General features: G+C 71.0%; 51 protein-coding genes and 1 tRNA gene (2 of these 52 cut by a window edge). 35 read left to right on the top strand and 17 right to left on the bottom strand.

From position 1 onward, the window contains the following. The 7 genes in view from NO900_RS00540 to NO900_RS00510 are tightly spaced (at most 15 nt apart) and all read left to right on the top strand, a layout consistent with a single transcriptional unit that may run on beyond the window. A protein-coding gene (locus NO900_RS00540) for an ABC transporter substrate-binding protein (protein ID WP_303654637.1) crosses the window boundary here: on the top strand, positions 1-1186 show its 3' portion. It extends 140 nt beyond the left edge of the window; only the last 1186 of its 1326 coding nucleotides appear in the window; its start codon lies beyond the left edge, outside the window; its stop codon occupies positions 1184-1186. Between the two features lie 15 nt (positions 1187-1201). Beyond that, positions 1202-2095 (top strand): branched-chain amino acid ABC transporter permease, encoded by an 894-nt coding sequence (locus tag NO900_RS00535; RefSeq protein WP_256407266.1) that lies wholly within the window; start codon positions 1202-1204, stop codon positions 2093-2095. Further along, complete coding sequence (locus NO900_RS00530) at positions 2092-3414, top strand: branched-chain amino acid ABC transporter permease (protein ID WP_256407265.1); 1323 nt, start codon at positions 2092-2094, stop codon at positions 3412-3414. Before NO900_RS00535 ends, NO900_RS00530 begins: the two co-directional genes overlap by 4 nt. Beyond that, positions 3411-4196: an ABC transporter ATP-binding protein gene (locus NO900_RS00525; RefSeq protein ID WP_256407264.1), complete on the top strand. Its 786-nt coding sequence runs from the start codon at positions 3411-3413 to the stop codon at positions 4194-4196. The genes NO900_RS00530 and NO900_RS00525 overlap by 4 nt, the downstream gene beginning before the upstream one ends. Then, complete coding sequence (locus tag NO900_RS00520; protein WP_256407263.1) at positions 4193-4906, top strand: ABC transporter ATP-binding protein; 714 nt, start codon at positions 4193-4195, stop codon at positions 4904-4906. The genes NO900_RS00525 and NO900_RS00520 overlap by 4 nt, the downstream gene beginning before the upstream one ends. After that, positions 4899-6548 (top strand): long-chain fatty acid--CoA ligase, encoded by a 1650-nt coding sequence (locus NO900_RS00515; RefSeq protein WP_256407262.1) that lies wholly within the window; start codon positions 4899-4901, stop codon positions 6546-6548. The genes NO900_RS00520 and NO900_RS00515 overlap by 8 nt, the downstream gene beginning before the upstream one ends. Further along, positions 6545-7336, top strand: a complete 792-nt coding sequence (locus NO900_RS00510; RefSeq protein ID WP_256407261.1) for an SDR family NAD(P)-dependent oxidoreductase — start codon at positions 6545-6547, stop codon at positions 7334-7336. The genes NO900_RS00515 and NO900_RS00510 overlap by 4 nt, the downstream gene beginning before the upstream one ends. A gap of 30 nt (positions 7337-7366) precedes the next feature. Here NO900_RS00510 and NO900_RS00505 read toward each other — a convergent pair whose 3' ends face one another. Beyond that, on the bottom strand, positions 7367-8434 hold the full coding sequence (locus NO900_RS00505) for a phosphotransferase family protein (protein ID WP_256407260.1): 1068 nt from the start codon (positions 8432-8434) through the stop codon (positions 7367-7369). 170 nt (positions 8435-8604) lie between these two features. Here NO900_RS00505 and NO900_RS00500 point away from each other — a divergent pair, with 170 nt between their 5' ends. Then, a complete protein-coding gene (locus tag NO900_RS00500) occupies positions 8605-9825 on the top strand; it encodes an acyl-CoA dehydrogenase family protein (protein ID WP_256407259.1) in 1221 nt (406 codons plus the stop codon). Between the two features lie 42 nt (positions 9826-9867). On the opposite strand, the gene NO900_RS00495 is transcribed toward NO900_RS00500, so the two are convergent. Beyond that, on the bottom strand, positions 9868-10395 hold the full coding sequence (locus NO900_RS00495; protein WP_256407258.1) for a winged helix-turn-helix domain-containing protein: 528 nt from the start codon (positions 10393-10395) through the stop codon (positions 9868-9870). Positions 10396-10480: 85 nt separating this feature from the next. Between NO900_RS00495 and NO900_RS00490 the strand changes: the two genes are divergently transcribed. From NO900_RS00490 to NO900_RS00475, 4 genes are all read left to right on the top strand, one after another. After that, the gene (locus NO900_RS00490) at positions 10481-11782 is read left to right on the top strand and encodes an alanyl-tRNA editing protein (RefSeq protein ID WP_256407257.1); all 1302 of its coding nucleotides are present in this window, start codon (positions 10481-10483) and stop codon (positions 11780-11782) included. Continuing rightward, positions 11779-12786: an AIR synthase family protein gene (locus NO900_RS00485; RefSeq protein WP_256407256.1), complete on the top strand. Its 1008-nt coding sequence runs from the start codon at positions 11779-11781 to the stop codon at positions 12784-12786. Before NO900_RS00490 ends, NO900_RS00485 begins: the two co-directional genes overlap by 4 nt. Positions 12787-12880: 94 nt before the next feature. Next, a complete protein-coding gene (locus NO900_RS00480; RefSeq protein WP_256407255.1) occupies positions 12881-14089 on the top strand; it encodes an acyl-CoA dehydrogenase family protein in 1209 nt (402 codons plus the stop codon). Further along, entirely contained in the window at positions 14086-14736 is a 651-nt protein-coding gene (locus NO900_RS00475) for an HAD family hydrolase (protein ID WP_256407254.1), read from the top strand. The genes NO900_RS00480 and NO900_RS00475 overlap by 4 nt, the downstream gene beginning before the upstream one ends. Here the strand turns inward: NO900_RS00475 and NO900_RS00470 are convergent. After that, entirely contained in the window at positions 14733-15062 is a 330-nt protein-coding gene (locus tag NO900_RS00470) for a DUF5822 domain-containing protein (protein WP_256407253.1), read from the bottom strand. The genes NO900_RS00475 and NO900_RS00470 overlap by 4 nt on opposite strands. Positions 15063-15235: 173 nt before the next feature. Here NO900_RS00470 and panB point away from each other — a divergent pair, with 173 nt between their 5' ends. The 3 genes from panB (at position 15236) to NO900_RS00455 (ending at position 19710) form a co-directional block, all read left to right on the top strand. Beyond that, a complete protein-coding gene (gene panB, locus NO900_RS00465) occupies positions 15236-16042 on the top strand; it encodes a 3-methyl-2-oxobutanoate hydroxymethyltransferase (RefSeq protein ID WP_256407252.1) in 807 nt (268 codons plus the stop codon). 535 nt (positions 16043-16577) lie between these two features. Beyond that, on the top strand, positions 16578-18629 hold the full coding sequence (locus tag NO900_RS00460) for a DUF460 domain-containing protein (protein WP_256407251.1): 2052 nt from the start codon (positions 16578-16580) through the stop codon (positions 18627-18629). A gap of 94 nt (positions 18630-18723) precedes the next feature. After that, positions 18724-19710 carry a tyrosine--tRNA ligase gene (locus tag NO900_RS00455; RefSeq protein ID WP_256407250.1) on the top strand — a complete coding sequence of 329 codons (987 nt, stop codon included), beginning with the start codon at positions 18724-18726 and terminating at the stop codon, positions 19708-19710. A 22-nt stretch (positions 19711-19732) separates the two neighbouring features. Here the strand turns inward: NO900_RS00455 and NO900_RS00450 are convergent, their stop codons facing one another. Next, positions 19733-20497: a topoisomerase DNA-binding C4 zinc finger domain-containing protein gene (locus NO900_RS00450; RefSeq protein ID WP_256407249.1), complete on the bottom strand. Its 765-nt coding sequence runs from the start codon at positions 20495-20497 to the stop codon at positions 19733-19735. 504 nt (positions 20498-21001) lie between these two features. Further along, positions 21002-23344, bottom strand: coding sequence for a DEAD/DEAH box helicase (locus NO900_RS00445; RefSeq protein ID WP_256407248.1), 2343 nt, complete (start codon positions 23342-23344; stop codon positions 21002-21004). Positions 23345-23534: 190 nt separating this feature from the next. Here NO900_RS00445 and NO900_RS00440 point away from each other — a divergent pair, with 190 nt between their 5' ends. From NO900_RS00440 to NO900_RS00405, 8 genes are all read left to right on the top strand, one after another. Then, positions 23535-23897 (top strand): TRAM domain-containing protein, encoded by a 363-nt coding sequence (locus NO900_RS00440; protein WP_256407247.1) that lies wholly within the window; start codon positions 23535-23537, stop codon positions 23895-23897. A gap of 112 nt (positions 23898-24009) precedes the next feature. After that, a complete protein-coding gene (locus NO900_RS00435; protein ID WP_256407246.1) occupies positions 24010-27696 on the top strand; it encodes an LAGLIDADG family homing endonuclease in 3687 nt (1228 codons plus the stop codon). After that, positions 27697-28041 carry a DUF7854 family protein gene (locus NO900_RS00430; RefSeq protein WP_256407245.1) on the top strand — a complete coding sequence of 115 codons (345 nt, stop codon included), beginning with the start codon at positions 27697-27699 and terminating at the stop codon, positions 28039-28041. 39 nt (positions 28042-28080) lie between these two features. After that, positions 28081-28419 (top strand): DUF7855 family protein, encoded by a 339-nt coding sequence (locus NO900_RS00425; protein WP_256407244.1) that lies wholly within the window; start codon positions 28081-28083, stop codon positions 28417-28419. Next, on the top strand, positions 28416-29201 hold the full coding sequence (locus NO900_RS00420) for a DUF7856 family protein (RefSeq protein ID WP_256407243.1): 786 nt from the start codon (positions 28416-28418) through the stop codon (positions 29199-29201). The genes NO900_RS00425 and NO900_RS00420 overlap by 4 nt, the downstream gene beginning before the upstream one ends. A 79-nt stretch (positions 29202-29280) precedes the next feature. After that, positions 29281-30162, top strand: coding sequence for a DUF7857 domain-containing protein (locus NO900_RS00415; protein ID WP_256407242.1), 882 nt, complete (start codon positions 29281-29283; stop codon positions 30160-30162). Continuing rightward, positions 30159-30809, top strand: coding sequence for a MinD/ParA family ATP-binding protein (locus tag NO900_RS00410; RefSeq protein ID WP_256407241.1), 651 nt, complete (start codon positions 30159-30161; stop codon positions 30807-30809). Before NO900_RS00415 ends, NO900_RS00410 begins: the two co-directional genes overlap by 4 nt. Before the next feature lie 60 nt (positions 30810-30869). After that, positions 30870-31562 carry a peptidase gene (locus NO900_RS00405; protein WP_256407240.1) on the top strand — a complete coding sequence of 231 codons (693 nt, stop codon included), beginning with the start codon at positions 30870-30872 and terminating at the stop codon, positions 31560-31562. 26 nt (positions 31563-31588) lie between these two features. On the opposite strand, the gene NO900_RS00400 is transcribed toward NO900_RS00405, so the two are convergent. Further along, positions 31589-31894 (bottom strand): HalOD1 output domain-containing protein, encoded by a 306-nt coding sequence (locus NO900_RS00400; RefSeq protein WP_256407239.1) that lies wholly within the window; start codon positions 31892-31894, stop codon positions 31589-31591. Positions 31895-32312: 418 nt separating this feature from the next. On the opposite strand from NO900_RS00400, the gene pheS reads away from it, so the two are divergent. The 3 genes from pheS to NO900_RS00385 are packed head-to-tail and all read left to right on the top strand — an operon-like array spanning position 32313 to position 35756. After that, positions 32313-33821: a phenylalanine--tRNA ligase subunit alpha gene (gene pheS / locus NO900_RS00395; RefSeq protein WP_256407808.1), complete on the top strand. Its 1509-nt coding sequence runs from the start codon at positions 32313-32315 to the stop codon at positions 33819-33821. Further along, positions 33821-35557 (top strand): phenylalanine--tRNA ligase subunit beta, encoded by a 1737-nt coding sequence (gene pheT, locus NO900_RS00390; RefSeq protein WP_256407238.1) that lies wholly within the window; start codon positions 33821-33823, stop codon positions 35555-35557. The genes pheS and pheT overlap by 1 nt, the downstream gene beginning before the upstream one ends. A gap of 43 nt (positions 35558-35600) precedes the next feature. Continuing rightward, entirely contained in the window at positions 35601-35756 is a 156-nt protein-coding gene (locus NO900_RS00385; RefSeq protein WP_256407237.1) for a hypothetical protein, read from the top strand. Between the two features lie 41 nt (positions 35757-35797). Here the strand turns inward: NO900_RS00385 and NO900_RS00380 are convergent, their stop codons facing one another. The 5 genes from NO900_RS00380 to NO900_RS00360 all read right to left on the bottom strand — a co-directional run bounded on the left by NO900_RS00380 (position 35798) and on the right by NO900_RS00360 (position 42030). After that, a complete protein-coding gene (locus NO900_RS00380; RefSeq protein WP_256407236.1) occupies positions 35798-37000 on the bottom strand; it encodes an aminopeptidase in 1203 nt (400 codons plus the stop codon). 484 nt (positions 37001-37484) lie between these two features. Next, positions 37485-37961 (bottom strand): hypothetical protein, encoded by a 477-nt coding sequence (locus NO900_RS00375; protein WP_256407235.1) that lies wholly within the window; start codon positions 37959-37961, stop codon positions 37485-37487. Between the two features lie 77 nt (positions 37962-38038). Further along, on the bottom strand, positions 38039-39838 hold the full coding sequence (gene pepF / locus NO900_RS00370; protein ID WP_256407234.1) for an oligoendopeptidase F: 1800 nt from the start codon (positions 39836-39838) through the stop codon (positions 38039-38041). An 85-nt stretch (positions 39839-39923) separates the two neighbouring features. Continuing rightward, positions 39924-40397, bottom strand: a complete 474-nt coding sequence (gene rimI, locus NO900_RS00365; protein ID WP_256407233.1) for a ribosomal protein S18-alanine N-acetyltransferase — start codon at positions 40395-40397, stop codon at positions 39924-39926. A 79-nt stretch (positions 40398-40476) separates the two neighbouring features. Beyond that, positions 40477-42030 carry a PAS domain-containing protein gene (locus NO900_RS00360; RefSeq protein WP_256407806.1) on the bottom strand — a complete coding sequence of 518 codons (1554 nt, stop codon included), beginning with the start codon at positions 42028-42030 and terminating at the stop codon, positions 40477-40479. A gap of 225 nt (positions 42031-42255) precedes the next feature. On the opposite strand from NO900_RS00360, the gene NO900_RS00355 reads away from it, so the two are divergent. Next, positions 42256-42328 (top strand) — tRNA-Arg (locus tag NO900_RS00355). 546 nt (positions 42329-42874) lie between these two features. Here NO900_RS00355 and NO900_RS00350 read toward each other — a convergent pair. Next, positions 42875-43261, bottom strand: coding sequence for a DUF5830 family protein (locus NO900_RS00350; protein WP_256407232.1), 387 nt, complete (start codon positions 43259-43261; stop codon positions 42875-42877). Positions 43262-43387: 126 nt separating this feature from the next. On the opposite strand from NO900_RS00350, the gene NO900_RS00345 reads away from it, so the two are divergent. From NO900_RS00345 to trpG, 6 genes are all read left to right on the top strand, one after another. Beyond that, the gene (locus NO900_RS00345) at positions 43388-44671 is read left to right on the top strand and encodes a tRNA pseudouridine(54/55) synthase Pus10 (protein ID WP_256407231.1); all 1284 of its coding nucleotides are present in this window, start codon (positions 43388-43390) and stop codon (positions 44669-44671) included. Between the two features lie 76 nt (positions 44672-44747). Continuing rightward, on the top strand, positions 44748-45365 hold the full coding sequence (locus NO900_RS00340; protein ID WP_256407230.1) for a universal stress protein: 618 nt from the start codon (positions 44748-44750) through the stop codon (positions 45363-45365). 186 nt (positions 45366-45551) lie between these two features. Then, complete coding sequence (trpD, locus tag NO900_RS00335; RefSeq protein ID WP_256407805.1) at positions 45552-46604, top strand: anthranilate phosphoribosyltransferase; 1053 nt, start codon at positions 45552-45554, stop codon at positions 46602-46604. Next, positions 46604-47248, top strand: coding sequence for a phosphoribosylanthranilate isomerase (locus NO900_RS00330; RefSeq protein WP_256407229.1), 645 nt, complete (start codon positions 46604-46606; stop codon positions 47246-47248). Before trpD ends, NO900_RS00330 begins: the two co-directional genes overlap by 1 nt. Next, positions 47245-48951 carry an anthranilate synthase component I gene (gene trpE / locus NO900_RS00325; protein ID WP_256407228.1) on the top strand — a complete coding sequence of 569 codons (1707 nt, stop codon included), beginning with the start codon at positions 47245-47247 and terminating at the stop codon, positions 48949-48951. Before NO900_RS00330 ends, trpE begins: the two co-directional genes overlap by 4 nt. Further along, on the top strand, positions 48948-49580 hold the full coding sequence (trpG, locus tag NO900_RS00320; protein WP_256407227.1) for an anthranilate synthase component II: 633 nt from the start codon (positions 48948-48950) through the stop codon (positions 49578-49580). The genes trpE and trpG overlap by 4 nt, the downstream gene beginning before the upstream one ends. 464 nt (positions 49581-50044) lie before the next feature. On the opposite strand, the gene NO900_RS00315 is transcribed toward trpG, so the two are convergent. From NO900_RS00315 to NO900_RS00295, 5 genes are all read right to left on the bottom strand, one after another. Next, complete coding sequence (locus tag NO900_RS00315) at positions 50045-50743, bottom strand: MogA/MoaB family molybdenum cofactor biosynthesis protein (RefSeq protein WP_256407226.1); 699 nt, start codon at positions 50741-50743, stop codon at positions 50045-50047. A gap of 84 nt (positions 50744-50827) precedes the next feature. After that, the gene (locus NO900_RS00310) at positions 50828-51247 is read right to left on the bottom strand and encodes a DUF7124 domain-containing protein (protein WP_256407225.1); all 420 of its coding nucleotides are present in this window, start codon (positions 51245-51247) and stop codon (positions 50828-50830) included. Between the two features lie 101 nt (positions 51248-51348). Then, positions 51349-51564, bottom strand: coding sequence for a DUF7979 domain-containing protein (locus NO900_RS00305; RefSeq protein WP_256407224.1), 216 nt, complete (start codon positions 51562-51564; stop codon positions 51349-51351). A 108-nt stretch (positions 51565-51672) separates the two neighbouring features. Further along, positions 51673-53847, bottom strand: coding sequence for a PAS domain-containing protein (locus NO900_RS00300; RefSeq protein WP_256407223.1), 2175 nt, complete (start codon positions 53845-53847; stop codon positions 51673-51675). Positions 53848-53999: 152 nt separating this feature from the next. Then, positions 54000-55238 carry an NAD(P)/FAD-dependent oxidoreductase gene (locus tag NO900_RS00295; protein WP_256407222.1) on the bottom strand — a complete coding sequence of 413 codons (1239 nt, stop codon included), beginning with the start codon at positions 55236-55238 and terminating at the stop codon, positions 54000-54002. Positions 55239-55368: 130 nt separating this feature from the next. Here NO900_RS00295 and NO900_RS00290 point away from each other — a divergent pair, with 130 nt between their 5' ends. Together NO900_RS00290 and NO900_RS00285 are read left to right on the top strand one after the other, a co-directional pair. Then, entirely contained in the window at positions 55369-55965 is a 597-nt protein-coding gene (locus NO900_RS00290; protein ID WP_256407221.1) for a DUF6149 family protein, read from the top strand. 150 nt (positions 55966-56115) lie between these two features. Beyond that, positions 56116-56240, top strand: the beginning of a protein-coding gene (locus NO900_RS00285) for an AI-2E family transporter (protein ID WP_256407220.1). Its footprint extends 916 nt past the window's final position; the window shows 125 of its 1041 coding nt (coding positions 1-125); it begins with the start codon at positions 56116-56118; its stop codon lies off the right edge, out of view.

The raw sequence follows: 56240 nt of genomic DNA, 5'->3' as shown, positions 1-56240 counted from the left end.
CTGTTCGGGCGGTGGCGGAGGCGGCGGTCCGGTGACGCTCGGGGCCACGTACATCCTCTCCGGGTTCGCCTCGCTGTACGGCGAGGAGGCGGAGCGGGGGATCGAGTTCGCGCAGTCGGAGATCAACGACAACGGCGGCATCGACGGGCGGGACGTCGAGGTCGTCGTCCGCGACACGGAGGCGAGCGCGGACACCGCGATCCAGCAGATCCGGAGCCTCGTGCAGGAGGACGACGTCGACGGGCTGTTCGGACTCGACTCCAGCGGGGTCGCGCAGGCCGTGGCGCCGCAGGTGGCGCAGCTCCAGATGCCGTTCATGATCACCCACGCCGCGACGCCGTTCGTCACCTCGCCGGAGGGGGAACACGAGGACTCGGTCGGGAACGAGTACGTGTTCCGCGACTCCAACAGCCTCGCGCAGGACATCTACGGGGCCGCCCGCACCGCCGAGGGGCTCGACGCCACCGAGTGGGCCACCATCGGCCCCGACTACGCGTTCGGCTACGAGACGTGGGACTACTTCCAGGCGTTCTGCGACGGGCTCGGCGTGGAGGCCGAGTTCACGGCCGAGCAGTTCCCGGCGCTGGCGACGAGCGACTACACCCCCTTCATCAGCTCCATCCTCGACGCGGACCCCGACGCGGTGCTCACCCCGCTGTGGGGCGCCGACCTCACGACGTTCATCGGGCAGGCCGAGGACGCGGGCTGGTTCGACCAGATCGACCACACGCTGTTCAGCGTCGGCATGGGCACTGACTACCCGAGCGAGGGGAGCCCGCTCCCGGAGGGCGAGTACGCCTCCACGCGGTACGACCCGTTCGTGCCCGACACCGAGACGAACAACTCGTTCCGCGAGGCCTACTACGAGGAGTACGGGTCGCTGCCGACGTACAACGCCGAGGGCGCCTACCGCGCCCTCCACCTGTACAAGCAGGCGATCGAGTCGGCCGGGAGCACGGAGGCCGACGCGCTCGTCGAGGAGTTCACCGGGATGGAGCACTCGGGCCCGGTCGGCGACTACGAGTTCAGCGAGACGAACCAGGCGACGGTCGCGTCCGTCTGGGGCACCGTCACGTACGACGAGGAGTGGGAGAGCAACGTGCTCGACCCCGTGGACCGGTACGACGCCGGCCCCGAGGTGCTGTCGGAGGCGCTCGGCGACTCCGACCTCCCGACGGGAATCTAACCCGCCGCCGCCTCCATGAGTCTCCCATCTCTCGTTCCACTGATCGGGGTCGCCGACGTCGTCATCGGGCTGAGCCTCGGCAGCCGGCTCTTCCTGATCGCGGTCGGGCTGAGCCTCATCTTCGGCGTGCTCGGCGTCCTCAACTTCGCGCACGGCGGGTTCTACATGCTCGGCGCGTACGTCACGCTCGCCGTCGTGACGAACGTCGTGGACAACTTCTGGCTCGCCGCCGTCGCCGGCGCTCTCGCGGTCGGCGTCGTCGGCGCCGTCATCGAGTTCGCGGCGATCCGGCGGCTCTACGACCGGGTCGACGCCGACCTCGACCAGCTCATCGTCACGTTCGGGTTCGTGCTCGTGATCCACGAGACCGTCCGGTTCGTCTGGGGGTCGGGGTCGTACTCGATCGACCCGCCCGACGTGTTCAACTTCTCCGTGTCGCTCGGCGGGAGCACGTTCAGCGCGTACCGGCTGGTCGTCATCGGCCTAGCCGTCGCGGTGTTGGCGAGCCTCTGGCTGTTCATCACGCGGACGTACTTCGGCTCGCTGGTCAGGGGCACCTCCTCGGACCGCGAGATGGCGGCGATGCTCGGCGTCGACGTGCCGCGGCTGTACACCGGCGTCTTCTTCCTCGGGAGCGTGCTCGCCGGGCTCGGCGGCGCGCTCTCCTCGCCCCTGCAGTCGACCAGTCCGGCGCTCGGCGACCAGGTGATCATCGACGCGTTCATCGTCGTCGTCATCGGCGGGCTCGGCTCCATGAGCGGGGCGTTCGTCGGCGCGATGCTCATCGGCATGATGCAGAGCCTCGGCCCGCAGTTCATCAGCGCCGGTAGCATCGCGATCCCCTTCCTCGCGATGGTGATCGTGCTGCTGTTCCGCCCGGAGGGGCTGTTCGGGGGGATCGGCGAATGAGCGCGACCGACACCGGCGGCCGGGTCCGCGCGTTCGGCGCGGCCGTCGCCGACGGCTGGACCCGCGAACGGTTCGGCCTGCTCGCCGCGGTCGGCCTGGTCCTGTTGGCGTTCGGGCCGACGTTCCAGGTCTACCTGTTCACCGACTTCCTCGTCGTCGCGCTGTTCGCGCTCGGCTTCAACCTGCTGTACGGTTACACGGGACTGCTGTCGTTCGGACACGGCCTGTTCTACGCGGGCGGCGCCTACGGGCTCGCGATCGTGTTACGGGACCTGAGCCCGGTCGTCGCCGACGTCGTCGGCGCCGGGGTCGCCCCGCTCGCGACGTTCGTCGTCGGCGGCGTCGTCGGGCTGACGCTCGTCGTCGCCGTGGCGGTGCCCGTCGGGTGGCTCAGCGTCCGGCTCGAAGAGATCTACTTCGCGCTGATCACGCTCGCGTTCGGGATGCTCGGCTACTCGCTGATCATCCAGGACCCGGCGGGGCTGACGAACGGGACCGACGGGGTCATCGTCCTGCTCGGGAGCGTCGACCTGGGGGCCGCGAGCGTCCGGCTCGGCGGTCGGCAGGTGTACTACGCGCTCACGGTCGTCACCGTGCTCGCGACGACGTACGGGGTGTGGCGCGTCGTCAACTCCCCGTTCGGCACCGTCTGTAAGGCGATCCGCGAGAGCCCCGACCGGGCGTCCGCGCTCGGGATCGACGTCAGGCACCACCGCTGGATGACGTTCATCGTCTCGGCGACGGTCGTCGGGATCGCCGGCGTGTTGCGCGCGGGGCTCGCGAGCGTCGCGTCCCCGGGGCTGACGCACTGGTCGACGAGCGCGATCGCCGTCATCGCGACCGTGATCGGCGGCGCGACCTACTTCTCCGGACCGATCGTGGGCGCGTTCGTCTTCCTGTACATCCGCTGGGCGATCAGCCGCTTCCCGACGCTCGAAGCGTACTGGGAGCTGTTCTTCGGCGCGCTGCTCATCGCCGTCGTGCTGTTCTTCAAGCAGGGGGCCGTCGGCGGGCTCCTGCTGCTTCGCGATCGGCTGCTCGGGGACGGGGACGCCGGCGGCGGCGACTCCGGTGACTCCGGCGGCTCCGAGGCGACCGACGCGGGCGACGGCGCCGCGACCGATGGCGGTCGCGCAGCCGACGACGCGATCATCGACGGCGGTCGCGCAGCCGACGACGCGATCATCGACGGTGGTCGCGCAGCCGACGACGCGACCATCGACGGCGGTCGCGCAACTGACGACGCGACCGCCGACGGCGGATCCGCCGCAGGCGCACCGCGCGACGACTCGCGGCCCCACCGAGGTGACGACTCGTGACGACCGTTCTCAAGACCGAAGACCTCCGCAAGCAGTTCGGCGAACTGACCGCCGTCGACGACGTGTCGATCGAGATCGACGACGGCGATATCACCAGCATCATCGGCCCGAACGGGGCCGGCAAGACCACGTTCTACAACCTGCTGACGGGCGTGCTCCGGCCGACCGCGGGCTCGGTCTGGCTACGGAGCGGCGACGCCGCGGCGGGCGACGACGGCCTCCGCGACGTCACCGACGCCGAGCCGCACGAGGTCGCGCAGGCCGGGCTCTCGCGTTCCTACCAGATCACGAATATCTTCGAGGGGCTCACCGTGCGCGAGAACGTCCGGGTCGCCCGGATCAGCCACGAGAAGACGCGCCTCGACTTCCGGTCGCGGGCGACCGGGGACGAGGCGGTCGAGGCGGACATCGAGGAGCTGCTGGAGCTGACGGGGCTCACCGGGATCGCGGACACGTCGTGTGACACCCTGAGCCACGGCGAGAAGCGGACCGTCGAGATCGCTCTGGCGCTCGCCATCGAGCCGAACGTGTTCCTGATGGACGAGCCGACCGCGGGGATGAACCCGACGGAGGTCACCGAGATCGTCTCGCTGATCCGCGAGCTCGACGCCGACCTGGACGCCACGTTCGTCGTGACCGAACACAACATGGACGTCGTCACCGACATCTCCGACCGGATCGTCGTCCTCGCCGAGGGCGCGATCCTCGCCGACGGGACGCCGGAGGACGTGCTGACGGACGAGCGGGTGACGGAGGCGTACCTGGGGAGTGATAGCGTATGACGATACTCGACGTCGACGACATCGACACGTACTACGGGAACAGCCACGTCCTCCACGAGGTCTCGCTCTCGATCGACGAGGGCGAGGTCGTGACCCTGCTCGGACGGAACGGGGCGGGGAAGACGACGACGATGCGGTCCGTCGTCGGCGCGTCGCCGCCGCGGTCCGGGTCGATCACGTTCCGCGGCGAGGAGATCGCCGGGAAGTCCCCGGACGAGATCAACGCGCTCGGGATCTCGCTCGTCCCGGAGGACCGCCGGGTGTTCCCCACCCTGACGGTCCGGGAGAACCTCCGGCTCGCGCGCAACCTCGCGAGCGACCCGCGGCCGGTCGAGGAGATGTACGAGCTGTTCCCCGCGCTCGACTCCCTCCGAGGGAACAGGGGGCGGAACCTCAGCGGCGGCGAACAGCAGATGGTGTCGGTCGCCCGCGCGCTGGTGCAGGCGCCCGACGTGCTGCTCCTCGACGAGCCGACCGAGGGGCTCGCCCCGGTCATCGTCGACGACCTGCGCGAGATCGTCCAGACGGTCGTCGACGAGAACGTCACCGTCCTGCTGACCGAGCAGAACGTCGACTTCGCGTTCGACCTCGCCGAGCGGGGATACATCATGGACACCGGCCAGATCGTCTTCGACGGCACCGTCGAGGAGATCCGCGACCGCGACGACCTCCTCGAAACGTACCTCTCCGTGGGGAGCGCGGATGCCTGAGGAGCTCACCCTCCGCCCGTTCTTCTGGCGGGCGACCCGGCTGTTCCCGGAGACGGAGGTCGTCTCGCGCACTCGCGAGGGGGTCGACCGGTACACGTACGCCGACTTCGGGGACCGCGTCCGGCGGCTGGCTGGCGCCCTCGCGGACCTCGGCGTCGAGCCCGGCGACCGCGTCGGGACGCTCGGCTGGAACACGCACCGGCACTTCGAGGCGTACTACGCGGTCCCCCTCTCGGGCGCGCAGCTGCACACGGTGAACCTCCTCCTACAGGACGACCACGTCGAGTACATCGTCAACGACGCCGCGGACGACGTGCTGATCGTCGACGAGGACGCCGTCGCGACGCTCGACCGGCTGTGGGACCGGATCGACGGCGTCCGCGAGGTCGTCGTGATGGGCGACTCGGTCCCGGAGACGGCGTCGGAGATACCGCTGTCGGCGTTCGAGGAGCTGATCGCCGACGCCGACCCGGTGGCGTCGTGGCCGCCGCTCTCGGAGGACGACCCGGCCGGGATGTGTTACACCTCCGGGACGACGGGGAAGCCGAAGGGCGTCGAGTACACCCACAAGATGATCTACGCCCACGCGATGATGGTGATGACGCCCGCCGCGCTCGACATCGCCGAGGACGACGTGGTGATGCCCGTCGTCCCGATGTTCCACGTGAACTCGTGGGAGTTCCCGTACGCCGTCACGATGGCCGGCGCGAAGCAGGTGTACCCGGGTCCGTCGCCGGACCCGGCGGACCTCGTCGAGCTGATCGAGGCCGAGGACGTGACGCTCACCGCGGGCGTCCCCACGGTGTGGATCGACGTCCTGGACCACCTCGACGAGCACGGCGGCGACCTCTCCTCGTTGGAGCGGATCGTCGTCGGCGGCAGCGCGGCGCCCCGGGAAGTTATGCGCCGGTACGAGGACGAACACGACGTGACGATCGAACACGCGTGGGGGATGACCGAGACGATGAGCATCGGGTCGGTCTCCCGGCCGACGTCGGCGATGGCCGGCGCCGACCGCGAGGCGGAGCTCGACAAGCGGGCGAAACAGGGGCTGCTCTCGCCCGGGCTGGAGATGCGGGTCGTCGACGACGACGGCGACCCGGTCGCGTGGGACGGCGAGGCGTTCGGCGAGCTGCTCGTCCGGGGGCCCACCGTCGTCGGCGAGTACTACGACCGCCCGGAGGCCGACGAGACCGACTTCGCCGAGGCCGACGACGGCGGGGCGCGGTGGCTCCGCACCGGCGACATCGCCACCGTCGACGAGGACGGCTACGTCGAGGTCGTCGACCGCGTCAAGGACGTGATCAAGTCGGGCGGCGAGTGGATCTCCAGCATCGAGCTGGAGAACGCCCTGATGGCCCACGAGGACGTCGCCGAGGCGGTCGTGATCGCCGCCTCGCACGAGCGCTGGCAGGAGCGCCCGCTGGCGTTCGTCGTGCCGAAGGCGGGCCGCGAGCTCGACGTCGAGGCCGTGCGCGCGTTCCTCGCCGACGAGTTCCCGCGGTGGTGGCTCCCGGACGACGTGCGGTTCCGCGAGGAGATCCCGAAGACCGCGACCGGGAAGTTCGACAAGAAGACGCTCCGGGAGGCCGTCGACGACCCGGACCTCCCGTACGCGCCCGGGGCGGGGGGCGAGGAATGAGCGGCGAGACCCCCCCGACGCCGGACGACGCCCTCCCGGACCTCTCCGGGGAGGTCGCCGTCGTCACCGGCGGCGGCCGCGGGATCGGGAAGGCGATCGCGCTCGGGCTGGCCGCCGCGGGGGCGACGGTCGTCCCCTCGGCGCGGACCGCGGCGGAGGTCGAGGCGGTCGCCGCCGAGGCCCGCGAGCTCGGCGTCGAGGCGCGAGGGGTCACCGCCGACGTGACCGACGACGCCGACGTCGAGGCGCTCGTCGACGAGGCGGTCGACGCGTTCGGCTCGCTCGATGTCCTCGTCAACAACGCGGGGTTCAACCCCGGCGACGCGCTCGGCGACCCCGCCGAGGTCGAGAGCGACGCGGTCGACGACGTGCTCGACGTGAACCTGCGGGGGGCGTTCCGGACCCTCCGCGCCGCCGGCCCGCACCTGAGAGCGGCGGGCGGCAGCGTCGTCAACGTCGCCAGCGTCGCGGGCGAGGTCGGCCTGCCGAGACAGCACCCGTACGTCGCCTCGAAGCACGGGCTCGTCGGGCTCACGAAGAGCGCGGCGCTGGACTGGGCGCCCGAGGTTCGGGTGAACGCGGTCGCGCCGGGGTACGTCGCGACGGAGCTCACGGAGACGCTCCGGGAGAACGAGCGGCTCCGGGAGTCGATCCTCGACCGGACGCCGCTCGATCGGTTCGCCGACCCGATGGAAATGGCGGGCCCGGTCGCCTTCCTCGCCAGCGACGCCGCGAGCTTCGTCACCGGCGAGACGCTCGCGGCCGACGGCGGCTGGACGGCGCGGTGAGTCGTCGCCGTCGACGGCCCCGCTGAGGGCCTACAGCCGCTCCGTCTCGCCCTCGACGTACGCCAGGGTGCGCGCCGCGAGCGCGGGCACCTGCGTCTCCATCTTCGGGTACAGCGGGTCGTCGCTGTCGTCGTTCAGGTGCCGCGCGAGGAACATCTCGCCGAGCGCCGCCATCTTGTAGGCCGCGAGCGTCCGATAGAACCGCTCGTGGGCGAACGCGCGGCCCGTCGCGGTCTCGTAGCGCTCGATCAGCGCCGCGCGGGTCGGGTACCCCTCCCGGGCGGTGAACGTCGACATCAGGTCGGGCATCGGCGGCTCCGGGTCGCCCTCGTCGTGCCAGAACAGCAGCAGCCAGCCGAGGTCGGCGAGCGGGTCGCCGAGCGTCGACAGCTCCCAGTCGAAGACGGCGACGACTTCCGGCGGCGTCCCGGGGCCGTACATCACGTTGTCGAGCTTGAAGTCGCCGTGGACGAGCGTCTCGGCGTGGTCGTCCGGGACGTTGTCGGCGAGCCACTCGCCGACGGCGACCAGGTCTGGGACCTCCCTGACGACCTCGGTCGTCTCGAACGCCCAGTCGAGCTGGCCGGTCCAGCGCTCGACCTGTCGGGCCGTGTACCCCGCGGGGCGGCCGAACTCGCCGAGGCCGACCGCCTCGTAGTCGACCGCGTGGATCGCGGCGAGGGTGTCGACGAGCTCGGTCCCGATCCGCTCGCGGGCGGCGGGGTCGGCGAAGCGCTCCGGCTCCGTCTCCCTGAGCACGTCGCCCTCGGCGCGCTCCATCAGGTAGAAGTCGCTGCCGAGGACCGCGTGGTCGTCGCAGGCCCGCAGGGCCTCGGGGACCGGGACCGCGGTGTCGCCGAGCGCGTCGACGACGCGGTGCTCTCGGAGCACGTCGTGGGCCGTGTCGGCCGTCTCGCCGGGGGGCGGTCGCCTGACCACCAGCTCCCGGTCGCCCCACGTGACGAACAGCGTCTCGTTGGAGTGCCCCTCGGCGTGCCGCTCGACCGCGAACGCGTCCGCCGGCCCGAACTCGGCGGTCAGGTACGCCCCGAGCGCGTCGTCGTCGACCAGCCGGTCGAGGTAGTCGGCGTCCGTCATGGCCGGGGGTCCTCCCCCCGCGACGGAGCCGAACGAAGTTCGCTCTTTCCGGCGTATTTGACTAACATTGTAAATCTATCTGGGATACAAGAGCGGTTAGGCTCGGGATTTATAGCCTTTTGGGCGCGCGTTGCCGGAACTACTATTTACATTGCTAAACAAGCGACACCATGGAGTACGACGACATCGGTCGCGGGCCGGAGATCGCCGCGGCCGTCAGGGAGTTCGTCGACGAGACGGTGTTGCCGGTCGAGCGCGAGTGGCTCGGGCGGGGGCCGATCCCGCCGGCGGAGGTCGAGGCGCTGCGCGACGCCGCGCGCGACGCGGGGGTCTACGCCCCGCAGGTCGACGAGGAGTACGGGGGGCTCGGGCTCGGCTTCCGCGAGATGCTCCCGGTGTTCGAGGAGGCGGGCCGGAGCCTGCTCGGACCGACCGCGCTCCGGTGTGCGGCGCCCGACGAGGGCAACATGCACACGCTGGAGATCGCGGCCACGGACGAGCAGAAGGAGCGGTGGCTCCGCCCGCTGGCGGCCGGCGAGATCGACTCGGGGTTCGCGATGACCGAGCCGATGCAGGGCGGGGGGTCGGACCCGAAGATGCTCGGCACGACGGCCGAGAAGGACGGCGACGAGTGGGTGATAAACGGCCACAAGTGGTGGACGACCGGGGGCGTCGAGGCGGAGCTGCTGCTGGTCTTCGCCCGTACCGATCGGGAGGCGCACCCGTACGCCGGCTGTTCGGTCATCCTCGTGCCCGCCGACGCCGACGGCGTCGAGGTCGTCCGGAACATCCCGCACCTCGGCGAGGGGCTGGTCGGGACGACCCACGCCGAGATCCGGTTCGATAACGTTCGGGTCCCGGTCGAGAACACGCTCGGCGAGGAGAACGAGGGGTTCACCCTCGTCCAGCGGCGGCTCGGGCCGGCCCGGCTCACCCACTGTATGCGGTACGCCGGGATGGCCGACCGCGCGCTCGACATCGCGACCGCCTACCTCTCGGAGCGGGAGGGGTTCGGCGAGCCGCTCTCGGAGAAGCAGGGCCCCCGGTTCCGGATCGCCGACCGCCGCACCGAGCTCCACGCCGCCCGCACGATGGTCAGGCACGCCGCCGGGCGGATCGCCGACGGCCACGAGGCGCGGATCGAGGTGGCGATGGCGAAGACGTTCGCCGCGAACGTCGTCCAGGAGGCGATCGACGACGCGCTCCAGTTCTGCGGCGGCAACGGGATCGCGTACGACCTGCCGATCGCGCGCTTCCACGAGAACGTCCGGCAGTTCCGGCTCGTCGACGGCGCCGACGAGGTCCACCGCCGGTCGATCGCGCGGGACGCCTTCGCGGACCCGCCGACCGAGGAGCTGGCGTCGGTCACGCGGTTCGGCGAGTTCGACTGAGCCGGCGGTCGAGGGCGGCGGTCGCCCCCTGTTCCCCCGACGTCACTCGTCGTCGCCGTCCGCTTGGAACACCTCGAACAGCTCTGGGTCGGTCCCGAACTTGAGGACGTTCGTCACGACGGAGTTGCGGAGGTTGTTGACGAGCTCGCCGTACTCCTTGTAGAACTCGTGGATCCACTTCGACTCCTGCTCCCGGTCCTCGAACATCATGATCGTCTTCCACTGGTAGTCGCCGTCCGAGAGGAAGTACATGAACGTGTGGCGGCTCGACCGGACGTGTTCGAGCGCGTCACGCCAGTGCTCGTCGAACCCCTCGGGGTTGAACTGGAACTCGAACAGCGAGAAGAAGAGGTGCTCCTCGTTGGGGACCAGCGCCTCGCGGAACACGCCGTCGTCGCGCATTCGGCGGATCGACTCGTTGACCGTGACGTGGGAGACGTCGATGTCGTGCTCCTCGGCGAGGAGGTCGCGGAGCCCGCGGGAGGTGAGCTGGGGGTCCCGCGCGAGCTCCTGTAGGATGATCGCGTCCCGCTCGGAGAGGTTCCAGTCGGCGATCGGTTTCTCGGGCATGCGTTCCGTGAGGATGGAGGCGTCACGGTAATCAGTATTTGGACGGGCGGACACCTATTTACCCGACCGCCACCACGGGCCGGCAATGACTGCGTCACGCGCGCCGGCGGAGCCCGAGGTCAGGGCGTTCGAGGCGACGGTGGAGTCGGTCGACGGCCGCGAGGTCGTCCTGAGCGAGACGTTCTTCTACGCCGAGTCGGGCGGCCAGCCGGCGGACCGGGGAACGATAGACGGCGTCCTCCTCGACGACGTGACCGAGCGCGACGGCCGGGTCGTCCACGTGCTGAGCGAGGCGCCCCCGGAGTCCGTCGCGGTCGGCGAGACGGTCTCGGCGGTCGTCGACGACGCGTTCCGGACGTACTGCGCCCGGGCGCACACCGCCTCGCACGTGCTGTACGGCGCCGCGCGCCGGACCTGCGAGGAGCTGGGCTACGCCGGCTTCGACATCTCGGCGGAGAAGGTCCGGGTCGACCTGACGACGGCCGAGCCCCTCGACGACGCGGACCTCGTCGAGTTGGAGCGGCTCGCCAACCGCGCCGTGTGGGACTCGCTGCCCGTCTCGTGGGAGACGCTCCCGGAGGCGGAGGCCCGCGCGGTGCCGGGGATCGCGTTCAACACGAAGACCGAGGAGGGCGCGATGAGCGGGGGCGAGGCGGTCCGCGTCGTGACGGTCGGCGGGCGCGACGAGGCCGACGCTGACCGGGAGTCCGACGCCGCGTCGGCGTGGGACGTCGCCGCCTGCGGCGGCACGCACGTCCGGAACACGCGCGAGATCGGGCCGATATCGGTGCTCGACCGGTCGAACCCCGGCGAGGGGGTGACCCGCGTCGAGTTCGCGGTCGGGCCGACCGCGATCGACCACGACGCCGCGGTCCACGCGGCCGCGCTCGACGCCGCGACGAGCCTCGACGCGCGGGTCGGCGACCTCCCCGACGCCGTCGACCGTCTCCGCGACGAGGTCGACCGGCTGGAGGGCGAGCTCAGGGCGGCCCGCGCCGACCTGCTGACCGCCCGGCTCGCCGAGTTCCCGACGGTCGAGGTCGACGGGGCGACGTGGGCCGTCGGCACGGTCGACGACGCCGACCCGAACGACCTGCGCGAGCCGGCGGAGGCGCTCCTCGCGGGCGACGGGGACGTGACCGACGGCGACGCCCCCGACGCGGTCGCGGCGGTCGGCACCGGCAGCGCGCCGTTCGTGGTCGCGGCGGTCGCGGAGGGGGCCGCCGGCGGGGACGGCCCGGGCGGCGGGGGCCCCGATGCCGGCGCGGTCGTGGACGCGGTCACCGACGAGTTCGGCGGCGGCGGGGGCGGCGGACCGACGTTCGCGCAGGGGGGCGGGCTCGACGCCGACCCGGAGGCGGTCGCCGCCTGGTTGCGCGACCGATGACCGGCAAGCTCGGACCCGAGGCGCTCGCCGAGGTGCTCGCGGCGACCGGGGCCGACGACGCCGCGGTCGAGGCGGGGCCCGCCTACGGCGAGGACGCGGCCGCGATCGACCTGACCGGCGCGGAGCCGACGCTCGTCGTCGCCGCGGACCCGCTGTCGCTGGCGGCCGACGCCGTGGGCGAGCTGGCGGTCCACGTCGCCTGCAACGACGTGGCCGCGAGCGGCGCGGACCCGCGCTGGCTCACGCACACGCTCTTCCTGCCCGACGGCGACCCGGACCGCCTCCGGACCGTCGCGGAGCAGGTGGACGCGACGGCGGCGGGGCTCGGGGTCGCGGTCGTCGGCGGCCACACCGAGGTGCTGCCGTCGCTGGAGCGCCCGCTCTGCTCGATGACCGCGCTCGGGACCACGGAACGGTTCGTGTCGAGCGGGGACGCCGAGCCGGGCGACCGGATCCTCCTCACGAAGGGCGCCGGGATCGAGGCGACCGCGATCCTCGCGACGGACTTCCGCGAGCGGTGCGCCGATGCGGGCGTGCCGGCCGCGACGCTCGACTCCGCCGCCGCGTTCCTCGACGAGGTGAGCGTCGTCCCCGACGCGGCCGCGGTCCGCGACGCCGCGAGCGCCATGCACGACCCGACCGAGGGGGGCCTACTGACCGCGCTCGTCGAGACCGCGAGCGCGAGCGGGGCGGTCCTCGCGGTCGAGCGCGACCGGGTCCCGGTCCGGCCCGAAACGGAGGCCTGCTGCGCGGCGGTCGGCGTCGACCCGCTGGCGACGTTCGGCTCCGGCGCGCTGCTGGCGGCGGTGCCCCCGGAGCGCGTCGGCGAGGCGACCGACGCGCTTGACGCCGCCGGGATCGGCGTCGGCGAGATCGGCGAGGTGCGGGCGCCGGGCGGCGGGGACGGCGAGGACGGCGAGACCCCCGAGGCGGGCACCGTCCTCCTCGACGGCGACCGGATCGAGGAGCCGCCGCGCGACGAGCTCTACCCGCTCTGGGACTGACGCGTGGGTCGCGGCCCGCGCCGGGACTCACCGCGGTCTCGCCTCCCCACCCCGATCGCTCACCTTTTTTCCGCGCGCGCTCGAACTCCGAGCCATGACTGGCGCACGCGTCGGCTCGTCGCTCACCGACGAGCAGGAGGCGATCCGGGAGCTCGTCCGGGAGTTCGCGGTCGAGGAGCTCCGGCCCGGGGCCGGCGAGGCCGACGAGACGGAGACGTTCCCGGAGGACGCCTGGGACGGGCTCGCGGAGCTCGGGCTGACCGGGCTGACGACGCCCGAGGCGCACGGCGGCTTCGACGCCGACGAGACGACCTACGCGGTCGTCAACGAGGAGCTGGCGTACGGCCACCTCGCGGTCGCGACCGCGCTCTCCGTCCACTGTCTCGCGACCTCCTGCATCGCGGAGTTCGGGAACGAGGCCCAGCGGGAGCGCTGGCTCCCGGAGATGGCGGCGGCGGGGCGCCCGGTCGGGATGTTCTGTCTCTCCGAGCCGCACGCCGGGTCGAACCCGGCGGAGATGTCGACGACCGCGGAGTACGACGCCGAGGCCGACGAGTACGTCCTGAACGGCGAGAAGCAGTGGATCACGAACGGGGAACGGGGCGGCGTCGCCGTCGTCTTCGCGAAGGCCGTCCGCCCCGACGCGGAGGAGGCGGCCGAGAGCGACCCGGCGGCGGACGACGGCGACGGCCGCGGGTCGATCACCCAGTTCCTCGTCCCGGCCGACGCCGAGGGGTTCGAGGTCGGGAAGAAGGAGGAGAAGCTCGGGCTCCGCGCCTCGGACACGACCGGGATCAGCCTCGACGGCTGTCGGATCCCCGCGGAGAACCGGCTCACCGAGGAGGGAGAGGGGCTCTCGGCCGCGTTCCGGAGCCTGACCGGCGGCCGGATCGGGATCGCGGCGCAGGCGGTCGGGGTCGCGCAGGCCGCGCTCGACGAGGCGAAGTCGTACGCCGCCGAGCGCGAGCAGTTCGGCGAGCCGATCGCCGAGATTCAGACGATCCGGCACAAGCTCGCGGAGATGGCGACGGACGTCTCCGCGGCCCGCCTGCTCGTCCGCGAGGCGTGCCGGCAGGCCGAGGCGGGCGAGGACAACCGCGTCGCGGCCTCGAAGGCGAAGTACCGCGCCAGCGAGGCGGCGATGTCGGTGACCAACGAGGCCGTCCAGATCCACGGCGGCTACGGCTACACGACCGACTTCGACGTCGAGCGCCTCTACCGCGACGCGAAGATCACGGAGATCTACGAGGGGACCACGGAGATCCAGAAGACGATCATCGCGCGGGGGGTGGTGGGCGAATGACGAGCGAGCCCGGGGCGGACGGCGCCGCTCCGACCGCCGACGGCGCCGCCCCGACCGCCGACGGCGCCGTCGCGGAGGGGGTCTCCGGCGGCCTCGCGGGCTACGACGCGGTCGTCTACGACCTCGACGGGACCCTCGTCGACCTCGCGGTCGACTGGGACGCGGTCGCGGCGTCGGTCCTCGACGTGTACGCCGAGCACGCCGTCAAGCCGCCGACCGACGAGCTGTGGGACCTCATGGAGGCGGCCGGCGAGTACGGGATCGGCGAGCCGGTCGAGGAGGCGATCGCGCTCCACGAGCGGGCCGGCGCGCGCGACTCGACGCTGCTCGCGCTCGGCGAGCGACTGGCCGAGGGGGCCGGCGATCGGCCTGGCACGCCGCCGGCCGGCGTCTGCTCGCTCAACTGCGAGGAGGCGTGCCGGATCGCCGTGGAGACTCACGGGCTCGGCGACGCGCTCGATCCGGACGCGATCGTCGGCCGCGACACCGTCGGGTCGCACAAGCCGGACCCGGAGTCGCTGCTCGCTGCGGTCGACAGGCTCGGCGCGGCGCCCGAGGACGCCCTCTTCGTCGGCGACTCGCGGCGCGACGCGGAGGCGGCGGAACGCGCCGGGGTCGCGTTCGCGTGGGCGGCGGACTTGGTCTAGCTCTCGGCGTCGGTCGCGCGGTCGCTCTCGGCTGGTTCGGCGTCGTCGCCTTCGCTGGCCTCGGCGCCGTCATCGTCCGTCTCCACCCCGCCGTCCCCGGCGTCGGTGCGGCGCGCGTAGAGCGCGACGCCGACGGCGGTGATGAACCAGATCGGCGCGCCGACGCGGACCGCGAACGCGGCGCGGGCCCCCCACGAGTCGAGCGTGACGAACGCGGAGAGGACCGCGACGACCGGGGCGCCGACGACGATGGTGAGCACGAACGTCGTCTGCATCACCCAGCCGTAGTCGATCCCCTCGAACTCGGCCCGCTCGACAGGTTGCACGCCCTCTCCTCGGGCGCCGAGGGGCAAATCGGTGGCGGTCGCGCGGCGGGCGCGAAGCGGGACGGAACAGGGGCGGGACGCGAATCGGGGTGGGGCGGGGAGGGGGCGAGGGGAGAGCGGGGCCGGCCGCCGAATCCCGGCGATTTTAACCGGTCGCGGGGGCGTGTTCCGGTATGACCACGACGCGGGGACTCCGGGACCGCGAGGCGCCGATCACGATGCTGACCGCGTACGACGCCCCCACCGCGGCGGTCGTCGACGAGGCCGGGATCGACGTGATCCTCGTGGGCGACAGCATGGGGAACACCGCCTTGGGCTACGACTCCACGCTCCCCGTCACGCTCGACGAGGTCGCGAGCCGGACCGCGGCGGTCGCCCGCGCGGCCGAGGACGCCCTCGTCGTCGCCGACATGCCGTTCCTCTCGTTCGGCGTCGAGCCGGCGGAGTCCGTCCGCAACGCCGGCCGACTGCTGAAGGAGGCGAGCGCCGACGCGGTGAAGATCGAGAGCGGCCCCCACACCGTCGAGATGACGCGACGGATGACCGACGTGGGGATCCCCGTGATGGCGCACCTCGGCTTGACCCCCCAGCACGTCAACCGGCTGGGCGGGTACACCAGACAGGGGACCGACCGAGACGCCGCCGAGGAGATAATCGATCTCGCGGGCGCGCACGCCGACGCCGGCGCGTTCGCGCTCGTCTTGGAGCACGTCCCGGCGAACCTCGCTGGCGCCGTCACGGAGGCGCTGGAGATCCCGACGATCGGCATCGGCGCGGGCCCCGACTGCGACGGGCAGGTGCTCGTGATCAACGACGTGGTGGGGCTCGGCGAATGGTCGCCCCCGTTCTCCCGGCGGTTCGGCGACGTGCGGAGCGAGATGTTCGACGCCGTTGAGGCGTACCGGGAGGCCGTCGAGAGCGACGAGTTCCCGGCCGACGAGCACTCGCACGTGGAGGAGGGGCTTGAAGATCTGTACTGAGTCGGATATTTATACGTGAGTGCCGGCGCTGTGGAGCAGACATCCAAAGCCCCAGCCGCCCGGTAGTACGTAATCGGGGACTCCGCGGTGAACTCCTCCGAAGCCCCAGCCGGGAGGGCGCCGCACGCTCGCTGCGCTCCTTAGTCGCTCGTTTCACTCGCTCCTTGCGGTGCTTGCGTCGCCTGCTGCGCCCTCCCGGCTGCCCCTTTGAGTCCCGCCCCGCACCGCTCCGCACAGCACCTCACACCTCCCCAGCCTCGCGGTTCGCGCTCTTCGAGCGCTCACCGCGTCCCTCGCGCGTGCTCCTCACGCCCTACGGGCGTTCGGAGGCACGCGCCACCGCGCCGCTCGTTTATAAATAACTGCTGCTGCCACTCGCGGTTATTTAAATACCGTATCGTCACTGTCGATCTGCTTCACCCGCTCTCCCTATTGGTCGAAAGTCAGAGCCCCCCAGAACTACGGAGCCTGATCCCGCGGCGAAACCGCCGCACCCGGCGTGGGGTATATAGGCGCGAACGGCATACGTGAACCCGTGACAGCCCGGACCATCCGCGCCCGCGACCGGCCGGTGTTCGGCGTCGACGTGCACAGCGGCGACGTCCGCGGCGACGACCCCTCCTACGCCCTCGTCATCCTGGACCCTGTCGACGAGGACGACCCGGACGCGCCCGACGCCGACGGACCGATGGCGCGGGTGACCCGCGACGTGGTGTCGTTCCGGAAGCTCTGCCGGCTGATCGACGACCGCGAACCCCTCTACGTCGCCACCGACAACGCCTACGAGCTGGCGGCGGACAAGGGCGAACTCGTGGGGTTCCTCCGGTCGCTGCCCGACGGCACCCGGCTCGTGCAGGTGACCGGCGCGGAGCGCCCGGAGCCGCTCTCGCGGGTCGCCTCCCGCCACGGGATCCCGTACGGCAAGAAGCCGATGAAGGAGGCGGAGGCGTCGGCCCGGCTGGCCGCGGCCAACGTCGGCCACGAGGTGACCGCGTTCACCGACGAGACGACGGTGAAGGTGTCGCGCGGCCGCTCGACCGGGAAGGGCGGCTGGAGCCAGGACCGCTACACGCGACGGATCCACGGTAACGTCCGGAAGCGGACCCGGCAGGTCCAGTCGGAGCTGAAGGCGGCGAACCTCGACTTCGAACGCGACGTGACCGAGAAGTACGGCGGCTACGCGAACGCGACGTTCACGGTCGAGGCGCGCCCCGAGGAGATTCCGGTGTCGAACTCGCGGGCCGGCGACGTCCGCGTCGAGGTCGAGCGCGAGCGCCGCGACGGGATCGAGTACGAGCCGCTCGTGCAGCGCCGCGACCGGGTGATCGTCGGGATCGATCCGGGGACGACCACCGCGGCGGCCGTCGTCGGACTCGACGGCACCGTTCACGCCCTGTACTCCTCGCGGACCGCCGACACCGCCGACGTGACCGAGTGGATCATCGAGCAGGGCCGCCCGATCATCGTCGCCGCCGACGTGGAGCCGATGCCGGAGACCGTCGAGAAGTTCCGGCGGTCGTTCGACGCCGCCGGGTGGCGACCGACCACGGACCTCCCCGTCGACGAGAAGCTCCACCGGACCCGCGAGGCGAGCTACGACAACGACCACGAGCGCGACGCGCTGGCGGCGGCGCTGTACGCCTACGACGACCACGAGGACCAGTTCGAGCGGGTCGCGGCGAAGACCCCGCCTCGGCTCGACCGCGGGGCGGTGATCGCGGGTGTCGTCGCCGGCGACGCCTCGGTGGAGTCGGTCATCGCCGACCTCAGCGAGGACGACGGGAGCAGCGACGGAAGCGGCGACGCCGACGCGGACGAGACGGACCCCACCGAGCCCGAGCGCACAGAGGAGGAGGAGACGATCCGCCGGCTCCGCGAGCGGGTCGAGCGGCTGGAGTCGCACGCGGAGTCGCTGGAAGCGGACCTCGCCGAGCGCGACGAGCGGATCGAAGAGCTGGAGGGGGAGCTGGAGGAGGCGAAGCGCGAGGAGCGCATCGAGGCGCGCTCCCGCCGCGCCGTCTCCCGGCTCGAACGCGAGACCGACCGGCTGGAGCGCGAGCGCGACGAGGCGCGCGAGACCGTCGCGGAGCTGGAGACCAAGGTGGAGACGCTGAAGGAGCTGTGGCGGCTCGACCACTCCAACTTCGACGACGTGGCCGCGGACCGGGGGCTCGTCAGCGTGAAGGCGGTCGAGCAGTTCACGCTCGACGCGTTAGCGGCCGCCGACGAGGCGTACGGGCTCGTCGCCGGCGACGTGGTCTACCTCCGGGACGCCTCCGGGGCCGGCCGCCGGACCGCCGAGCGGCTGGCCGAGACCGATCCGCGGGCGGTGATCCGCGACGGGAACCTCTCGGACGTCGCCGACCGGGTCCTCTTCGACCACGACGTGCCGGTCGTCCCGGCCGACGCGGTCCCCGTCCGCGAGGTCGACGAGCTGGCGGTCGCGGGCGAGGCGGAGCTGGAGGCCGCGATCGACGACTGGGAGACGCGGGCGGAGCGGCGGCGGAAGGCGGAGAAGCAGGAGCACCTCGACCGGATCATCTCGGAGCACCGGGCGGGGCGGACGCTGCCCGAGACCGAGGAATAGCGGTCGGCTGGCGACCCAGCCGGGCGGAATCGCCCTCGCCACCCGCCCGCACGCTTCCAGAAGTCATATGTCCGACAACCGCACAATCGGGAGTATGGACGCTTACGAGCGGATCACCCGGAACGCGGCCGAGGTGGTCACCGAAGAGGAGATCGAGGCGCTGGCCGACGACCCCGACGGGAAGCGGGCGTACGTCGGCTACGAGCCCTCGGGGGTCCTCCACATCGGGCACATGCTCACCGCGAACAAGCTCATCGACCTCCAAGAGGCCGGGTTCGAGGTGACGGTGCTGCTCGCCGACGTGCACGCCTACCTCAACGACAAGGGGTCGTTCGAGGAGATCCGCCACACCGCCGAGCGCATGCGCGACCAGTTCATCGCGTACGGGCTCGACGAGTCGAACACGCAGTTCGTGCTCGGCTCGGACTTCCAGCTCGACGACGACTACACCCTCGACCTCCACGCCCTCGAACTGGAGACGACGCTCGCGCGGGCCGAGCGCGCGATGGCCGAGATCACCTCCGGCGACTCGGTGAAGGTGTCGCAGGCGGTGTACCCGCTGATGCAGGCGCTCGATATCCCGTACCTCGGCGTCGACCTCGCGGTCGGCGGGATGGAGCAGCGGAAAGTCCACATGCTCGCGCGCGACGTGCTCCCGAGCATCGACCGCGAGCCGCCGACGAGCCTCCACACCCCGCTCATCGCCGACCTGGGCACCGGCCGCGGGAAGATGTCCTCCAGCGCGGGCGTCACGATCTCGATGGAGGACTCCCGCGACGACATCGAGTCGAAGGTGAACGACGCGTACTGCCCGCCGACCGCCGACCCCGAGCCGACCGACGACGGCGTCGAGCGCGAGAACCCCGTCCTCCAGGTGTTCGAGTACCACGTCTTCCCGCGGTTCGAGACCGTCCGCGTCGAGCGGCCGGCGGAGTACGGCGGCGACCTGGAGTACGACGGGTACGACGCCCTCGAGGCCGACCTGGAGTCCGGCGAGCTCCACCCCGCCGACGCGAAGGGCGCGCTCGCGGAGTACCTCGACCGGCTCATCGCGCCGGGACGCGAGCAGCTGGCGGAGTAGGCGGCTTCGACCGCGTTTCGGATCACTCCCCCGCCGTCTCGCCCGCCGCGCGTCCCCCGCGCTCGCAGGTCCCGTCGAGGCAGTCGCGACCGGTCGCCGTCTCGAATACCGCGAGCCCGCAGTCGCACTCGTCGACGACGACGCCGGAGGGGATCGAGAACGTCGTCTCGCAGTCGGGGTGGTTCTCGCAGCCGAGGTAGACGCGGCCTGGCGCCGACTTCACGAGCAGTTCGCCGCCGCAGTCGGGGCAGTCCCAGACGCGGTCGAACCGGTCGCTGACGGCCTCTTCCATCGGGTCGCAGGCGGGATCGAGACAGAGGTGGAACGGCTCGCCGCGCTCGACCCGGATCTTCGGCAGGCCGCAGTCGTCACAGACCCCGTCGGTGACGCTCGCGCCGGCCGGGAGCCCCCACCGCTCCTCGCAGTCGAGACAGACCACGTCGCCGCGCGACCGCACGAGCGGCCCGCCGTCTTCGGGGCAGGTACCGACCGGGATCCCGGCCTCCGTGACCGGCAGCGCGCGGGCGGCGGTCGCCTCCTCGGCGACGACCCGCAGCCGCCGGGTGCCGTCGCGGGCGGTGACGGAGAAGCCGTCGCCGTCGCGCTCGACGACGACCGAGTCGGGCCGGGTGAGCCACGCGACCGGCTGGTAGCCGTCGGCGTCGTGGACGAGGGTGGTGTCGTCGGGCTTGATCAGGACGACGACGCGCCCCCGGTGCGTCCGGGAGCGGTCGCCGCGCTCGGTCACTCGGCAGTCGCCGGCGAACACGCGGAGTCGTTCTGGCATACGACGGGTGGCCGCGGTATGGGTGAAAAGCGGTCGTTGCGGGGATTTATGAGGGATATAGAGCGGGTGTCGCGAGTGATCGATATGGGGTATCTCTCGTTGCTAGCGCGGTGAATGGGGCCGGAGCTCCGGTCGACCGCTTCCGGGTGACCGACAGCGGATCGACTATGAACACCGCCAAAGCCCCAGCCGCTCGGTCGTACGTGATCGGAACCCCTGCGGTGAACACCTCAAAAGCCCCAGCCGGGAGGCGAGCGCACGCTCGCTGCGCTCCTCGTCACTCGCTCCGCTCGTTCCTGCGGTGCTTACATCACCTGCGCCCGCCTCCCGGCTGCCCTTTTGAATCCCACCCTGCACCACACAGCCACCGCGCTTCAGGCCTCCCCAACCTCGCGGTTCGCGCTCTCCGAGCGCTCACCGCGTCCCTCGCGCGGCGCTCCTCGTGGCCTGCCGGCCACTCGGAGGCGCGCGCCACCGCTTCTCTATTTTCCGAAACCGACGCCCCTACTCCACGCGAACCGTCCGCGTCGCCCTGACCGGCATCAGCGGCAAGTCGGGGAAGACGACCTCGACGACGAACTCCAGCTCGTCGGCGTCGGGGGGACCGAAGACGCCGACCGGGACCGCCGTCTCGCCGTCGAGGTACGTCGTCGTCGCCGTCATCTCCACGTCGTTGACGGTGACTCGGATCCCCGTGCGCGCGCTCCCGGAGACGGTCGAGACCGCGACCTCGCACAGCTCGTTCTCGCCGACCGCGATCGCGTCGGGGAAGTCGCCCCAGTCGACGTCGATCCGGGGGCAGTCGCGCGCGGCGTCGACGATCCGCTCGGCGACGGAGTCGCTCATGCCGGCGTCCTCCAGCACGCTCGCGCCGGCGTCGACGACGGCGGCGGGCGAGGTGAGGCCGGCGTCCGCGAGCCGCTCGGCGCGCCCGGAACCGACGCCGTCGATCGCGGTGAGCGCGACCGCCTCTCGCGAGACGCCGTGCTCGACGCGCGCCTCGACGCGGCACGCGAGGTTGGCGGCGCGGGGGCCGGCGAAGCGGTCGAGGAACTCCGCGAGCGCCGCGATCAGGCGGAGCGCGTTCTGCCGGATCACCCACGCGTCCGAGCGCAGGTCCGAGGGGATCGAGTCGGCCATCCCGGCCAGCAGGATGGCGAACACCTTGCGGTGGCCGTCCTCCAGGTCGGTGTCGCGGCCGTCGAGGATCCGGTCGATCGCGTCCGACTCGGCCGACCGCGCCGACACCGAGTCGAACTCGCCGGCCGACGCGACGGCCTCCAAGATCCGGTCGACCGTCAGCGTCTCCCGGTCCGCGAGCCGCCGGAACCGGCGGGCCGTGTCCAGCCGCAGGTAGTACTTCGAGGCGAGTCGGCCCAGCGCCGTCGGCTCGATCGCGAGGTCGTCGTCGGCCGCGACGAAGCCGTCGTCGACGAGCGAGTCGAGGGTGTCGCGAACGCGGTCGCGGAGGGTGGCGAAGTCGTACTCGTCGGGCTTCGACGCCGCGCGGACGTAGTAGAAGGTGGTCTCCAACCACGCCATCACGTCCTCCAGCCCGCGGATCGTCCCCATCGCGATCTCGGCGTTGAGGTGCGATTCGAGGTCGGCGGCGAGCCGCGACTCGATCTCTTTGCCCTCGCGAAGCAGTTTCCGGTACTTGTCGGCGTCCGCGCGGTCGCAGACCACCCAGCCGTACCCCACGTCGTCGTACTCCGGGCGGCCGGCGCGACCGAGCATCTGGAGCACGTCCAGCGGCGAGATGTCGGTCTCGCCCTCCAGCGGGTCGTGGTACTTCGTGTCGCGGATGACGACGCACCGGGCCGGGAGGTTCACCCCCCACGCGAGCGTGGAGGTCGAGAAGAGGAACTTGATCTTCCCCTGCTTGAACCACTCCTCGACGCGGTCCCGGTCGTCCTTCCCGAGGCCGGCGTGGTGGAAGCCGACGCCGTCGGTGACCGACTGGCGGAGCGCGTCGTTGGTCAGCTCTTTCGCCTCGTTGTGGAAGTCGTAGTCGTCGCGGGAGTCGATCGGGATGTCGCGGTCGGTGATCTCGTCGCGCGCCTTCTTGGCCGCCTGCACCGTGTCCTGTCGCGAGGAGACGAACACCAAGGCCTGCCCGTCCTCGCGCACGTGCGGCTCGGCTAGGTCGAGCGCGCGGTAGAGCCGCCGGTACTTGTCGGCGAAGGCGTTCGAGCCGTGCGAGTACGTCTTCACGCCCGTCTCCAGGTCGACCGGGCGGTACTCGTCGCCGAAGGCGTACGTCGTCTCCGCGGGCGCGTTGAGCCACTCGGCGACGTCCGCGACGTTCGGCATCGTCGCCGAGAGCGCGACCACGCGCGGGTCCTGCAGGCGGCGGAGCCGCGAGACGGTGACTTCGAGCACCGCGCCGCGCTTCTCGGAGTCGAGCAGGTGGACCTCGTCGATGACGACGCAGTCGACGTCGGTGATGAAGGAGTAGCGCGCGGAGTCGTGTTTGCGGGTCGCGCTGTCGGCCTTCTCGGGGGTGGTCACGAGCACGTCCGCGCGCTCGGCGCGGCGGGGGTTGAGGTCGCGCTCGCCGGAGACGACGTACACCGAGTACCCCAACTCCTCGAACCGCTCCCACTCGCTCTCCTTCTCGTTGGTGAGCGCGCGGAGCGGGGCGACGAAGAGGGCGGTGCCGCCCGCCGAGAGCGTCCTGCAGATCGCGAGCTCGGCGAGCGCGGTCTTGCCGGACGCCGTCGGCGCCGACGCGACCACGTTGTGGTCGGTCTCCAAGATCCCCGGCAGCGCCTCGCGTTGCATCCGGTTGAACTCCTCGAACCCGAAGGCGTCGGCGAACTCCGGCACCGCGTCCGCGACCTTCACGCCGCACCACGCCCGCGGGCGACCGGACGGCGACCGAGAGTCGTTCGCATCACGTCGAACCGGGGGCTCCAGCCCAAAGGCGTTTCTCATGTGGGCGGCGAAAGCGGTCGGGGCGGAATCTGGCGTCCGGCGGGCCCGAACCGCGCCGCCGACCCCGAGCGTTTAGGTGACCGGGGATCGACCGACCGGTATGATACCGTCAGATCCTATCGTCTTGGGGGCCGTGGCCGTGATCGCCCTGCTCGTCCTGTTAACACTCGTCAGTCGCCTGCGCGGTCCGTCCGGGGAGGCGAAGGAGTCGAAGCGTGCCCACGACGCGGCCCAGGAGCGCGACCCGCCGGTCGAGATCGGCGAGACGTACGAGTTCGGCGTCACCGAGCTCACCGACCACCACTCCGGCGAGGAGGTCGCCGTCGGTAAGGTCGAGGGGTTCGTCCTCTTCACCGAGGACATTCCCGGCGACGTGGGGAAAGGCGACGTGATCCGCGCGAAGGTGCTCTCGTTCAACGACGGCCGTACCTCCGCCGACGCGACGTTCGTGACGAAGGCGTAGCGGGGCCGGTCCGGACCGAACGGAACCGGATTTCCGGTCTGACAAGAGTGCCGAGATCCACCTCCGCCCCGAGCATGAGGTTCATACGTGATGCCGACGAAGGGGTTTCGTAATGGCTCAGGCCGGGAATCAGGACCTCACGGAGCGGTTCATTCAGTTCTACCGCAACTACTACCGCGAGGAGATCGGCACCCTCGCACAGAAGTACCCCAACGAACAGCGCTCCCTGTACGTCGACTACGACGATCTGTTCCAGTTCGACCGCGACCTCGCCGAGGACTTCCGCACGAAGCCGGACCAGATGCGCGAGTACGCCGAGGAGGCGCTGCGGCTCTACGACCTCCCCGCCGACGTCAGCCTCGGCCGCGCGCACGTCCGGATCGAGAACCTCCCCGAGAGCATCGACATCCGCGGCATCCGCGTCCACGACGACCACATCGGCAAGCTCGTCTCCGTGAAGGGGATCGTCCGCAAGGCGACCGACGTGCGCCCGAAGGTGACCGAGGCCGCCTTCGAGTGCCAGCGCTGCGGCACGATGACGTACATCCCGCAGAGCGACGGCGGCTTCCAGGAGCCCCACGAGTGTCAGGGCTGCGAGCGACAGGGCCCCTTCCGCGTCAACTTCGACCAGTCGGAGTTCATCGACTCCCAGAAGCTCCGCATCCAAGAGTCACCCGAGGGGCTCCGGGGCGGTGAGACGCCCCAGTCGCTCGACGTCGACATCGTCGACGACATCACCGGGAAGGTGAGCCCCGGCGACCACGTCACCTGCGTCGGCGTCCTCCACATCGAACAGGTCGAACAGGGCAACGAGAAGTCCGCCATCTTCGACCTCTACATGGACGGCGTCTCCATCGCCATCGAGGACGAGGAGTTCGAGGACATGGACATCACCGAAGCGGACAAACGCGAGATCATCGAGCTCTCCAACCGCGACGACATCTACGAGGCGATGGTCGGCTCCATCGCGCCCGCCATCTACGGCTACGAGGAAGAGAAGCTCGCGATGATCCTCCAGTTGTTCTCCGGCGTCACCAAACACCTCCCCGACGGGTCGCGGATTCGGGGGGACCTGCATATGCTCCTTATCGGAGATCCGGGTACTGGTAAGTGTCAAAAATATGATACTAAGGTGACACTAGCTGACGGAACAGAACGGGCTATCGGAGAGATAGTAGAATCGAACCTCGAAGATCCGATGGAAGTTGATGATGGAGTGTACGAATCAATTGACATTGATCTTCAAACCGTAACAGAAGCGGGAGAAATCGAGACCGGGACCGCGACAAAAGTCTGGAAACGAGAAGCTCCAGACCGGATGTGCCAGATTACAATGGCCTCGGGACGAGAGGTAGAAGTGACGCCGTCGCACCCCCTTTTCAGGCAGTTGGACAGAGGGTTGTCACCCCAGCGAGCGGATCAATTGGCGGAAGGAGACCTCATTGCCGTCCCAGGAAACATCGACGCGGATTGGGATGATTCCCTCGACGTTTCGTTCCAGCGGGTCGAAACCTACAATGCAAATTCTTTCACCCCTCCCAGTCAGATCGACCCCGTACTGGCGCGGCTTCTCGGCTATATCATTGCTGAGGGCCACACTCACATGTCGGAGTCAAGCGCCGCTACCGCGATCACGAACGTCGATGAAGAGATTCTAACGGACGTGGAACACTGCTTCCGGAAGTTGGGTGTTCGGTGGTCTCGCCGAAATAAACAGGGCCATGAGACCGCTGAGATCGTTAGCTGCTCTTCGTTGGAGTTCGTCCGATTCCTCAGAGAACTCGAACCGGCGATACTCAAAAACTCTGAGGATCAACTCGTCCCAGGTTGTCTCAAACGGGCGAGTCCGGAGAACAAGAAGGCGTTCTTACAGGCGTACGTTGACAGCGAGGGAACGGTCTCACCCAAAGAACGTGAGATCACCGTTTCCTCGATGAGCAGAGAACTGCTGACCGGAGTACAGACGTTACTCCTCGCGTTCGGGATCCAGAGCCATCTTCGGAAACGACACAACGACAGCTATCGACTGCGGATCAGTGGACGGGATTTCGTCAAATACGTCGACAAGATTGGATTCGTTACCGATCGCAAAGTGACGGCCTCGAAAGCGTTCGACGACGTTCCAGAGAACACAAACACCGACGTGATTCCCGGACTGAGTGACGACCTCCGGCGGATCCGCGAGGCGCTCGCGTTGTCGCAGTTCGACATCGGATTGCCGCGTCCCACGTATCAACATTATGAACGTGACGACAGAAACCCGAGTAGATCGAGCCTGAGAACGGTTGTCGACACGTTCGAGACTCGCTTGGACTGGCTTCGAGAGAAGCGTGACGAACTGTTGGACGGAAACTGGCAAGCGGTCGAGACACTGCGGGAAGAACTGAATATCTCCCAAAAGACGCTGTCGGACGGTATGGACGTCTCTCAGACCGCGATCAGTTACTACGAGCGGAACGGTGTTGCTCCCGACGGTGGACAGACAGCGGCCGCAAAGGGCGTGATTTTGGATCGGCTCGACGAGGCCTTATCGGTGGGTCCAGACGTCGCTGAACTCGATCGCCTGTGTTCGAACGACATCCACTGGGACCGGATCGAGTCCATCGAATCGGTCGAACCGGACTACGAGTGGGTATACGACCTCGAGGTAGCAGACACGCATACGTATCTCGGAAACGGGGTCGTATCTCACAACTCGCAGATGATCTCGTATGTCGAGAATATTGCCCCCAGATCGGTTTATACGTCCGGTAAAGGCAGCTCGGCGGCCGGCCTTACCGCTGCAGCGGTTCGCGACGACTTCGGTGACGGCCAGCAGTGGTCGCTCGAAGCCGGCGCTCTCGTGCTCGCGGACAAGGGAATCGCCGCAGTCGACGAGCTGGATAAAATGGATTCGAGCGACCGCTCCGCGATGCACGAGGGCCTCGAACAGCAGAAGATCTCCGTCTCGAAGGCCGGGATCAACGCGACGCTGAAGGCGCGGTGTTCCCTGCTCGGCGCCGCGAACCCCAAGTACGGCCGGTTCGACCAGTACGAGCCGATCGGCGAGCAGATCGACTTAGAGCCCGCGCTCATCTCGCGGTTCGACCTCATCTTCACGGTGACCGACAGCCCGGACCCGGAACACGACTCCCGGCTGGCGAAACACATCATCAAGACGAACTACGCCGGCGAGCTCAACACCCAGCGCGAGGAGCTGGCGAGCTCGGAGTTCACCTCGGACCAGGTGGCGGAGGTGACCCAGGAGGTCGCCCCGGAGATCGACGCGGAGCTGCTCCGGAAGTACATCGCCCACGCGAAGCGCTCCTGTTACCCGACGATGACGGAGGAGGCGAAGGAGCTGATCGAGGAGTTCTACGTCGACCTGCGCTCGAAGGGCGCCGACGAGGACGCGCCGGTGCCCGTCACCGCTCGGAAGCTGGAGGCGATGGTGCGGCTCGCGGAGGCGAGCGCGCGGCTCCGGCTCTCGGACACGGTCGAGCGCGAGGACGCCGACCGCGCCACCGACATCGTCGAGTCCTGTCTCAAGGACATCGGCGTCGACCCCGAGACGGGGCAGTTCGACGCCGACGTCGTCGAGACGGGCACGTCCAAGAGCCAGCGCGACCGCATCAAGAACATCAAGGGGCTCATCGCCGACATCGAGGAGGAGTACCAGGAGGGCGCGCCCGTCGACGAGGTGCTCGACCGCGCCGGCGAGATCGGGATGGACCCCGGGAAGGCGGAACAGGAGATCGAGAAGCTCCGCACGAGGGGCGAGGTGTACGAGCCGAAGCAGGGCCACCTGCGGACGACGTAGATGGACCGGATCTCCGCGATACGGAACGTCGAGGACGCCCTGCGCGCGTTCGAGAACGGCGAGGCCGACCTCGCCGACACGGAGCGCCGGGTGGCGGCGGTGCTCCGCACCTACGCCACGGAGTTCGACGGCGACGGCGGCGTGTTCCGCGCGGTCGGCGACGAGCCGGTCGACGGGCGGGTCGTCGTCGCCCCCTCCGCGCCGGCCGCCCGCGAGCGCGTGCTCGCGCTCTCGAAGGCCGACGCGAGCGACGCGGAGGGGTCCGATAGTTCAAATAGTCCGACAAACGACGAAAACGGCTCAGTCATCGAGTTCGAGGTCGAACGAGTAACGGAGTCGGAGTAGTTCGGAACCGATAAGTTCGGCCTCCGATCAGCCGCGTCCATGCTGCTGATCGTGACGTACTCGGAGGCGGCGCGCACCGGCCTCCGAAACCTCTGTCGGCGCCACGAGGAGCCGGTCGTTCGGCGGTTCGGGCGGGCGGCGCTGCTCGACGCGACGGCGTACGCCGCGTTCCTCGCCGTGCGGCTCCGGGAGTCGCACGGCGGCGACGTCCAGATCGAGCGGACGGAACCGTTCAACGAGTTCGTCGCGCTCGACGACTCGGTCCGCGAGGCCGCGAGCGCGTACGCGGATCGGGACGCGAAGTCGACGCCGTACGCCGCGTTCGCGGCCGGAACGGAGCATCCGAACCCGGACCGGTTGAAGGGCGAAGAGCTGTGACGGGCGGGCGGGAGCCGGCGACGCCGGGGGAGCCCGCGGAGCCGAGCGAGCGCCCGCTCCCCGCGCCCGAGGCGGTCCTCGGTCGGGTGCCGACCGGGACCAGCCTCCGGCGGGAGCTCGCGGCGGCCGCCCGGTCTCGGGGGCACGAGTCGTCGGCGAGAGGCGAGCTCGGTCGGCTCCGCGACGAGATCGCGGCGATCGAGGTCGACGCGGTCGATCTCGCCGCGGCCCGTCGGCGGGTCGCCGACGCGAGCGGCGAGGAGGAGCGACTGAAGGAGCGCGTCGCGGCGCTCCGCGGCGACGTCCGGGCGCGGCGAGCCGTGGACGCGGAGACTGACGGGGCGCTCGGCGACCTCGAGTCCGTCGCGGCGGAGCTCTCGGCCGCGCAGACCGAACGGATCGCGGCGGAGCAGGCGCTCGAACGGGCCCGCGAGCGGGCCGCCCGCGCCCGCGACGAGCGGGAGCGACGGCTCGAACTCGGAGACCGGCTGCGGAACCGCCGACGGGAGGCCCGCCGCGAGCTCGCCGGCGAAGCGTATCCGGCGTTCCGCGACGCCCTCGCCGCGGTCCCCGGCGGTACCCGGTCACGAGCCGGCTCGGAACCGTCGGAATACGACGGGCCGCGGCTCGCCGCGTCGCTCGCGGCGGTCCGGATCGCGGACCTCGACGGGGCGGTCACGCTCGGCGTCGAGGCCGCCCGCTGGCTCGCCGAGCGAGGGGAGCGATCGCCGGAAGCGGTGCTCGACGCGGCGGTCGCCCGTCCCGATCGCTCGTCCGGGTGACCCCCCGGCCGCCGCGCCCGACTCGTGAACGGCGGCGGTACCGGCCGGAGTTTAAATGAGATCCCGAGACAGCCGGCGTATGGAGCTCTCGTGGACCGTCGACCGGGCGGGCGACGCGTCGCTGGTTCGCTGTCGGGTTCGCAACGACGACGCCGCCCCGCGACGCGTGCGGGTGGAGAGCGAGTTCGACGCGCCGGTGCTCCCGCCGCGACGGGCGGGCGTGCCGGCGGACGGCTGGGACGCGAGCGGGGTGACCCTGCGGATGGGTCCGGACGAGCGTCGCGGGTTCGGCTTCGCGACACCGGCACCGCCCGTCGATCCGCCGGTGGAGATCGTCGCCGTCGAGCCGGTCGACGCGAGCGACCCCGACGGATCCGGGCGGGATGTCGCCGGTCCCACCGCCGACGGCGGGGGCGTCGGCTCGACGCCGGCCGCCGCGCTCCGCGAGCTCGCCGAACACCGGCCGCCGCGGGCGGCGGTGGACGCGAATCCCGAGGTCGGGGGTCGGTCGGAGGACACCGCGGCGGCCGGAGACGGACGCGGTCACGACGGTGGTCCCGGCGAGGTCGGGAGCGACGACGCCGAGGGCGACGACGGTGCTGCGGACGGCACCGGGGACGACGACGCCGAGGGCGACGACGGTGCTGCGGGCGACGCCGAGGACGATGACGAAGTCGGGGACGACGGCGCGCTTACGCGAACGGACCCCGATTCGGTCGACGACTGGTTCGCCGCGGTCAAGTCCCGGATCGAGCGGGCGGAGCGGCTGGCCGGCGCCGACGTCGAGACGGCGACGGAGGTGGTCGGGGACGCGGGCGGCGTCGACGCGCTCGCCGAGCTCGACGACCGGCTCGACGACGACGCGGAGCGGCTCCGGTCGGTGAGCGAGCGCGCGGCGTCGCTGGCGGAGCGCGCGGCGGAGACCGACGTCCCGGTCGACGCGCTGGAGCGGCTCTCGTGATCCTCGCCGTCGCCGGCGGCAAGGGCGGCGTCGGGAAGACGACGCTCGCGTACAACGTCGCCGCCGCGCTCGACGCGGTCGTCGTCGACGCGGACCTCGGCATGGCCGACCTCCCCGGCGGTCGCGGCCCGGACCTCCACGACGTGCTCGCCGGGCGCGCCGACCCGACGGAAATCGTTCGAACGGGCCCCGTCGACATCGTCCCCTGCGGGCGGACGCTCGCCGGCGCCCGCGCCGCCGACCTGTCGGCGCTGGGTGCGGCGACGGCCGCGATCGAGCGGGAACACGGAACCGTCGTCCTCGACTGTCCGGCCGGCCGGCGCGCGGACGCCGGCGTCCCGCTCGCGGTCGCGAGGGCGTGTCTGCTGGTCGTCTCCCCGCGGGCGTTCGCGCTGGCCGACGCGATCCGGACGCGGGAGCTCGCCCGCGAGCTGGACGCCGGACTCGTCGGCTGCGCCGTCAATCGAGTGACCGAGGAGCCGCCGACGGACGCCGTCGCCGACGCGCTGGGAGCGCCGGCGGCGGCGGTCCCCGCCGACCCGCGAGTCGGGCGGTCCGTCGCCGCGGAGCGGCCGGTCGTCGACGCCGCGCCCGACGGCGACGCCGCGCGGGCGATCGAGGAGCTGGCCGGGCGGGTCCCCCGCTGACGGGTCGTCCGGCGCGAGGACATCGGGTCGTTTTACCCGATCGGGGGCGGACCGGGAGTCATGCTCACGGCCGCGTTCCTCGTCGCCGTCGCCGTCGTCGCCTTCCTCGTGATCGAGGTCGGCCCCCTCTACGCGGCCGACCGCTTCCGGGACCTGCGGGAGCCGACCGACGCGGAACGCGCGCGGCTCGCCTCCCTCCGCGAGACCGCCGGGCTCGACGTCGAACGGGTCGCGATCGAGACCGACGCCGAATCGACGGCTGACGAGGGCGAGGACGGGTCGAACGTCGGCCGGGTCGAAGTCGGCGTCCGCGGCCCGCCCGGCAGGCGGGTCCTGTTCATTACGGAGGGCGTGCTCGACGACCTCGACGAGGACGTCGCGATCGGCCTCCTCGCGGCGGAGGCGGGACGCGTCCAGACGTACTACGGCGAGTTCCGCGCGGTCGCCGTCGCGGCGGTGCTCGCGGTGCTGGCGGCGATCGTGACGGTCGCGGTGCCGTTTCAGGCCGGGTTCGCGTCGCTCGTCGCCGTGGGGCTCGCCGCGTTCTGGGTCGGGCGGCGAGTGCAGTACGCGGCCGACGACCGCGCCGCGGACGCGGTCGGCGCGGGGCGCGTCGCCGACGCCTTCGAGCGCGCCGCCGCGATCCGCGGGGTTGAGCCCGAGACGGGCGACTGGTCGACGTGGTTCGAGGTGCAGCCGCCCCTCGGCGACCGGATCGCGGCGCTTCGAGAACGGGCGGACGGCGAGCGCTGAACGGGCGAGGCGCGTCGGTGTCGGCGCTACTCGGCCGGTCGGGCGACGACCTCGTCGCGGTCGACCCGCACGTCGTACTCGGCGACGGAGAACGAGAGGGAGACGTCGGCGTCGGGACCGCCCCCGACGAGCGAGTCGAGCGCGTCGGGGTCGACGTGGTCGTACAGGACGATGTCCGCCTCGTCGGCGAGCGCGGTCGGCTCGACGCCGGCGAGGTCGGCGATCGCCTCGACGACCGCGCGGCTCGGGGAGCGGTCGTCGCGGCCGTGAGCGACGCGGACCGCACCGCGGAGCGGGCCGGCGTCGGAAGCGCCCGTCGGAACACTGCTCATACCCGGCAGTTCGCCGAACCGGTATATAAACGCCCCCCGTCGTTAATCAGAACTGATAATTCGACTGACTCGACCGGTCGGTCGGCCGGAGCGAAACGGTTAACAGCGTTTGTGTGAGACGTTTTCGCATGGCACTCGAACGCGCCACGGCTGGGATCGCCCGGAGAGTCGACGGCGACGCGTTCGAGCTCTTTTTCGACTGATCGGCGCGCGGCGGACCCGTCCCGCGGTCGGACGGCGAAACCGCGCGGATCGGCGGCGAGGAGACGATGGAGAGAAGACGACGGAGAGAGGGCGGCGGGGGAGGAGTCGAACCGCCCCGCGCCGTTCCGCGCTCTCCGCGCCCCCCGCGCCGCCCCGCGACGGCGACGTGCCGGAACCGTTACCAACCAGCCACACGCGTATGGATACAACTCGAATGCGACTCCCGGAACGACAGCTCGCGGTCCTCGAGGCCGCGAGCGCGACGGACGAACGGACGATAGACGAGATCGCGGCGGAGACCGGGCTGAAGCCCGAGACGGTCGTCGGCGCCGCCTTCGACCTCCGCGACGAGGGACTGCTGTCCGTCGTCGAGACCGCCGCCGAGACCCTGGACCTCACCGACGAGGGGCGGCGCTACGTCGACGACGGGCTCCCCGAGACGCGGCTCTACCGGGCGGGGCTCGCGCTCGACGCCGACGAGGCGCCGGTCTCGATGGGGCGGGTCATCGGCGAGGCCGACCTCGACGGCCCCGCGGTCGAGATCGCGCTCTCGAACTTCGCGCGGAAGGGGTTCGGCTCGATCGACTCGGGCGAGCTCCGCGTCGACCCCGACGCCGCCCCCGACGCCGACCCGGAGGCGGCCGCGCTCGCGGCCCTCGCCGACGGTGAGACCCCGGACGCCGACGACGCGGTCCTCGAACGGCTCGACTCCCGCGGACTCGTCGACCGCGGCGAGTCGGTCACCCGGTCGGTGACGCTCACCGACGAGGGCGTCGACGCGCTGATGACGGGCGTCGAGGCGACGGAGACCGTCTCGGAGCTCACGCCCGAGCTGCTCGCCAGCGGCGAGTGGCGCGACGTGGAGTTCTCCGCGTACAACGTGGAGGCCGACGCGCCCGGCGTCTCCGGCGGCCGGAAGCACGTGCTCCGCCGGACCGCCGACCGCGTGAAGGACGTCCTCGTCGGCATGGGGTTCCGGGAGATGGAGGGCCCCCACGCCGACAGCGACTTCTGGATCAACGACTGCCTGTTCATGCCGCAGGACCACCCGGCGCGGACCCACTGGGACCGGTTCGCGCTGGACGTCGACCCGATGGACGAGATTCCGGAGGAGCTGATCCGGCGGGTCGAGTCGGCCCACCGGGAGGGGTGGGGCGAGGACGGCGACGGCTACCACTCGCCGTGGTCAGAGGCGTTCGCCCGCGAGGTCGCCCTGCGCGGCCACACCACCTCGCTGTCGATGCGGTACCTCTCGGGGGTCGCCGGCGCGGAGCTGGAGCCGCCGCAGCGCTACTTCTCCGTCGAGAAGGTGTACCGCAACGACACCCTCGACCCGACGCACCTCCTGGAGTTCTTCCAGATCGAGGGGTGGGTGATGGCCGAGGACCTCTCGGTGCGCGACCTGATGGGCACCTTCGAGGAGTTCTACCGGCAGTTCGGAATTACGGACATCCGGTTCAAGCCCCACTACAACCCATACACCGAGCCCTCCTTCGAGCTGTTCGGCGAGCACCCGGAGACCGGCGAGGAGATCGAGATCGGCAACTCCGGCGTCTTCCGCGAGGAGGTCACCGGCCCGCTCGGCGTCGACTGCGACGTGATGGCGTGGGGGCTCGCCCTCGAACGGCTCGCGATGCTGACGACGGGCGCGGAGGACATCCGCGACCTCCACGGGACGCTGGCCGACATCGACTTCCTGCGGAACGCGGAGGTGAGCTACTGATGCCCGTCGTCGACATCGACACCGACGAGCTGCGCGGGCTCACCGGCCGCACCGACGCGACCGACGAGGAGTTCAAGGAGGACCTGTTCGGGCTCGGCCTGGAGTTCGAGGGCAAGACCGACGACGGCCTCCTCCAGTTCGAGTTCGCGCCCGACCGGCTCGACCGGCTCTCGGTCGAGGGGGTCGCGCGCTCGCTGCGCTACCACTACGGCGACGACCGCGGCGTCTACGTCCCCGAGACGAACGACCCCGAGTGGACGATCGAGGTCGACGAGACGGTCCCCGACGAGCGCCCCTACGTCACGGGCGCCGTGGTCCGCGGGGTCGACCTCGACGAGGGCGCGCTGGAATCCCTCATCCAACTCCAGGAGAAGCTCCACGCGACGATGGGCCGCGGCCGCGCCAAGGGCGCGATCGGGATCCACGACCTCGCGATGATCAAGGGCGCGCCGCTCCAGGAGGGGTCCGAGCCGTCGATCACCTACCGCGGCGTCGACCCCGAGGGCGACACGTTCGTCCCGCTGGACGCGAACGACGAGCTGACCCCGGCCGCGGTGCTCGACGAGCACGACACGGGCCGGACGTACGCCGACCTCGTCGAGGACCTGGAGCGGTACCCCGCGATCTACGACGAGCTCGGCCTCTTCTCGTTCCCGCCCGTGATCAACGGGAAGCGCACCGAGGTGACGACGGGCTCGCGCGAGCTGTTCGTCGAGCTCACCGGCACCGACCAGTGGACGATCGACCGGATGTGCAACATCGTCTGCTACGCGCTCTCGGCGCGGGGCGCGACGATCGAGGAGGTCGAGGTGACCTACGCCGACGGCGCGGCCGCTCCCGACGAGTACGGCGCCGAGCTCGTCCGTCCGAACTTCGACACCGACGAGAAGTCGGTGAGCCACGACCGGATCGAGACGCTGCTCGGCGTCGACTTCGAGCCCGAGGAGGTGGTCGACTGCTTCGAGCGCGCCGGGCTCGACGCCTCCTACACCCTCGACGAGGACGTCACCTACGAGGCCGAGATCCCGCCGTACCGCGTCGACGTGCTCCACCCGCTCGACCTCGTCGACGACGTGGGACGCGCGTACGGCTTCGACGAGCTGGAGCCGCGCTACCCCGACGTGGGGACCGTCGGCGGGCGCCACGAGCGCTCCCGACTGGAGGACGCGGTCCGGACGAGCCTCGTCGGGCTCGGCTTCGAGGACCTGCTGAACTTCCACATGACGAGCGGGACGGAGAACTACGACCGGATGAACCTGGAGCCGGGGACCGACGCCTTCGGCGGCGGCGACCCCGTCGAGATCACCGAGCCGTACAGCGAGGAGTACACCCAGCTCCGCACGTGGGCGCTCCCCTCGCTCGTCATGCTGTTGGAGCGGAACACGCACAACGCGTACCCGCAGGACGTCGCGGAGGTCGGCTTCGTCGCCGAGCGCGACGACGCGGCGAACACGAGCGTCGCCGAGCGGCGCCACGTCGCCGGCGCGGTCGCCCGCCGCGACGCCTCCTACGAGGCCGCGAAGGGGCGCCTGCAGGCGGTCTGTGACGACTTCGGCGCCGAGCTGGCGACGCCCCGCACCGAGCACCCGTCGTTCATCGACGGTCGGACCGCCGCGGTCGAGATCGACGGCGAGCGGGTCGGCGTGATCGGCGAGGTGCATCCCGCGGTCCTCGTCGAACACGACCTGGAGGTCCCGGTCGCGGCCTTCGAGTTCGACCTCGACGCGCTCCGATAATTTGACCACAAGGCATATATTTATTTTCGCGTATCCGCCGGGTATGAACTGCGAACGCTGCAGCGAGGACGCGTCGGTCTCACACCACGACGTCGACGGGTTCGCCTACTACCTCTGCGTGCCGTGCGCCGAGGAGTGGGACGCGGTGCGCGACGCGACGACGGTCATCGACGCGGCCGGGCGGTCGCCGGCGCGATAGCGGTTCGACAATCCCGCCGGGGGCGTCGCGGCCGGCGAGAGCTACCCCTCGAACCCCTCCTCCCACCGGAAGGCGCCGTCGCGTTGGACGACCTCGCCGTCGACCTCCAGCCGTGAGCGCTCGCCCACGTCGCTTATCATGTCGACGTGGACCGCGCTGTCGTTGCCGGACTCGCCCGCCGGGAGGCAGGCGTCGTAGGCGCGGCCGACCGCGAGGTGGACCGTGTCGCCCATCTTCTCGTCGAAGAGGATCGAGTCGGTGAAGCGGTCGATACCGCGGTTCATCCCGATCCCGAGCTCGCCGAGCCGCCGGGCCCCCGCGTCGGTGTCGAGCACGCTCGCGAGCGCGTCCTCGCCGGCCTCCGCCGAGAAGTCGACGACCTCGCCGCCCTCGAAGACGAGGCGCACGTCTCGGACGCGGGTCGCGTCGATCGTCATCGGCACGTCGAAGAAGGCCTCGCCCTCGGCGTCGTACGGCGCCGTGAACACCTCGCCGCTCGGGAGGTTGTGGGAGTCGTACGCCACGGAGGCGGCGGAGTTGACCGCGGTGCGACCCGCGATCGACATCGCCACGTCGGTGTCGGGCGCGCCGTCGCGCTCGGTGACGATCCGGACCTCCTCGCCCGCGTCGAGGACCTCCTTCATCCGGGCCATCTCGGCCGCGAGCGCCTCCCAGTCGCGGAGGACGGCGTCGTAGACGAACTCCTGATACTCCTCGTACGCCATCCCCGCCTGCTGGGCGAGGCTCCGGGTGGGGTGGACCGTCGACACCCAGTCGGTGTCCATCCGGGCCTCGCGGACGCCTTTCCTCGCTTTGGCGTACGCCTGCCGCGTCTCGCTCGCCACGTCGGCGCTCGCGGTGGTGTTGCGCCCGCCCCCGATCCGGAGGTAGGCGTCGGCGGCCTCGAAGATCGCGCGGTCGACCGCCGGGTCGTCGTCGAAGTCGGGGACTCCGCCGGGGTCGTCGGGGTCGGCGGCGGAATCGTCGTCGGGGTCGTCGTCGGGGTTGTCGCCGCTGCGGTCGCCGTCAGCTCTCGCCTCGGCGCCTTTTAAATAGGCCCGGGAAAGCTCGTCGGAGCCGTACAGCGTCGTGACGTTCGCCCCGCGCTCGCCGAGCGCCTCGGCGACGGCGACGCCCAGGTCGTGGGCGTCCTCGGCGACGCTGACGACGACGTCGTCGCCGGCCTCGACCCGCGCGCTCCAGTCGACGAGCACCTCGGCGTGCTCGCGTACGCGTTCGTCCATGAGTACTGGATACGTCGCGGGGAAGGGGTAAATCGGTGCCGGGACAGCGATTATTTATAAATAGTCGACGGCGCGGGGACGACTCTCGCCGGTGAGTCGGTCGCTTATTTATAAATCGCCACTCGCAGATCGGTGGGAGATACTTCCAAGGCCCCAGTCGCTCGGTTATAAATGACTCATCGCAGATCAGGGGCGAACACCGCCAAAGCCCCAGCCGCGAGGCGGGCGCACGCTCGCTGCGGTCCTCGGTCGCTCGCGGTGCTCGCTCCCTGCGGTCCTTGCATCACCTGCGCCCGCCTCGCGGCTGCCCCTTTGAGTCCCGCCCGACCGCAACCGCACAGCGCCTCACACCTCCCCAGCCTCGTCGCTCGCGCTTAAAAGCGCTCGCGACTCCCTCGCGCGTGCGACTCGCAGCCTGCCGGCTGCTCGTCGGCACGCGCCACCGCTGTTACTTAAATAGTCTCGTCGGAACGCGACGAGGCCGTCACCCGGAATCCCGGTGAACGGCTGCGAAGAGCCCGACCGCGAGCAGTGCGACGCCGGCGATCCCGCTTCCGAGCCTCGCCAGCCCGGCCAGCGGGGTTCGGTCCAGCCGGTCGCGCGAGTAGCTTCCGAGGACCCCGTACGACTCCCCGTCGACGCGCAGATTGTCGACCCCGGCGAGGCGGTCCGCGCAGTTGGTCTCGCCGATGGCCCACTCCCCGACGGCCGACGTGTGTTCTAGGAGGAGGTCAACGGACCCGGGGGCGATCCGATATCCGCGGATCGAGACGTTGTTCCCGTCGGCGAGGGCGACCGCGGCGTCGGCGCACCGCGCGGGGAGGTCGGCCGCGTTCACGGCCGGGTGCTGGTTGAGCCCCAGTCCCGGGTAAAACGCCGCCCGCCAGCCGACGACGCTCACGTCCGCGACTAGGACGAGGAGGAGGAGGGCGCCTGGGACGGCGAGGAGCCTGCGGTCCATCGCGCCGAGCGGGTAGAGCCGAGCGGAATAAAGGCCTTGTGTGGCTCGTCCGGCCGGACGAGGCCCGAACGCGGCCGTTACTCCAGGTCGAGCAGCGCCGCGATCTCGTCGAGGTAGTCGTCGTAGATCCCGACGGCGGCCTCGATCGGCTCGGGCGAGGCCATGTCGATGCCGGCGAGTTCGACGACGTTCAGGGGGTAGTCGGAGCCGCCGGCCTTCAGCATCTCGCGGTAGTCGGCGGCGGCGGGCTCGCCCTCGTCGAGGACGCGCTCGACGATCGCGGCGGCCGCGGAGATGCCGGTCGCGTACTGGTAGACGTAGAAGTCGTAGTAGAAGTGCGGAATCCGCTCCCACTCGCGCTCGATGCCGCCGGTCAGCTCGGCGGGCGCGTAGTAGTCGCCCTTCAGGTCGGCGTAGAGCTCGTCGAAGGCGTCCGGGGTGAGCGCGTCGCCGGCCTCCACGCGCTCGTGGATCTCCTGTTCGAACGTCGCGAACATCGTCTGCCGGAAGAGGGTCGAGCGGAAGCGTTCGAGGTACTCGTCGAGCACGTGGGTGCGGAGCTCGTCGTCCTCGACGGTGTCGAGCAGGTGGTGGGTGAGCAGGGTCTCGTTGACCGTGGAGGCGATCTCCGCGACGAAGATCTCGTAGCTCGCGTCGTGCCACGGCTGGGCGTCGGCTGCCAGCTCGGAGTGCATCGAGTGGCCGAGCTCGTGGGCCAGCGTGAACAGCGAGGCGATGTCGTCCTGGTAGTTCATCATGATGTACGGCTGGGTGTCGTAGGTGCCGGAGGAGAACGCCCCGGAGCGCTTCCCGCGGTTCTCGTACACGTCGACCCACCGCGAGTCGAGCCCCTCGGCCATCCGGTCCTGGTACGCCTCGCCGAGCGGCGCGACCGCCTCGGTCACCCACTCGACCGCCCGGTCGTACTCGACGTCCGGGCCCTGGTCGCCCGTCAGCGACATGTAGAGGTCGTGGCTTTCGAGTTGGTCGACGCCGAGCGCCCGCTCCTTCAGCTCCGCGTGCCGGTGGAGCACGTCGAGGTTGTCGTCGACCGTCTCGACGAGGGTGTCGTACACCTCGACCGGGACGTTCGAGCCGTCGAGCGCGGCGGCGCGGGCGCTGTCGTAGCCGCGGATCTCGGCGCTCGTCGCGTGCTCGCGGACGGCCTTCTCCAGGGAGGTGCCGACCGTGTTGCGGACGTCGCCCCACTGCTCGTAGAACGTCTCGTGGACGCGCTCGCGGAACGCTCGGTCCGGGTTCGTCTGGAGCTTGGTGAAGTTCGACTGCGTGATCTCCACGTCCTCTCCGTCCGGGTCCTCGACGACGCCGTAGGTCATGTCGGCGTTCGTCAACATCGAGTAGATCTCGCTCGGCGCGTCGGTGACCTCCGAGAGGTCGGCGAGCACCTCCTCGACCTCCGCCGAGCGCGTGTGGTTTTTCATCCGCAACACGTCGTCGAGGTAGTGCTCGTACGCCGCGAGGGCGGGCTCGTCGTCGACGAAGGCCTCGACGTCGGCCTCCGTGAGCGTCTGGAGCTCCGGTTCGAGGTACGAGACCGCGCTCGACGCCTCGGAGCCCAGCGAGGACGCCTTGGCCGACATCGCCTGATACTCCTGATTCCGGGTGTCCTCGGCGCTGCGGAGGCGGGCGTACGTCGCCACCTGCCGGAGCTCGCGGAAGATCTCCTCGCGGAGTTCGAGCAGCTCCGAGAGAGTGGCGGCGTCCTCGGTGACGCGTCCCTCGTAGTCGCGCAGCTCGTCGATCCGGTCGGCGACCGTCTCGTAGGCCGCCTCCCACGCCTCGTCGTCCGCGTAGATCCCGCGGAGGTCCCACTTGTACGCCTCGTCGATCTCCGCCCGCTCGGGAACCGAACTCATACCGATCGGTTCGCGCCGCGCGCACTAAGCCTTGTCAAACGCGGACGCTCGCGGGTGAGCGAGCGTCGACGAGCGCCGGGGACGATCACGCTCCCGTCGCCCACTCGGCGAGGTCGACGACGAGCACGACGGCGTCCTCTCCGTCCCGGTAGTAGTTCGAGACGCGGCGGACCGGCTCGAACCCCTCGTCCGCGTACAGCGACCGCGCGACCGCGTTGCTCTCGCGGACCTCCAAGCGCACGACCGCGACGCCGACGCCGCGGAGCCGCGCGAGCGCCGAGCGGAGGAGGCCCCGTCCGAGCCCCTCGCCCCGCGCCTCCGGGTGGACCGCGAGGTCCTTGACGTGGCCGATGTCGCGGCCGTGGTTCGGCGTGGCGTCCGCGACGACGTAGCCGACCACCCCGTCGTCGCGCTCGGCCACGAGGAACGCCGGCTCGTCGAGCAGGCGCTCGAAGGCGTCGTACGGCCACGGGTCCGCGAAGCACGCCCGCTCGATCCGCACTACCGCGAGCAGGTCCGCGCGCTCGACCCGGCGGATCGCGGCGTCGACGGGTATCACGGTCGGAGTTGGCGGGCGGGAGGAATAAACGCGACGGGACGGCGGACCCCGAGAGCGGTCGCCGGACGGTCCGGCCGCCTCAGCCGTCGATCCACGGCTCGGTCCCCGGGACCGCGTCGGGACCGGGCGCCTCGATCGCGAAGCACGCGCCGTCGGGACGGGGGGCTCCGGGCGGGAGCGGGGGGTCCGCGTCCGGACGGAGCTCGACGGTCCAGCCGTGCGACTCGACGATTTCGCGGACGATATCGAGGCCGTAACCCGTCCCGTCGGGGGTGGTGGTGAAGCCGGGCTCGAAGGCGTCCTCGCGGTGCGCCGGGTCGATCCCGGCGCCGTCGTCGGCGACGATCACCCCCCCGTCGGTCGCGCTCACGACGACCGTGAGGTCGGCGTCGACCTCGCAGGCGTGTTCGACCGCGTTGCGGAAGAGGTTCTCCAGCGCCTGCCGCAGGCGCCCGCGGTCGCCGCGGACCCGGGCGTCGGCGCCGACGACGAGCGTCGCGTCCTCGCTCCCCGCGGTGGCCCACGCGTCGCGGACGACCCCTTCGAGGTCGAACTCGGTCGGCTCGTCGATCCCCGACCCCTGTCGGGCGAGCGTCAGCAGCTCGGAGACGAGCCGGTCGATCCGGTCGACCGCGCGCTCGCCGCGCTCCAGCGGGTCGGTGTCCCCCTTCAGCCGCGCCATCTCCATCGACCCGCGGATCACGGACAGCGGGTTCCGGAGGTCGTGCGAGACGATGCCCGCGAACCGGTCAAGCCGCTCGTTGCGGTCGGCGAGCCGGCGCTCGCGCGCCTTCCGGTCGCTCACGTCGCGGGAGTTGACGAGGAGGCGACCGACCGCGGCGTCGTCCGGCAGGGAGCGCGTCCGCGACTCCAGCCAGACCCAGTCGCCGTCGGCGGTGCGGTACCGGTACTCCATGGTGGGCGCCGCCTCGGGGTCGTCGAGGGCGTGATAGAACCGCTCCGTCACGCGCTCGCGGTCGTCCGGGTGGACGTAGCCGAGCGGCGACCGGCCGACCGTCGACCCCTGCTCGTAGCCGAGCACCTCCTCGACGGACGGGCTCTCGTACCGGACCCGGCCGTCGGCGTCGACGACGGTGACGAGGTCGGTCCCGTATTCGAGGAACTGCCGGAACCGCTCCGGGAAGGCGCGGTCGACGTCGACCCGACGGGCGGTGACGACGCGCCCGCCGAACTCCGGCGCGAGCTCCTCGTCGACGACGGACTCGACCCAGACGAAGCCGCCGCTCGCGTGCCGGAGCCGATGGGTGACGGTCCGGTCGGTCGCGACCGCGGAGAGCGCGTCGGAGACGGGGTCGCGGTCGTTCGGGTGGACGCGTGCCAGCAGGTCCTCGCCGAGCAGCGCCTCGCGTTCGACGCCGAGCACCGCCGGCACCGACGGACCGGCGAACAGGACCTCGCCGTCGACGGCGACCGCCGCGACGAAGCGGTCGGAACCGGGGTCGACCGCGGCCGCACCGTCCGCCGCGTCGACCGCCCCCGGCTCGGGCGCCGGGTCGGAACTCGGTCCCCCGTCGGTCGTCGAGCGCCCCCGTTCCGGGCGCGTCCGCCGCTCGTCGTCGCGGGAGGCGTCGCCCCGCGGAGCGGACGGTCGGTCGCTGGGACGGAGGGTCACGAGCGTTCTGTCCACGCTACGGACGGACGGGTATAAACCTCCGCGCCGCGGATATCAGAATAGATACTCGGCGAGAGGACCCGGAGACGGCGGGGCAGCGAACGGCGAGCCGCGAGCGGTGACGGTGGTCGCGCGACTCCGAGCACTGCCGAGCGGCCGCCGTCGAGCGGTCTCGACGCACCGAGTCAGAAGCGTTAAACGCGCGCCGCGGGTAGCCGGTCGTGAGGGCGCGTAGCTCAGCGGACAGAGCACTTGGTTCCGGACCAAGATGCCGCGGGTTCAAATCCCGTCGCGCCCGTTCCTTCGCTTCGCTCAGTCACGGACGCGACTGTCCCCACGCTCGCTCACTGCGTTCGCTCGCGCGGATCCCGTCGCGCCTTCGCGTCTCGGCTCACTACTCTCATTGAGTCGGGAACGGTTCGATGTGCCCCGCAAGCGACCAGTTCGAAAACTGAGACCGACCCGTCGTCGGTCGCGGTTCGTGGCGGTCGAAAAGTGCGGTATCGCATTACTGTGACGCGTCGGGTCCAAAGATCCGGCCGGTGCGGAGCGCGTGGGGGAAGGGCCAGACGCTCCGGTAGCGCGGCCCCTCGTGAATGGCAACACTATCTGGAGGCTCTTTTCCCGGCCGTTTTGCCTCGATCGACCCTTCCGACCGGCGGGTTCGCGACGATCTCGACCGTAACACAAACGCGGATCCGGACTCGACGAGCTGCTCGTTGACGCCGAACCGACGCCGGGGGGTCGGTTGGCGGTTAGAGGTGTGGCCAAGACCACACACCTAAGGTACCACCTCCGCTTTCTCACCTCCCGCAGGCGGCCGCCCTCGTCGCTCGCATCGAACTCACCCACCGTCGCCGTCGCGGCCGGTCACCTTCCGGACGCACGAGGAGCCGAAGGGGCCGAGCTCGCCCGCGTCCAGGTTCACGAAGTGACCGGTCGAGATGGCGGTCCCGCACCGGCGGCACTCGAACTCGCCCTCGCGCCGGACGACTTGGCTGTCGTAGTTCACGTAGGTCCCGCCGCGCCGGATCCTGAGCCGGGCGCCATCGCGCTCGATGACGCCGCGCTTCTCGGCGGCGTCGAGGATGTCGCGGGTGAGCGCCGGGCTCGTCGTCACCGTCTCGATCCGGTCGACCGCGTCCGGCAGCGCCAGCTCCTCGCGTTCGAGGTGCGCGAGCAGCTCGACGCCGAGCTCCAGCTTCGCCTCCCGCGACCCCGGCTCGTTCACGCCCGGCGAAACGAATCGGATCCCCTTAAGTCGGCCGGGAGGGCGGAGCGGCGGGGGGTCCGGGGGTCCGGTCCGGCCCGCCCGCGATGTAGTAAGACAGTTACCACGCGGGGCGCTGGAGGGCGTATGGACGTACTGGAGGTCGCGGCGCGGGCGACCGGGACGGGACCGGTCTGCGACGCCTGTCTCGGCCGGCTCGTCGCCGACCGGAGCTTCGGGCTGTCGAACGCCGAGCGCGGGTCGGCGCTGCGCGTCTCGCTCGCGCTGCGCGACGACGAGGACCACGAGCCGGTCAACACCGCGGACTGCTGGGTCTGTGAGGGCCGGTGCACCGAGTTCGACGCGTGGGCCGAGCGCGCCGCCGAGGCGGTCGAGGGGACCGAGTTCGCCACCTACAACGTCGGCACGCGCCCGCCGCCGCTGATCGAGGAGAACGAGGCCCTCCTCCGCGCGGACGCCGGCCTCGACGAGGACGCGGGCGAGCCGTTCAAGTCGGAGTTCAACCGCGAGGTCGGCAAGCGGGTCGGCCGGCTCACGGGCGCGGAGGTCTCGTTCGACCGCCCGGACGTGCAGTTCACGATCGACCTCGCCGAGGACGAGGTCGACGCGAAGGTGAACTCGGCGTTCGTCTACGGGCGCTACCGGAAGCTGGAGCGCGACATCCCGCAGACCGAGTGGCCCTGCCGCGAGTGCGAGGGCTCCGGCCGGCGGGGCGCCGACCCCTGCGACCACTGCGGCGGCTCCGGCTACCTCTACGACGACAGCGTCGAGGAGTACACCGCGCCGATCGTCGAGGACGTGATGGACGGGACGGAGGCGACGTTCCACGGCGCGGGCCGCGAGGACGTGGACGCCCGCATGCTCGGCACCGGCCGCCCGTTCGTGGTCGAGGTGGAGGAGCCGCGTCGGCGCCGGGTCGACACCGACCGCCTGCAGTCGGACATCAACGCGTTCGCCGACGGCGCCGTCGAGGTCGAGGGCCTGCGGCTCGCGACGTACGACGCCGTCGAGCGCGTGAAGGAGCTCGACGCCGCCAAGCGCTACCGCGCCGAGGTGACCTTCGACGCCGACGTCGACGCCGACGCCCTCGCGGCCGCGATCGAGGAGCTGGAGGGGACGACCGTCGAGCAGTACACCCCGAACCGGGTGGACCACCGCCGCGCGAGCCGCACCCGCGAGCGCGACGTGTACGAGGCGACCGCCGAGCGCGTCGACGCCCGCCACGCGACCGTCGAGATCCGCGGCGCCGGCGGGCTCTACATCAAGGAGCTGATCTCGGGGGACGAGGGCCGCACCGAGCCGAGCCTCGCCGGGCTGCTCGGCGTCGGGGCCGCGGTCACCGCGCTCGACGTGGTCGCCGTCGAGGGCGAGGACGAGCCGTTCGAGCGCGAGGAGTTCTTCCGAGACTGACCGGCCCGCGGCGGTCGTTCCCGCGAACCGGTTCGGACCAACGGGATTTATCGGACGCGCGTCTGACGGTACACGCATGCACGGGAGCGACGCGGACGAGGCGAGCGCCGAGGCGCCGACGGTCGGCGACGGCGTCGGCGAGCCCGTCGTCGAGCCGGCCGTCAGGGAGGCGGCCGCGTCGACGCCGACCGCGGCACACGCCCGGCTGAAGGGGATCGAGCGCGCCGCCCGACCGGACCGCGTGTCGTCGATCCTCGTGGCCGTGGGCGCGGGGCCTCACACCGGAGCGACCGTCGACGTGGCCCGCGAGGTCGCCGACGCGACCGACGCGTGGCTCGAACTGTTCCACGTCGTCCCCTCCGACCGCGCGCTCGTCGACGGGGACGCGACCGCGGTCGACGGGGAGGCCGACGCCGACGAGTACGCCGCGGCCGGCGACCGGCTCCTCTCGGCCGCCCGCGACCGCCTCGGCGACTTCGACCGGGTGGACCGGTGGCTCGTCGAGGACCGCACCGCCGCCGGCGCCATCGTCGAGCAGTCGCCGTACTACGACCTCGTCGTCGTCGGCGCGCCCACCACCGGCACCGTCGGCCGGTTCGTCTTCGGCTCCACGACCGACACCGTGATCGACGACGCCGAGGTCCCCGTGGTCGTCGTCGAGGCGGACGGGGAGACGTCGCTCGACGTCGAGTGAGCCGCGCTCGGGGCCCGCGGCGTTCGCCCCCCGCCGCGAGAGCCGTCTCCGGCGATGTCACGGCGGGGACCGCGCGACGGCGGCCGCCGTACGAGGCCCGTGCGACGGCGTGACACCGCGGCGACAGCGTTAAATTGGTGTACAGACTTGTACATCACAACGCGAAGTAATACATCGGTGAACATCATGGATATCAACGACACGGTCGAACGCGTGACGGACGGGACGGATCTGACCCTCGAGGAGTCGCGCGAGGCCGCGCGGCTGGTCTTCGAGGAGGCCACGGAGGCGCAGATCGGCGCCCTCCTCGCCGCCCTCCGGGCGAAGGGCGAGACCGAGGCGGAGATCGCCGGCTTCGCGCGGGGGATGCGCGACGCCGCCCGGACGATCGAGCCGGACCGGGACCCCCTCGTCGACACCTGCGGGACGGGCGGCGACGACTACGACACGATCAACGTCTCGACGACCGCCGCGATCGTCGCGGCGGGCGCCGGCGTCCCGATCGCCAAGCACGGCAACTACTCCGTCTCCTCATCCTCCGGGAGCGCCGACGTGCTGGAGGTCGCGGGCGCCGACGTGGAGGCCGAGCCCCCGGCGGTCGAGGACGCGATCGAGGCCGACGGAATCGGGTTCATGCTCGCGCCCGTCTTCCACCCGGCGATGAAGGCCGTCATCGGCCCGCGCAAGGAGCTCGGGATGCGGACGATCTTCAACGTGCTCGGCCCGCTCACCAACCCCGCCGGCGCCGACGCGCAGGTGCTCGGCGTCTACGACCCGGAGCTGGTCCCCACGATCGCCAGGTCGCTGGCGCACATGCCCGTAGAGCGCGCCCTCGTCGTCCACGGCGCGGGGATGGACGAGATCGGGATCCACGACGAGACGGTCGCCGCCGAGGTCGACGGCGACGAGGTGACCGAGTTCACGATCGCCCCGGAGGACCTCGGGCTCGACCGCGCCCCGATCGAGGCCGTCGCGGGCGGGACGCCCGAGGAGAACGCGGCCGACCTGCGCGGGATCGTCGACGGCTCCGTCACGGGGCCGAAGCGCGACCTGATCCTGGCGAACGCCGGCGCGGCGATCTACGTCGCCGGCGAGGCCGACTCGCTCGCGGCGGGCGTCGAGCGCGCCGCCGAGGCGATCGACTCCGGCGCGGCCGCCGAGAAGTTCGCGGCGCTGTGCGGCGGGGAGGCGGCGGCGTCGGAGCCGGAGCCCCCCGCGGGCGCGGAGGACGACGACTGATGGCCCGGGTGAAGATCTGCGGGCTCACGGACGGCGCGGACCTCCGGGCCGCGGTCGACGCGGGCGCCGACGCGGTCGGCGTTATCTCGGAGGTGCCGGTCGACTCGGCGCGCGAGGTCGACCCCGCGAAGGCCGCCGAGCTGCTCGCCGACGTCCCGCCGTTCGTCACCGCGACGCTCGTCACGATGCCCGACTCCGCCGAGCGCGCGGTCGAGCTGGTCCGGACGACCGGCCCCGACGCGCTCCAGCTGCACGGGGAGTGGACCCCCGACGAGATCCGGTACGTCCGGGCCGAGACCGAGCGGAAGGTGCTGCTCGCGGTCGACGCCGACGACCCGGTCCGCGCCGAGGAGTTCGACGCGGTCGCCGACGCCCTCGTGATCGACTCGACCGACGAGTCGGGCGCCGGCGGCACCGGGGAGACCCACGACTGGGCGAAGACGGGCGAGCTGGCGGACGGGCTCGCGTCGCCGGTCGTCCTCGCGGGCGGGCTCACGGCCGACAACGTCGCCGAGGCGGTCCGCGTCGCCGACCCGTACGCCGTCGACGTCGCCTCCGGCGTCGAGCTGTCGGACGGGCGGAAGGACCACAACGCGGTGGCCCGCTTCGTCGCCAACGCGGGCCGGGAGATGGAGCTCGCATGACCGAGTCGACGGCCCCGCTCGACCGCTCGAAGGCCGCGTTCGTCGAGCTCGCGGCCGACGCGGAGAAGCCGGTCGTCGTCCGCGCGTCCGCGGCGCTCGACGCCGACGTGACCCCGCTCGCGGCGTACGCGACGCTCGTCGGCGAGGGGCCGTACGGGTTCCTCCTGGAGTCCGGCGAGAAGGTCGCCTCCAGCGACCCGGACGGCGCGTTCACCTCGGGCGGGAAGGCCGACCGACACGCGCGCTACTCGTTCGTCGGGTACGACCCGGAGGCGATCGTCTCGGTCCACCCCGACCGCACCGACGTGACGCGGCTCGGGCCGGCGGCGGCGTTCGTCGGGGAGGGCTCTGAGGGCGGCCCGGACGCCGAGGGCGGATCCGAGAGCGACCTCGGCCCCGACGCGGGCGACGCGGTCGACCGGATCCGCGCGGCGTTCCCGGACGTGAGCCTGCGCGGGTTCCCCGACACCGACCGGCAGATCCTCTCGGGCGGGTTCGTCGGCTTCCTCGCGTACGAGGCGGTCTACGACCTCTGGTTGGAGGAGGTCGGCGTCGAGCGCCCCGAGACCGAGTTCCCCGACGCCGAGTTCGCGCTGACGACCCGCACGGTCGTCTTCGACGAGAAGGAGGGGAGCGCCGAGCTCGTCTTCACGCCCGTCATCGGCGTCGACGACGACCCCGGTGCCGTCTACGACGAGCTCGTCGCCGAGGCGGAGCGCGTGAGCGCCGAGCTCCGCGAGGCCGCGCCGCCGGAGCCGGACGGGATCCGGGTCGACTCGGAGTCGGCCGACCCCCGCGAGGCGTACGAGGAAGCCGTCCGAACCGCGAAGCGCCACGTGCTCGACGGCGACATCTATCAGGGCGTGATCTCGCGGAGCCGCGAGCTCCGCGGCGAGGTCGATTCGCTGGGGCTGTACGCGGCGCTCCGCGAGGTGAACCCCTCGCCGTACATGTACGTGCTGCGCCACGACGACCGCAGCATCGTCGGCGCGAGCCCGGAGACGCTCGTGTCGGTGCAGGGCGACCGGATCGTCTCGAACCCGATCGCGGGCACCTGCCCGCGGGGGACGAGCCCGGTCGAGGACCGCCGGCTCGCCGGCGAGATGCTCGCCGACGCGAAGGAGCGCGCCGAGCACACGATGCTCGTCGACCTCGCGCGCAACGACGTGCGCCGCGTCTCGGAGGCGGGGTCGGTCCGCGTCGAGGAGTTCATGAACGTGCTGAAGTACAGCCACGTCCAGCACATCGAGTCGACGGTCACGGGGACGCTCGCGGCCGACGCCGACGCGTTCGACGCGACGCGCGCGACGTTCCCCGCCGGCACGCTCACGGGCGCGCCGAAGGTGCGCGCGATGGAGATCATCGAGGCCCTGGAGACGACGCCGCGGGGGGCGTACGGCGGCGGCGTCGGCTACTACGCGTGGACCGGCGACGCCGACTTCGCCATCGTGATCCGGACCGCGACGCTCGACGAGTCGCCGGCGGGCGCGGGTTCGCCCGACGAGACCGCCGTGACGGTCCGGGCCGGCGCCGGGCTCGTCGCCGACTCCGACCCGGCCGCAGAGTACGAGGAGACCGAGCAGAAGATGGACGGGGTGTTGACCGCGATCGACCGGATCCGTGAGGGCGACGACGCGAGCGGCGACCCCGGCGACGCCGGCCCGGACGAGCCCCTTCCCGCCGGCACGGAGGTCGACGAATGAACGTCGTCGTCGTCGACAACTTCGACTCGTTCACGTACAACCTCGTCGAGTATGTCTCCGACCAGACGCTCGGCGGGGACGGGGAAGCTGGCGGCGACGAGGCGGGCGCGGGGCCCGAGCCCGTCGACGTCGAGGTGTTCAAGAACACCGCGTCGCTGGAGGCGATCCGGGAGGCGAACCCGGACGCGGTGATCATCAGTCCCGGTCCCGGCCACCCGAAGAACGAGCGCGACGTGGGCGTGACGGCGGACGTGCTCCGGGAGCTCTCGCCCGAGGTCCCGACGCTCGGCGTCTGTCTCGGGCTGGAGGCCGCCGTCTACGAGTACGGCGGGACCGTCGGCCACGCGCCGGAGCCGATCCACGGCAAGGCGTTTCCGGTCGAGCACGACGGCGAGGGCGTGTTCGCCGGGCTCGACCAGGGGTTCCGCGCCGGGCGGTACCACTCGCTGGCCGCCACCGAGGTCCCCGACGCCTTCGCGGTGACGGCGACGACAGACCACGAGGGCGACGAGATCGTGATGGGGATCCGGGGCCGGGAACACCCGATCGAGGCGGTGCAGTTCCACCCGGAGAGCGTGTTGACCGCGGCCGGCCACGACCTGATCCGGAACTTCCTCGCGTCCGTGTAACCTGCTCCGTCGAGATCCGCTTTCCAGACTTTTTGTTGAACGGCCGTTCGCTGAAAACTGCAAACTTATCGGAGTTTCACTGACCACAAACGCTATCCGGAATAGAAGTTATCGTTCTAATATGTATGTGACTGTTCGGGATCTGCTCGGAGACTGGTATAATCCGAGTATTCAGTCTGCGGTGATCGCCTTGCTGGGTTCGAGTTTTAGCCTCTTTCTGTTCCTCAACAGTCCCGATTTCACGAACCCGTACTACGTTTTCGGAGTCGGAGTGATGGGCTTCGCAATCGTCTTTTCGGCGCTTATGCTCGTTTCTTGCTACTGAAGCGCCGATAGACTACTACCCTGTACTGAGCGATTCTTGAGTTCCCTGGATTGACCACAACGGGAGCAACGCGAGTTACCCAGTGCGAATTGTAACGGACCGTTTGAAAGAGATACCAGGACTCGCGGCTACGTGGGCCTCACTCCGCGTCTCCCTCCGCCGACTCCCCGCTCTCGTCGCCGTCGTCGGTCCCGTCCTCGCCCGCGTCTTCCGCCTTCACCTCCTCGTCGTCCTCGTCGACCCCCCGCCCGGCGAGCCCGACGAGGTGGCCGACCTCGGGGAGGACGATCTCGTCGACGCCGAGCCGGACCGCGTTCTCGGAGCCGGGCAGACAGAAGACCGGCGTGGCGGAGACGATCCCGGCGGTCGCCCGCGAGCCGATCGTCCGCGTCCCGATCTCCTCGACCGAGCGTCGGCGGAACAGCTCGCCGAAGCCGGGGAGGATCTTCGCGAACAGCCCCTTCACCGCCTCGGGCGTCACGTCGTCGGGCGTCACGCCGGTCCCGCCGGTGGTCACGACGACGTCGGTGTCCTCGCGGCGCGCCAACCGGTCGACGGTGCCCTGCACGCTGTCGTACTCGTCGGGGACCAGCTCGCGGACGGCGACCTCGTGGCCGGCGCCCTCGAACGCGGCGGCGACGTGGTCGCCGGAGGGGTCCTCGTCGAGCGAGCGCGAGGAGGAGACCGTCACGACCGCGACCGCGACCGACTCGGCGTCGTGGTGATGGTGGCCGTGATCGTCGTGGCCGTGTCCGTCGCGGCCGCCATGCTCGTGACCGTGTCCGTCGTGATCGCCGTGGCTCCCGCCGCCGTCCTCGTGGTCGTGCCCGTCGCTCATGGTCTCACCTTCCTCGGCGACCGTGAAAACACCTGTCCGACGCGCCGGTACGTCGGCCTCCGTCCGGGGCCCGGCGGTTCCGGTCTACGGCCAGTCGTCCCGCGCCGATTCCTCTGGCGCTTCCTCCTCGTCCGGCTCGCCGTCGGCGAGGATCCACCCGGCGGCCTCGGCCGCGTCCTCGACCTGCAGGAACTCCCAGCCCGTGGCCTCGGCGACCGCCTCGTCCTCCTCGTCGACGCCGACGAAGACGTGCCGGTCCGTGTCGAACTGGCCGGCGATGTTCTCCAGGCTCTCCTCGACGCCTCGCGGGCCCGAGAAGAAGTCTTGGCGCACGCGGTGTTTGCGCGTGAAGTTGGTGACGACGTACGTCGGCTTCTCGCTGACGACGCCGACGTACTCGGTCCACTGCCGGGCGTTGTTGAACACGTCGTTGGGGTCCGCGAGCGCCTTCAGCGCCTCCAGCTCGAACGCGAGCGTCATGTCGGTAGATCCGCCACTGTCCATGGATCCGTGTTCTCGCGGCGGGCGAAAACAACTTCGCTTCCGGGGTGACGGTCCGACCCGGCCGGTCGGCGGGCCGGAGCGGGGAGGCTGGGCGCGACCGCTCAGCGCGCGCGGACTCGGTAGTAGTCGGTGAACTTCACGACGTCGCCGTCGTCGAGCTCGCCGGGCTCCGGCGCCGTCCGCGGCCGCCCGGCGAGCTCCCTGACGAGGACCTGGGCCTCCTCGCCGAGCTCGTCGTAGTGGCGGACCCGCGCGTCCGGCGGGATCCGACCGGTGCGGCGGAGGCGGAGCCGCCGCCCTGACTCTCTGATTGACATGCGATAGCATACATCATGATTTATCATAAACGTTGCGTCGGTTCCGGGCTCGCGGGGCGGTGCCGGGATCGGACCGACACCGGGGTACTACTCCGACCGACGCCGGGACTACTCGGCCGGGCGCGCCAGCGTCACCGTCACGACGGTTCCGCGGGGGTCCGCGTCCGCGACCGTCGCCGACCCGCCCGACTGCTGGAGGACCCAGTAGACGAGCCAGAGGCCGAGCCCGCTCCCGTGGTACAGCGCGTCCACGGCGCGGCCCGTTTCGAGCACGTCGCGGTTCATGTCGTTCATCCCCGGCCCGTCGTCGGCGATCCGCACCTCGACCGCGTCCGCGGTCGCCTCGACGGCGACGTCGACGGTCGGCCGGTCGCGGTCGTGGTGGACGACCGCGTTCCGGATCAGCTCCGCCAGCGCGCGGTCGAGCCACGCGGTCCCCGAGGCGACCGCGTCCCCGTCGGCCGGCGTCGACGCCGTCAGCCGCGCGTCCGGGTACTCGTCGGCGAGCGCCGCGACCAGCCCGTCGACGGTCCGGCCGACGTCGATCGGTTCCACGTCGGGCGCGTCGCTCAGGATCTCGGTGATGCTGTGGGCCTTCTCGCTCGTCGTCAGGAGGTCGTCCGCCCGCGAGACGATGTATGCGGCCGACTCGGCGACGTCGTCGCCGCGGTCGTCGTCGGGAGCGCCCTCGACGAGCTCCCGCGCCCGTCCCCGGATCACCGTCAGCGCGTTCCGGAGGTTGTGCTGGAGCACCCGGTCCACGACGCTGAGTTGGCGCGCCCGGTTCTCGCTGTCGGTCACGTCTCGGAGCACGCCGACCACGCCGGCGACCCCGTCGCCGTCGGGGTCTTCGAGCGGGTAGTACCGGACGTCGAACGTCCGCGTCCCCCGGACCGGATGCGTCCGTTTCGTCCGGTACTCGACGGATCGGCCCCGCAGCGCGCGGTCGACGTTCCGTCTCACGGCCGGGTACCGCTCCTCGCCCACGACGTCCGCGATCGAGAGATCCCGCACGTCGTCGGTCTCGATCCCGTGGTACGCCCGGTACTGCGGGTTCGCGAACAGGAAGCGCTCGTCCCGGTCGACCGCGGCGATGAGGTCGGTCGCCCCGTTGACGGCGCGCTCGTAGCGTTCGAGCTCTGCCTCCCGGCGCTTCATCTCGGTGACGTCGCGACAGATCGCGAACGTACCCGCCAGCTCGCCGTCGGCGTCGTAGTGGGGGTACCGCCGCGTGCTGAACGTCGCCTCGCGGCCGCTGCGCTCGAACGTCGGCGAGGTCTCGTACGCGACCGGCGCCTCCGTCTCCAGCACCTCGCGCTTCCGCTCGGCGATCTCGGCCGCCGCCTCGGGGTCCATGAAGGCGAACTCGTCGGCCCCGTACAGCTCCTCCCGGGGGACGCCGGCGAACTCGCTCACCGCCTCGTTGAGCAGCTCGAACTCCCCGTCGAGGTTCTGGAGGAGGATCGGGTCGTCGAGCGCCTCGACGATCTCGCGGTGCTGTTTCAGCCGGCCCATCGCCTCCCGCTTCTCCGTCACGTCGGTCTGGATCGCGACGAACCGGGAGACCTCGCCGTCCGCGTCGAACACCGGCGCGATCGTCTGGTGGGCGCGGTACGCCTCGCCGTCGCGCCGCCGGTCGACGATCTCCTCTTCCCACACCTCGCCGGACCCGATCGTCTCCCACAGCGCCGCGAAGTACTCGTCGGACATCTCCCCCGAGTTGAGTATCGTCGGCGTCCGGCCGATCGCGTCGTCGGGCTCGTAGCCCGTGTTCTCGGTGAACGCGGGGTTGACGTACTCGATCGTCCCGTCCGTGTCGGTGACGTAAACGGCGTGACCGGCGTGTTCGACGACGTTGCGGAAGGTCCGGAGGTCGCGCGCGGTCGCCTCCTCGACCCCGTCCCGGAACACGCCGGTGTAGACGGGCTCGCCGGCCGACCGGTGCTCGTGGAACCGCACGGAGAACACCATCGTCCGTCCGTCGTCGCGCCGCAGGGGACAGGTGAGACCGTCGACGTCGCCCGGATCGGCGTCGCTCGACAGCCGCCGACGGAGCGAGCGGATGCGCTCGTCGTCCCGGTCTTCGGGGATGAATTCCGCGAGGCGCCGCCCGCGGAGGGCGGCGGGATCGCGGTCGAGGACCGAGCCGACGGCGGGGTTCGCGTAGACGATCACGCCGTCGCCGTCGACGGAGAGGATCGGGTCGGAACACCCCTCGACGAACGAGGCGAAGAAGTCGTCCCCCGGCGCCGACGGCGGGTCGGCCGACGGTTCGCGTGCCATGAGGGGCGGAGATACGACCGACGGACGTGAAAAGGTACTGATGTCCGAGAGGTCGCGTGACGTTCGAGAGATCGCGTGACGGCCGAGGGATCGCGTGACGTTCGAGAGATCGCGCGACGGCCGAGGCCGGGGCGACGGGGGTTCGACGCCGGCTACTGCTCGGTCGTCGCCGCCAGGTCCTCCACCGAGAAGCCGGGCTCCATGAGGATTTCCGTCTGGTCGCTCACGTCGCGGCCCTCGCGCATGAGCTGTTTGAACGCGGACTGCGGCGAGAGGTCGCCGATGAGGACGCCGCCGACGACCTTGCCGTCCTTCAGGGCCACGCGGCGCCACTCGCCCTCGGCGGTGGTCGCCTCGACCGAGTCGTCGCCGAGCGTCGGGTGGCCGAAGGAGAGGAACGGGAAGTCGAAGTGCGTGATCGAGTACGAGGAGACCCACCTGAACTCCGCGCTGCCGTAGTCGAGCATGTTGCGGGCGGCGATGGTCCCCTGCTCCTTGGCGGAGCCCCACGAGCCGTTCTTCGCCCGGTCGCCCAGGATCAGGTCGTCGAACGTCGTGATGTCGCCCGCGGCGAACACGTTGTCGACGTTGGTGCGCATGAACTCGTCGACGACGATCCCGTCGTCGAGCTCCAGCGGCGTCGCCTCGACGAGCTCGGTGTTGAAGTTCAGCCCGATAGCGACGCCCGCGAAGTCGCACTCGTAGCGCTCGCCGTTCGGGTCGACCGCGGCCTCGACGTGCCCCTCGTCGTCGACCTCGAAGCGGTCGACGCCGGAGCCGAAGACGGGCTCGACGCCGCGCTCGCGCATCGCCTCGTGCATGATCTCCGCGCCCTCCTCCGAGAGCGCGTAGCGCCACCAGTTGTCGCCGCGCATGAGGTAGTTCGCCTCGACGTCCTGCGCGCCGCAGATGGCCGCGAAGTCGATGCCGAGGAGGCCGGCGCCGACGATGACTGCCCGCTCGGCGCCCTCGACGCTCTCCTTGATCCGGCGGGCGTCCTGAAACGTCCAGAAGTGGTGGATCCCGTCGGCGTCGGCGTTCTCGACCGGGAGCTGCTGGGGGGTCCCGCCGATCGCGAGCAGCAGGGAGTCGTACTCGAACGTCTCGCCCTCGTGGGTGCGGACCGCGTCGCCCTCGACGTCGATGTCGACGACGACCGTGTTGAGCCGGAGGTCGACGTCGTGGTCGTCGTACCACGACTCCTGGTGGATCGAGATGGGCGCCTCGGGGAGCTTCCCCTTCGCGTACTCCTTGATCAGAATCCGGTTGTAGAGGGACTCCCCCTCGTCGGTGAGAACCGTGATCTCGGCGTCGGGCGCTTGCTCGCGGAGCGTCTCGGCCGCGGACGCGCCCGCGATACCGTCCCCGACGATCACGTACGAATCGCTCATGGGCGGGCGTTCGGATTCGGGGTTAATGTGGGTTGTCATCCGCGTTGAAGATCATGATACTCCGACACAGCACGGCTCAGAGCGCGACCGAACGCCACAGATTCAAGGCCGTCCCCGCCGAACGGAACGTATGAAGATCCGGCAGAACATTCGCCACTGGGCCGCGAAGAAGGCGTTGACGACGCCGGTCGTCGGCGACGTCGCGAACGACAAGCTCGTCGACCTCCACACGAGCATCTTCCTCAACAAGGCCGACGAGGAGCGCCGCGAGGAGCGCCGCGACCACCTCGACGAGTTCTTCGACGCGACGATGGACGCGTACGTCGCCGCCCTGGAGGCCGGCTTCACGGAGGCCGAGGCCCGCGAGGTCACCCACGTGCAGGCCAACTTCGACTTCTTCAACCACGGCTGGACGGAGATGATGGAGATCCCGGGCGACGAGCTTGAGGAGCATTACCGGCGCTACGAGGAGTTCTTCGCCGAGCACGGGATCACGATCGACGACCCGCTCGGCGACTTCCGGCCCGTCGGGGGCGTCGCCGAGGCGCCCGAGACGCCGGAGCGGCTGAAGACCGCGGAGTACGAGAACGCGCTCGCCGGCTTCGCCGACGACGTGTACGTCGAGACCGACGACGGCGAGACGGTGGTCGGCGGCGGGACGGAGGAGCCGGAGGACGTCGACCCGTCCGCCGCGCCCGGGCTCGACGAGGACGAGGCGAGCGCGTAGCGGGCGAGGCGAGTCGGAGGCGCGTAGCGGGCGAGCAGGCGGGCGAGGCGATCGGGCGCGCGATCGGAGAGCGACGAACGCGAGGCGGCGCGGACGCGCGCCGCCCCGAGAGCCGCCCACGTTTATGTCCCGGCGGCGACAGTGGTCGGCATGAACCGCGGCCAATCGTTCCTCCTCCTCCTCATCGGGGCCGTCGCGTTACTGACGCTGTTCGTCATCCTGCCGTTCGTCGAGTACGTCATCGCGTCGGCGATCCTCGCGTACGTGCTCTACCC

The sequence above is a fragment of the Halorubrum rutilum genome (genome assembly GCF_024494565.1).
The sequence above is the reverse complement of the archived record's forward strand: the minus strand, read 5'-3'. Positions and strand labels throughout refer to the sequence as shown.

Excerpts from the sequence above, each read along its gene's own strand:
- NO900_RS00385 (WP_256407237.1), top strand. The coding sequence starts at position 35,601 with ATGAACTGCGAACGCTGCAGCGAGGACGCGTCGGTCTCACACCACGAC.
- NO900_RS00490 (WP_256407257.1), top strand. The coding sequence starts at position 10,481 with ATGACTGCGTCACGCGCGCCGGCGGAGCCCGAGGTCAGGGCGTTCGAG.
- NO900_RS00485 (WP_256407256.1), top strand. The coding sequence starts at position 11,779 with ATGACCGGCAAGCTCGGACCCGAGGCGCTCGCCGAGGTGCTCGCGGCG.
- panB (WP_256407252.1), top strand. The coding sequence starts at position 15,236 with ATGACCACGACGCGGGGACTCCGGGACCGCGAGGCGCCGATCACGATG.
- NO900_RS00505 (WP_256407260.1), bottom strand. The coding sequence starts at position 8,434 with ATGACGGACGCCGACTACCTCGACCGGCTGGTCGACGACGACGCGCTC.
- trpE (WP_256407228.1), top strand. The coding sequence starts at position 47,245 with ATGACCGAGTCGACGGCCCCGCTCGACCGCTCGAAGGCCGCGTTCGTC.
- pheS (WP_256407808.1), top strand. The coding sequence starts at position 32,313 with ATGCGACTCCCGGAACGACAGCTCGCGGTCCTCGAGGCCGCGAGCGCG.
- NO900_RS00315 (WP_256407226.1), bottom strand. The coding sequence starts at position 50,743 with ATGAGCGACGGGCACGACCACGAGGACGGCGGCGGGAGCCACGGCGAT.
- NO900_RS00450 (WP_256407249.1), bottom strand. The coding sequence starts at position 20,497 with ATGCCAGAACGACTCCGCGTGTTCGCCGGCGACTGCCGAGTGACCGAG.
- NO900_RS00535 (WP_256407266.1), top strand. The coding sequence starts at position 1,202 with ATGAGTCTCCCATCTCTCGTTCCACTGATCGGGGTCGCCGACGTCGTC.
- NO900_RS00305 (WP_256407224.1), bottom strand. The coding sequence starts at position 51,564 with ATGTCAATCAGAGAGTCAGGGCGGCGGCTCCGCCTCCGCCGCACCGGT.
- NO900_RS00295 (WP_256407222.1), bottom strand. The coding sequence starts at position 55,238 with ATGAGCGATTCGTACGTGATCGTCGGGGACGGTATCGCGGGCGCGTCC.
- NO900_RS00340 (WP_256407230.1), top strand. The coding sequence starts at position 44,748 with ATGCACGGGAGCGACGCGGACGAGGCGAGCGCCGAGGCGCCGACGGTC.
- NO900_RS00430 (WP_256407245.1), top strand. The coding sequence starts at position 27,697 with ATGGACCGGATCTCCGCGATACGGAACGTCGAGGACGCCCTGCGCGCG.
- NO900_RS00415 (WP_256407242.1), top strand. The coding sequence starts at position 29,281 with ATGGAGCTCTCGTGGACCGTCGACCGGGCGGGCGACGCGTCGCTGGTT.
- NO900_RS00345 (WP_256407231.1), top strand. The coding sequence starts at position 43,388 with ATGGACGTACTGGAGGTCGCGGCGCGGGCGACCGGGACGGGACCGGTC.
- NO900_RS00400 (WP_256407239.1), bottom strand. The coding sequence starts at position 31,894 with ATGAGCAGTGTTCCGACGGGCGCTTCCGACGCCGGCCCGCTCCGCGGT.
- NO900_RS00435 (WP_256407246.1), top strand. The coding sequence starts at position 24,010 with ATGGCTCAGGCCGGGAATCAGGACCTCACGGAGCGGTTCATTCAGTTC.
- NO900_RS00375 (WP_256407235.1), bottom strand. The coding sequence starts at position 37,961 with ATGGACCGCAGGCTCCTCGCCGTCCCAGGCGCCCTCCTCCTCCTCGTC.
- trpD (WP_256407805.1), top strand. The coding sequence starts at position 45,552 with ATGGATATCAACGACACGGTCGAACGCGTGACGGACGGGACGGATCTG.
- NO900_RS00480 (WP_256407255.1), top strand. The coding sequence starts at position 12,881 with ATGACTGGCGCACGCGTCGGCTCGTCGCTCACCGACGAGCAGGAGGCG.
- NO900_RS00475 (WP_256407254.1), top strand. The coding sequence starts at position 14,086 with ATGACGAGCGAGCCCGGGGCGGACGGCGCCGCTCCGACCGCCGACGGC.
- NO900_RS00425 (WP_256407244.1), top strand. The coding sequence starts at position 28,081 with ATGCTGCTGATCGTGACGTACTCGGAGGCGGCGCGCACCGGCCTCCGA.
- NO900_RS00290 (WP_256407221.1), top strand. The coding sequence starts at position 55,369 with ATGAAGATCCGGCAGAACATTCGCCACTGGGCCGCGAAGAAGGCGTTG.
- pepF (WP_256407234.1), bottom strand. The coding sequence starts at position 39,838 with ATGAGTTCGGTTCCCGAGCGGGCGGAGATCGACGAGGCGTACAAGTGG.
- NO900_RS00330 (WP_256407229.1), top strand. The coding sequence starts at position 46,604 with ATGGCCCGGGTGAAGATCTGCGGGCTCACGGACGGCGCGGACCTCCGG.
- NO900_RS00515 (WP_256407262.1), top strand. The coding sequence starts at position 4,899 with ATGCCTGAGGAGCTCACCCTCCGCCCGTTCTTCTGGCGGGCGACCCGG.
- NO900_RS00300 (WP_256407223.1), bottom strand. The coding sequence starts at position 53,847 with ATGGCACGCGAACCGTCGGCCGACCCGCCGTCGGCGCCGGGGGACGAC.
- NO900_RS00495 (WP_256407258.1), bottom strand. The coding sequence starts at position 10,395 with ATGCCCGAGAAACCGATCGCCGACTGGAACCTCTCCGAGCGGGACGCG.
- trpG (WP_256407227.1), top strand. The coding sequence starts at position 48,948 with ATGAACGTCGTCGTCGTCGACAACTTCGACTCGTTCACGTACAACCTC.
- NO900_RS00510 (WP_256407261.1), top strand. The coding sequence starts at position 6,545 with ATGAGCGGCGAGACCCCCCCGACGCCGGACGACGCCCTCCCGGACCTC.
- pheT (WP_256407238.1), top strand. The coding sequence starts at position 33,821 with ATGCCCGTCGTCGACATCGACACCGACGAGCTGCGCGGGCTCACCGGC.
- NO900_RS00500 (WP_256407259.1), top strand. The coding sequence starts at position 8,605 with ATGGAGTACGACGACATCGGTCGCGGGCCGGAGATCGCCGCGGCCGTC.
- NO900_RS00380 (WP_256407236.1), bottom strand. The coding sequence starts at position 37,000 with ATGGACGAACGCGTACGCGAGCACGCCGAGGTGCTCGTCGACTGGAGC.
- NO900_RS00530 (WP_256407265.1), top strand. The coding sequence starts at position 2,092 with ATGAGCGCGACCGACACCGGCGGCCGGGTCCGCGCGTTCGGCGCGGCC.
- NO900_RS00440 (WP_256407247.1), top strand. The coding sequence starts at position 23,535 with ATGATACCGTCAGATCCTATCGTCTTGGGGGCCGTGGCCGTGATCGCC.
- NO900_RS00405 (WP_256407240.1), top strand. The coding sequence starts at position 30,870 with ATGCTCACGGCCGCGTTCCTCGTCGCCGTCGCCGTCGTCGCCTTCCTC.
- NO900_RS00455 (WP_256407250.1), top strand. The coding sequence starts at position 18,724 with ATGGACGCTTACGAGCGGATCACCCGGAACGCGGCCGAGGTGGTCACC.
- NO900_RS00310 (WP_256407225.1), bottom strand. The coding sequence starts at position 51,247 with ATGGACAGTGGCGGATCTACCGACATGACGCTCGCGTTCGAGCTGGAG.
- NO900_RS00520 (WP_256407263.1), top strand. The coding sequence starts at position 4,193 with ATGACGATACTCGACGTCGACGACATCGACACGTACTACGGGAACAGC.